Genomic DNA, 57,671 nt, shown 5'->3' on the forward strand with positions numbered 1-57,671 from the left:
TTCGGCGTACCCGGACGAGTAACGATTTCGATCCCTTCCTTGCCATCGATCTGCTCCGGCTTGATCTCGCCGATGTAGGCCAGAACCTTGGCGATCAGGGCTTGCAGCTCGGCGAAGGTGGTTTCGGTATCGTCGTACTTAGGCACTTCGACTTCAGCCAGACGCGAGGAAACGCCTTTGGCGAAGTCCACGGCGATCTGCACCTGGCGGGTCAGCGGGAACATGTCCGGGTACAGGCGCGCCTGCAGGAAGGCGTTCGGGTCGATGTTTTTCTCGGTGGCGTGGGCTTCAGCCTTTTTCAGGACATCGCTCAGCGCGTTGAGCATTTGTTGAAAAACCGGGACGGATGCGGCGTACAGGGAAATGGTCATGGCAGTCTCGTGTGGTGGCTGGGTGGAACAGGAGGCGATTATAGCCATGCTTGATGACCACACGGCTTGCCTTTTGTTTGGCAAGGATTAGGCTAGGCGCCTTCGACTGCAGAGGGAACGCGCGATGACCACAGAGACAGAATCCAGCTTCGACGAACCACGGCTCAATGCCACGGAAATCCGCATCCTTGGTTCGCTGATCGAGAAACAGGCGACCAGCCCGGAAACCTACCCGCTGACCCTTAATGCGCTGGTCACGGCGTGTAATCAGAAAACCAGCCGCGAACCGGTGATGAACCTGACTCAGGGTCAGGTCGGCCAGAGTTTGCGGGCGCTGGAAGGTCGCGGTTTCGCCAAACTGGTGATGGGCAGCCGCGCCGACCGCTGGGAGCACAAAGTCGACAAGGCGCTGGAACTGGTGCCAGCGCAGGTGATTCTTAGCGGACTGATGTTTCTGCGCGGCCCGCAAACCGTCAATGAGCTGCTGACCCGCAGCGGGCGCATGCATGATTTCGAAGACGCCGAACAGGTGGTGCATCAGCTTGAGCGCTTGATTGCGCGGGGGCTGGCGGTGTTGATTCCGCGTCAGGCCGGGCAGCGCGAAGACCGTTATACCCATGCGCTGGGTGATCCGGCGGATAGCGAGGCAATTATGGCAGCGCGGCAGAGTCCGCAGGATCGCGGTGCAAGCAGTGGCGTTTCGGTTGAGCGTATCGAAGAGCTAGAAGCGCGAATCGCCGCGCTGGAAGAACGCCTGGCCCGCCTCGAATAACCACACAAAACCAATGTAGGAGTGAGCCTGCTCGCGATAGCGGTGTATCAGTCACATCATTTTTGGATGACACACCGCTATCGCGAGCAGGCTCACTCCTACAAGGGATCTGCGTGTTATTCACCGTCCCAGTAATCCACGCCATCCGCCTGCCGTGCCACCGCGACAAAGCCTGAGGCATTGCCCTCGGCATCCAACTTGAAGTTATCCATCACCACGTACTTGTTCGAATCCGGGTATTCGCAAATATCGGGCTGCTGCTGGGTGCTCACCGCCAGATAGCGCAATTCGCCCGAGCTGGTATTGATGATCTGATGCGCCTTCTCCGGCCCACCCGGCGGGCAAGCGATCACGTCGCCTTCGCGGATCGGGAAACGCTCGGCGCCCAGACGCACCTCACCCTCCCCGGCCACCACGTAAAACATCTCTTCGTTGACCCGATGGCTGTGAAACGGGCTGCCACGCATGCCCGGTGGCAAGGCATACAGGCGATAACCGAGTTTTTGCGACCCCAATTGCTGGCCAATCCGCGCCATGCGCTGTTGATAGCGCCCGGCGGTTTCGCCTTCCGGGGCCAGGGCTTCGGGCAGGGGTTCGAGTTCGACCTGATGCAGGTTGAGGATAGGCGGATGCATAGGAGCCTCGGTCACGGTTTTTATGGTGGGCAAGTCTGGGCTTGCTGAGGAGGCAGTATAGGCATTGATGGCCGGCGTGAAACCGCGTCGCCTCCTTCGCGAGCAAGCTCGCTCCCACAGGGGATCTACAGCGAACACACAACTTGTGTATGACAAAAATTCAACTGTGGGAGCGAGCCTGCTCGCGAAGAGGCCCGCCCAGCCACCACAATACTCAATCAGCTCCGGGCAAACGCCACCGCCGCCGCAAACTGCTCTTCAGTCGGCCGCACGCCGGTATACAGCACAAACTGCTCCAGCGCCTGAATCGCAATCACCTCAAGTCCGGTGATCACCCGCTTGCCCTCTGCTCGACCGCGCACAATCAGCGGCGTCTCCGACGGGATCGCGACCACATCAAACACCGTATCTGCAGCCTTGATCGCCTCCGGTTCAAACGCCAACTGCCCCGCCTCCGGCCCGCCGTCCATGCCCACTGGCGTCACATTGATCAGCATCTGCGGGCGTTCATCGCCCAGTTCAGCCTGCCAGCGATAGCCCAGCGAATCCGCCAATGCACGCCCGGCGCGTTCGTTGCGGGCGACGATCAAGCCGTTTTTGTAACCACCGTCACGCAGGGCGCTGGCCACCGCTTTGGCCATGCCGCCACTGCCTCGCAAAGCAAAGGTCGATTCCTTGGGCACCGCGTGGGTTTCCAGTAACTGCGCCACAGCGATGTAATCAGTGTTGTAAGCCTTGAGATGGCCGTGGGTGTTGACGATGGTGTTAATCGACTGGATCGCTGCCGCCGACGCATCCAGTTCATCGACCAGCGCAATGCACGCTTCCTTGAACGGCATCGACACGCCGCAACCACGGATACTCAAGGCGCGAATGCCGCCGACTGCGCCGGTCAGGTCCTGGCTGCTGAACGCCTTGTAGTAGAAGTTCAGGCCCAACTGCTCATACAAATGGTTATGAAAACGCAGACCGAAGTTCCCCGGGCGCCCGGACAGGGACATGCACAGTTGGGTGTCTTTGTTCGGGTTCATCTGCATGAAACTTCTCCTTCAAACGCACTTTCGGATAAACGGGATTAGCCAGCCCATCGGCTTCTGAACGATCATAGAGGCCTGTTTTAAACGTCTTCCGCGGCCATCACACAGCCCGGTAAATAAACCGGTACAGACCTTACACAAAATTTACCCAGTGGCTGTGCTGATTTTCCAAAATTCGCTGTCTTAGAAGTATCCCCGTGACAACTGTGGGCCTGGTGCAGGCCCCGATGCCGGGTCGAAGAACCGAGGAATTATCATGATTCGTAAACTCCCTATCGTCGCCCTGCTGATCGGTGCTTTTGCTGTCACAGGGCAAGCAGAAGCCCACGGCGGTGGCTGGCAGGGTCCGGCGGTGTTTGGCGCAATCGTCGGCTCGGCCATCATCGGTTCGGCGCTTATCAACCAGGATCGTCCGGTTTATGTGCAACAGGCGCCGGTGTACGCCCCGCCACCGGTCTATGTGCAGCAGCCACCGCCACCGGTCTACTACCAGCCCGCGCCGGTGTATGTTCAACAACCGGTCTACGTGCAACCGGCCCCGGTGTATTACGGCCCGCCGCGCGGCTACTACGGTCGTCCGCACTACTACGGCGGCCCACGCTGGTAACCGAAACACAAAGCCCTGCTTTTATAGCGGGGCTTTTTTATGACCGTTGGTCGGCCAGCGTCTGAAAAAATCTCGCCAAGGTCGCTGTGAGGACAGTTTCACCGGCTAAAGTCGGCATGATTGATTGACCGTTATGTACTTTTCCATAAAACGGTCATTTATTTGTCATGACGGAGCCGCAATCTGAATCCGTCCGTAAACAACAGGTTGATAACAACAAGGACGACTGTATGCCAACACAAAACCCGCACCGCATCGTCGGCCTGTGCACCTCCAGCAAGGTGTACAGCGCGCTGACCGAGCTCAAGCACCTGGAAGGCCATCGTTGCGCCAAGTTCCTTTCGCTGCTGGCGGAAAACCTCGTGCACAAAGGTTTGCTCAACGAGCGTGAAGTCATGCACATGCTTGATCAAGTGGTCGACTGAAGCCTCAACGGCATCAATGACCACTATCGAAAGCGTTGATTGTCCGTAGAACCGGCGAATCTTTAAGGTAGCTCCATTGATAGATGGAGGTACTCGTCATGGCTCAGGTTCAAATCATGTCCGTTATCGGCAGCGCCGTCCCCGCTTCGCTCAGGGCCACGGGCCTGCTTGCCTGCTGGTATCTGATGCGCGACGGCGAAGCGATCAGTGGCCCGCTGACTTCCTTGCCCGCTGCGCAGGCACTGTCGCAGAAGCTTGTCAGCGAGCCGTTTCACGCTTAAGGCAGTTGCACTTTGGGCTTGGTCTCGGCGAACAGCGCCCAGCTCGACATGAACAATGCCGCGATCAGCGGCCCGATCACAAAGCCGTTGAGACCGAAGACTGCGAGGCCGCCAAGGGTCGAGATCAGAATCATGTAATCGGGCATTTTAGTGTCCTTGCCCACCAGAATCGGCCGCAGCACGTTGTCCACCAAACCGATCACGAATACCCCGAACAAGCCCAGCACCACGCCTTGCCAGATCATCCCGCTGAGCAGGAAATACACCGCCACCGGCGCCCAGACAATCCCCGCACCGACCGCTGGCAGCAACGACAAAAACCCCATCAACACCGCCCACAGCAGCGCGCTGGGGATGTCGAGAAACCAGAAAATCGCCCCGCCCAATGCGCCCTGCGTCACCGCGACTACCAGATTGCCCTTCACCGTCGCCCGTACCACACGGTTGAACTTCAACTGCAAGCGCCGCTTGTGGCCTTCCTCCAGTGGCACAGCGGTGCGCACCTTGCGCGCCAGCTCGGCGCCGTCACGCAGAAAGAAAAACAGCAGATACAGCATGATGAAAAAACTCACCACGAATTCGAATGTGCCCTGGCCAAAACTGAACGCCTGACTGGCCAGCACCTGGCTGCCCTGCATCGCCGATTTGACGATTTTCTCGCGCAAGCCGTTTAGCTCGCCCATGCCAAACCGGTCGAGCAAGTGCTGAAAGTACGGCGGCAGGCTGTGCTTGAATTGCGCCAGATACGCAGCGATGTCCAGCTCGCCGCTTTCGATGTTCTTGTAGACCGCTGCGCCTTCCTGCACCAACAGCACACTGAGGATGATCACCGGCAGAATCGCGATCACCAGGCAGACCGACAAGGTACACAGGGACGTCAGGTTGCGCTGCCAGCCGAATTTCGCCTGCAGCCGGCGTTGCATCGGCGCAAACACAATGCCGAGAATTACCGCCCAGAACACCGCACCGTAGAACGGCAAGAGGATCCAGATAAACGCCACCGTGACCAGCAACAGCAGCACGGTGAGGGATTTGAATTGAAGGCTTTTTTCGTTCATGTCCGATCCATGTCAGTCAGGCGTCATGCACGCCCCGATGCTTAGTCAACCGCGACCTGCACGAGTGCCATCTTTATTCATGGAGCATAGATCCAGATCAACAAACCCTCGCCGCATCTGACTTACCCTGCCGCGCTTTTGCGACCGACACCGCCATGACCCCTACCCTCGCCGCCCCCGAACTGCTCGCCCCCGCTGGCACCCTGAAAAACATGCGTTACGCCTTCGCTTACGGCGCCGATGCGGTCTACGCCGGCCAGCCGCGTTACAGTCTGCGGGTGCGCAACAACGAGTTCGATCACGCCAATCTGGCACTGGGTATTCGTGAAGCGCAGGCGCAAGGCAAACGCTTTTACGTGGTGGTCAACATCGCGCCGCACAACGCCAAGTTGAAGACCTTCCTCAAAGATCTGGCACCAGTCATCGACATGGCCCCCGACGCGCTGATCATGTCCGACCCGGGACTGATCATGCTCGTGCGGCGACATTTCCCGCAGATGCCGATTCACCTGTCAGTGCAGGCCAATACGGTGAACTGGGCGAGCGTCGAGTTCTGGCAGCAGATGGGTTTGAGCCGGATCATCCTGTCGCGAGAATTGTCGCTAGAGGAAATCGGCGAAATCCGTGAGCAGGTGCCGGGCATGGAACTGGAAGTGTTCGTCCACGGCGCGCTGTGCATGGCCTATTCCGGGCGCTGTCTGTTGTCGGGTTACATGAATAAGCGCGATGCCAATCAGGGCACCTGCACCAATGCTTGTCGCTGGAAATACTCAGCGCAAGAAGCCACCGAAAACCACCTCGGCGAGATCGTCCAGACCTTCCAGCCAGAGCCAACGCTGGGGCTGGGCACGCCCACCGATCAGGTGTTCCTGCTGCAGGAAGCCAATCGCCCCGATGAATTGATGCCAGCATTCGAGGACGAACACGGCACCTACATCATGAACGCCAAGGACCTGCGCGCGGTGCAGCATGTCGAGCGCCTGACGCGCATGGGCGTGCATTCCCTGAAAATCGAAGGCCGGACCAAATCGCACTTCTATTGCGCGCGCACCACCCAGGTGTATCGCCGCGCGATTGATGATGCGGTGGCCGGGCATGAATTTGACCGTAGCCTGATGACCGATCTGGAATCACTCGCACAGCGTGGCTACACCGAAGGATTTCTGCGTCGGCATGTACATGACGAGTACCAGAATTATCAGCACGGCAGCTCGGTGTCGGAGCGTCAGCAGTTCGTTGGCGAGTTGACCGGCGAGCGGCGTGGGCGGTTGGCAGAGGTCAAGGTGAAGAACCGCTTTGCCTTGGGTAATCATCTGGAGTTGATGACGCCGAAGGGCAATTTCCATTTTGATCTGCATGAGCTGCAGAACGCTAAAGAAGAAGCGATCGAGGTGGCACCGGGGAATGGGCACACGGTGTATCTGCCGATTCCGGATGCGGTGGATTTGCGGTTTGGGTTGTTGATGCGGGATCTGCGTGATGACTGAGAAGGCCCTCACCCTAGCCCTCTCCCAGAGGGAGAGGGGACCGATTGGGGGAAATTGGAGAAATCCGCCGACCTGAAATTACGCCGGTGAATCCACAATCGACTCTTCTGATCAAGAAAACTGGACTTGGCCGAGTCCATAATCGACTCGGTTGTTCAGGTCGATATATAACGCAAGACATCTCGGTCGGCCCCCTCTACCTCCGGGAGAGGGCTGGGGTGAGGGAAGCTTACGAAAACAGACTCTTCCCGCAACATCGCCAGGCTCGCTCCCACATTGGGACGCGCTTCCCTGCTCGCGAAGGGGACGGTAAATCCAGCACAACAACCAGGATTCAGCGCCGATCATCGGAAAGAGGCGTCGGCTCATCCGCCGGCGGCACATCTTCATCCGCCCCCGGATCTTTCCAGTCGTTGGGTCGGTCGGCATCGCTCAAGGGATCGCGCCCCGGGGGCATCCCCATTGGAGAATCATGATCAGCCAGTGTCGGTTCATCGGTACCGGGCAGCGGCCGGGTCGAATCGGTGGGCAGCACGCCACCCTGAAACAGCAAATCGTTAGCCATGACGCACCTCACTCAGGAGGTCCGGAATACCCGGGCCGTACAACTTGGAATCAGCCCTGTGCACGGCGTGCTACCGAACAGACCAACGGCCATCAGCCCCGCGCGGAAAACCGGTCGCGGCTGTTGGTCAGATGCAGCCACATGGCCGCGCGCGCGGCGTCCGCATCCTGACGCTTGATCGCATTCAGAATCGCCTCATGTTCCAGATGGGCCAGTTGCCCAAGTTTGCTCAGATCCGCCGCGCCACGTTCAGCAGCATTGAGGCGATGACGCGGAATCATCGCGCTGCCCAGGTGCTGCATGATCTCGCTGAAGCAAACATTGCCGGTGGCCTCGGCGATCAGCAGATGAAAACGCCGATCCGCTTCGACGCAACTGTCGTTGTTGTCGAGCAGCCGCTGATAGTCATCCAGCGCCTGACGCATCTGCAGCACTTGCGCTTCCGTGCGCCGCTGCGCCGCCAGCGCCGCCGCTTGGGTTTCCAGGCCCAGACGCAGTTCGAGAATGCTGCGCACACCGAGCGCCGTGTCGACATTCAGGCGTAAGCCCTGCTCCGCAACACGCTCGATGACAAAGGTGCCGATGCCGTGGCGCGTCTCCACCAGCCCGGAAGCCTGCAACTTGGAAATCGCCTCGCGCACCACCGTGCGGCTGACCCCGTGTTCCTGAACGATGGAATTCTCTGACGGCAGCTTGTCGCCGGGCGACAGCTGACCGAGCAGGATGCTTTGCGTGAGCTTCTCCACCAGGTCATGGGCGAGGTTGTGCGCACGTTTACGGGCGGGAGCGTCGAGGTCTTCTTGCATGATCGGTTCCGGTGATCGGGGGCTTGTGGATCGTAGCATCCTGCGGGGATGACGAAATTGAGTTTAGCGGCTCAACTTGTATGACAACACTCAAATAAACGGAAATACCTTCAAACATTCCTGACAAACAGAACCGTGTTTCCCTGGGGGTGACGCGATGTTCTACGCCTTAAAAAACCCAGCAAACATTGATCATTAACGCAACAAAGCATAAAAAACCGGCATCCCAGAGAAAAATAATCGGCCAACCCTACTTGTCGGACAAAATTTCTCAGTTGTATGATGTCTAGCAAAAACGCAACACCTGCCCTACCCCGCATAAAAATAATCAGTGGGAGAAAAACAAGTGAAAACCTCCGTCTCCGGGATGAACGAGGGCGTCGATTCGACACTCGCGTCGGCCATCTCGAAAGTGAAACGCCACGTCCTGCCGCTTTTCGTGATCATGTTCATCGTCAATTACATTGACCGAGTGAACATCGGTTTCGTCCGCACTCACATGGAACATGACCTCGGTATTGGTGCCGCCGCTTATGGCTTCGGCGCCGGCCTGTTCTTCATCGGTTACGCGCTGTTCGAAGTCCCCTCCAACATGCTGCTGCAGAAAGTCGGCGCACGCATCTGGCTGACCCGCATCATGTTCACTTGGGGTCTGGTCGCCGCCGGCATGGCCTTCATCCAGAACGAAACCCACTTCTATGTACTGCGCTTTTTGCTCGGCGTGGCCGAGGCAGGGTTCTTTCCCGGGGTGATCTACTACTTCACCCGCTGGTTGCCCGGCGCCGAACGCGGCAAGGCGATTGCGATCTTCCTCAGCGGCTCCGCCGTGGCCTCGTTGATCTCCGGCCCGTTGTCCGGTCTGCTCCTGCAAATCAACGGGCTGGGCATGCACGGCTGGCAATGGATGTACTTCATTGAAGGGATGTTTTCCGTGTGCCTGTGCGTGTTCGTCTGGTTCTGGCTCGACGCCAAACCCCACGACGCGAAATGGCTGACCCGCGCCGAACAGGATGCATTGGTCAACGCCATCGATGCTGAACAGAAGGCCCGCGAAGCCGCGACGCCGATCCGGCCATCGATGGGCAAACTGCTCAAGGACCGCCAGATCATCCTGTTCTGCCTGATCTACTTCTTCATTCAGTTGACCATTTACGCGGCAACCTTCTGGCTGCCGAGCATCATCAAGAAAATGGGCGAGATGAGCGACTTCCAGGTCGGCCTGTTCAACTCGATTCCGTGGTTGCTGTCGATCATCGGCATGTACGCCTTCGCCTCGTTCTCGGCCAAGTGGAAACACCAACAGGCGTGGGTCGCCACCGCCCTGTTGATCGCCGCTGCGGGGATGTTCATGTCCACCACCGGCGGGCCGATCTTCGCTTTCGTCGCGATCTGCTTTGCTGCGCTGGGGTTCAAATCCGCCTCATCGCTGTTCTGGCCGATCCCACAGGCCTATCTGGATGCCCGCATCGCCGCAGCGGTGATCGCGCTGATCAACTCGGTGGGCAACCTTGGCGGCTTCGTCGCGCCAACCACGTTCGGCCTGCTCGAAGAACACACCGGCTCGATTCAGGGCGGCCTCTACGGGCTGGCCGCGACCTCGATCATCGCCGCGATCATCGTCTTCTTCGCGCGCACCACACCGAAACCTGCTGCCGACATCGCCGTGGTCGAGACCGCGCCGAAACACGCCTGACGTCCATTGTTAAAGATTGCGTATTAAAAGGATAAGAACATGACCGCACACGACACCGCCAAAGCCCCGATCATCACCGACATGCAAGTCATCCCGGTGGCCGGCCACGACGGCATGCTGCTCAATCTGAGCGGCGCCCACGGGCCTTTTTTCACCCGCAATATCGTCATCCTCAAGGACAACGCCGGCCACACCGGCGTCGGTGAAGTACCCGGTGGCGAGCGTATTCGCCAGACCCTGGAAGACGCGCGCAGCCTGGTGGTCGGCAGCCCGATCGGCACGTATCAGAAGATCCTCAATCAAGTGCGCCAGACCTTCGCCGACCGCGATGCCGGTGGCCGTGGCCTGCAGACTTTTGACCTGCGCATCACCATTCACGCGGTCACCGGTCTTGAAGCCGCCCTGCTCGATCTGCTCGGTCAGCATCTCGATGTACCGGTGGCGGCACTGCTTGGCGAAGGTCAGCAACGCGACGAAGTGAAGATGCTCGGTTATCTGTTTTACGTCGGTGATCAGCGCGAAACCGACCTCGCCTACCGCAGCGAACCGGACGCCGACAACGACTGGTTCCGCGTGCGTCACGAGAAGGCCATGACCGCCGAAGCCGTGGTGCGCCTCGCCGAAGCGGCCCACGCGAAATACGGTTTCAAGGACTTCAAACTCAAGGGCGGCGTTCTCAGTGGCGATGCCGAAATCGAAGCGGTCACAGCGCTGGCCGAACGCTTTCCTGATGCGCGCATCACCCTCGATCCGAACGGCGCGTGGTCACTGAAAGAAGCCATTCGCCTGTGCCGCGATCAGCATCAGGTGCTCGCCTACGCCGAAGACCCGTGCGGCGCGGAAAACGGTTATTCCGGTCGAGAGGTGATGGCCGAGTTTCGTCGTGCCACGGGGCTGAAAACCGCCACCAACATGATCGCCACTGACTGGCGTGAGATGGGTCATGCGATCCAGTTGCAGTCGGTGGACATTCCGCTGGCCGACCCGCATTTCTGGACCATGCAGGGATCGGTGCGTGTGGCGCAAATGTGCCATGAGTGGGGCCTGACCTGGGGTTCGCATTCCAACAACCACTTCGATATCTCGCTGGCGATGTTCACCCATGTCGCTGCCGCCGCACCGGGCGAGATCACCGCGATCGACACCCACTGGATCTGGCAGGACGGCCAGCGGTTGACCAAGGCGCCGCTGCAAATCGTCGATGGTCTGGTGCAGGTGCCGAAAAAACCGGGGCTGGGTGTCGAGCTGGACATGGACCAGGTGGCCAAGGCTCATGAGCTATATAAAGGCATGGGCCTCGGCGCGCGGGATGACAGCGTGGCGATGCAGTTTCTGATTCCGGGGTGGAAGTTCGATAACAAGCGGCCGTGTCTGGTGCGCTAACCTGATCTCCAATCCACCACTGCCCCTGTGGGAGCGAGCTTGCTCGCGAATGCGGTGTGTCATAAACAGTAATGTTGACTGACCTGCCCCTTTCGCGAGCAAGCTCGCTCCCACAGGGTTTACGCTAGACGGAAGCCTGTAACAGCCACTCCTTGAACGCTGTCATCGCCGCCGTTTCGGGACGCGACTGCAACCGCGTCAACCAGTAACTCCCCGTCGTAATCTCAATCGCAAACGGCTGACAAATCGCCTCCGCCGCCAGTTGCCGGGCGAACATCATTGGTGGCGCCAACGCCACCCCACTGCCCTGCAACGCCGCTTCCATCATCGCCAGCGACGAGTCGAACACAATGCTTTGCGGTGGCGCAGCCTGGGTCGCCAACCCGGCCGCCTGAAACCATTCCGGCCATTCATCGGTGCGATAGGAACGCAGCAGCGTTTGTTGCAGCAAATCCCCCGGCGATTGCAATTGCCGAGCGATCTCCGGCACGCACAACACCGACAGCGGCGCATCGAGCAAACGCGTCGCCTCAATGCCATGCCACGCCCCGGCACCGAAGCGAATGGCGTAATCCAAACCCTCAGCGGCGACATCCACGCGATTGTTGTTGGTCGACAGCCGCAAATCTATGAGCGGATGTTTCGTCCGGAAGTCCGCCAGCCTCGGCAACAACCAACCCACGGCGAACGTACCCACCGCGCCAACGGTCAACATTTCGCGGTACTGTCCGCCAGCGAGGCGTTCCAGAATCTGCGCGATGTGATCGAACGAGGTGCTCAGCACCGGCAGCAAGGTTTCACCCTCACTGGTCAGCATCAGCCCACGGGGCAGGCGTTTGAACAGGGTGACGTTGAGTTGCGCCTCGAGGCTTTTCACCTGATGGCTGACAGCCGCTTGCGTGACGCACAGCTCCACGGCCGCGCGAGTGAAACTCAAATGACGCGCGGACGCTTCAAAGGCACGCAGCGCGTTGAGCGGCAATTGCGGTCGAATCATGCCCAGTCCCAAATTTTTCTAATGGCTCGTGCGAGTTTTCATCGTTTGTAGATTAGGGTCGCGCTGAATAAATTGGCGGCGCTGATCAGTCGCCAAACACAGAAATTGCCCGCAGTGTAGCGGGATACCGTCATCAACACTCATGGAGAGTGGTTCATTCATGTCATCCATTCAATCGAGCAAAGTCATTTCCTGCGCCGCTTTCGGTCTGCTCTTCGGCACCAGTGCCTGCTTCGCCGCCGTGCCCGACGATGCGCAACTGTCAGCGCTGGTCAACGCAGCGGTGACGCCGGTGATGCAGCAACAGAACGTTCCCGGCCTGACCGTAGCACTGACCATCAACGGCAAGGCGCATTACTTTAACTACGGCGTCGCCAGTAAAGACACCGGGCAGAAAGTCAGCGAAAACACCCTGTTCGAAATCGGCTCGGTGAGCAAAACCTTCACCGCCACCCTCGCCGGTTACGCCCTGGCGACGGGCAAACTCGATCTGTCGACCAAGGCCAGTCAGCTCTGGCCTGAGCTGAAAGGCAGCGCCTTCGATAACATCAGCGTGCTGCAACTGGGCACCTACAGCGCCGGCGGTTTGCCGCTGCAATTCCCGGACAGTGCGGATTCGTCTGACAAGATGCTCGGCTATTTCCAACAGTGGAAACCGGTTTATCCGGCAGGCAGTCATCGCCAGTATTCAAATCCAAGCCTTGGATTGTTCGGTTATCTGGCGGCGAAGAGCCTCGGCCAGCCGTTTGATCAGGCGATGACCCAAACCCTGCTGCCTAAACTCGGTTTGCAGCACACCTACCTCAGCGTGCCGGCCGCGCAAATGGACCTGTATGCGCAGGGCTATGACAAGAACGGCAAACCGGTGCGCGTCACCCCCGGCGCCCTGGATTCGCAGGCCTACGGGGTGAAAACCAGCGCGGTGGACATGCTGCGTTACGTGCAGGCCAACCTGAAACCTGAAGCGCTGGAAGCCTCCCTGCAAAAAACCATCGCCAACACCCACACCGGGTACTACACGGTAGGCGATATGACTCAAGGTTTGGGTTGGGAGATGTACCGTTATCCGATCAGTCTCGAGCATTTGCTCGCCGGCAACTCGACGGAAATGGCCATGGAGGCGCACAAGGTGCAGTGGCTGAACCCGCCGCAACCGCAGCCGCATGGCGTGCTGATCAATAAGACCGGCTCTACCGGTGGTTTCGGGACTTACGTGGCGTTTGTACCGAGCAAGGATGTTGGCATCGTGATCATGGCCAACAAGAACTTCCCGATTCCTGAACGGGTGAAGATCGCCCATAAGATTCTCAGTGCTGTCGCCGATTAAAAGTTTCGCGTCAGACAATAAAAATGGGCGACCTTTCGAGGTCGCCCTTTTTCGTTTCAGCCTTTAAAGCTGCGCCTGCAACTTCCAGCCGATGACATCCATCAAGTCGCAACTGTCCCGCAACGGGATCGCCATCACCCGGGCGAAATCCTGCAGCAGTAATGCGTCGTGGCCCTTGCCGTCACCGAGCGCCAGTGTCTCCATCAATTGCGTCACACAGCGCAAACGGTAAGCCGCCGTGCCATGCAGCACATCCACCGGCGCCTCGCGGTCGATCAGCAGAGCAGGAATCTTGCAGTCGATCCCGGTAATCGGAATGTATCGCGCCATGTTTGAACCTCCCTGTTCAATGTTGCGTCGCCGCCGGTGGATCGAGATTGTCCAGCGCTCGGTTGACCAGCAACTCGCCGAGTACGGCCAACTGCTGAATCGACAAGGCAAGGCTACGCGGCGAACCTTGCAGTTCAGCGGCCAGGTCGGTGGTCAGGACGTTCAATGAAGCGAGGGTTTCGCAAGCGTGGCAGAGCAGCGTGGGCGTATCGATATCGGGGAGGATGGTGAAGAGGTGGCTGATGGGATCGGGGTGACGGGGGTTGCGTAAGCGGGGGTTGTTGGCGTCGAAGGACCCTGAATCCATGGGGGATTCGGGGGGACTTGGAGTGTGTTTTTTCATTAGTAAATCCTCGGGACATTCAAAGAAAAAACTGCCGAACTCACTTCCACGAGAGGGTGGCAGCTTTGCGCAGGGGTGGAAGTCCGGGGAAACCCGAGGAACCCGGTGCACTCGAGAGTGCTCCTGCGCATCGCTGCCATAAGCAAACAATGTTGGCATAAAAACCACCAACATGTGTTTACAGGCGCAACGCGCTCTCGGGAATCACCGGACTTCCACATCCGACCACTGTGTTTTGCAGCGGCCCAAGAAGACTATCCCTCCTCTCCCAACCCCACCAGTTCACCACCGCCGCCGCGACTTGCAGGAAAAATCCGCGAGACCCGAAGGAGCTTTGTGTAAGACATTTCGGCCGGCACATGCTGCAACGACTTTGTATTAGCGAATGAATTTGTTGTATCTACACTGCATCGAGTCAATCTCTGGACGAGGATGGCGTCGGGCAAAAAACAGTCATTCGAAGGGCGCAGTGATGGAAATCAAAAGTTTGAAACTTGCGGATGTCGGACACTTTGGCGACATGGATATTCAGTTTGCCCCTACCCCAACACACCGTTCGAACATCACGGTGCTGGTGGGAAACAACGGCAGCGGAAAAACCACCATTCTCAAATCCCTGAATATTTGTCTGAGCTGGCTGATCGCAAAAATTCGCTCCAATAAAGGCAATGGCAAATACCTTGTCGATGAAGATATTCGCAACGGCGCCTCAGGAGCTGTCCTCTCGATTGGCATCACCGACGTTTCACATCCGCGCGCAGCTGAGAGTGGTGCCGGTTCCGAAAACGAATTGTTCGTATGGGGCGCTGCCCGAAGTCGCCAAGAAGGTGCTGTTTCGGGCCGTGGATATTTAAACGAAGTCAGACTGCTTGCAGACCACTACCGCACTCAACTCACCGCCGACGATAGTGCCTCACTCCCGCTGATCGCTTATTACCCGGCCGAACGTTGCGTTTTAGAAGTCCCGCTGAAAATCAGCGGCAAACAAGCCTTCGATCAACTCGACGGCTACGACACCAGTTTTCACGGGGGTGACGATTTTGGCAGTTTTTTCGAATGGTTCCGCGAACGCGAAGACAGCGAAAACGAAGACGGGATTTCCGATACCGCACTGGCCGAAATGGCGGAAAAATTCGGTACTGACAGCGACGCCTGGAAAACGCTGGCCAATGTGAAAGCCTCCACTCGCGATCGCCAATTGACTGCCGTTCGTTCGGCCCTCACCGCATTCATGCCGGATTTCACTAACCTGCGCGTGCAACGCAAACCGCACTTGCATATGGCTATCGACAAGCATGGCGCGACATTCAATGTCACTCAGCTCTCGCTTGGCGAAAAGTCGATGATTGCGTTGGTGGGTGACATGGCCAGACGTCTGGCGATGATGAATCCATCGATGGACAACCCGCTGCACGGCGACGGCATTGTTCTGATCGACGATGTGGAATTGCGCATGGATCCGCAATGGCAGCTCGGTCTGATAGCGCAATTAAGCACGACCTTTCCCAATTGCCAGTTCGTGTTGACCACGCATTCTCCATTGGTCGTAGGTGATACCAAAGGTGTGCTGGTTTACCTGCTTGATGAGGGCGATAGCCGTGGGTAGACAGGTTACTGTGAGGGCTTCGGTGTCCGCAAATATGTAGGAGTGAGCCTGCTCGCGATAGCGGTGTATCAGTCAACGCTGATGGTGACTGATACACCGCTATCGCGAGCAGGCTCACTCCTACAGGGGACGCGTTTTATTCAGTGACAGCGCGATCAATCATCCGGCATTTCCGGCGGCTTGCTCGGTTTCGCAGGCTTGGTCGGCTTCGCGTTCTTCGTGCCTTTGGCAGGTTCCGGCGTAGCAGCGACCGGCACCTGAGCCGCAGCGGCTGCTTCCTTCTCGGCCATCGGCATGGCATCGATGGTGTCGAAGATTTTCTTCAAATCCACTGCCTTCGCTTCATCCCCCGAAGCCGAGAGTTTGGTCTCGCCGTCCTTGCCCACCAGGAACACTTTCGGATACGCCCCGGCGCCCAGTTTCAGCGAGCGCAGCAGCGCCATGGTGTCTTGCTGGCCCATGTCCTTGCCGTCGAGCTGGCCGGACATGTTGAGGATGGTGTAGACCTTGATGTTGCGGTCGGCTACGCCTTTTTTGTTCGCGGGGTCTTCCAGCGACTTTTTCAGGCTTACCCACACGGGGTCGACCGTGCTTTGTGCGATCACGATCAGCGGTCGGGCGCGGCCCATGTCTCCGGCGATGGGCGAATCGTTGTCAGCGGCGAACAAGGGGCCGGCAATCGCCAGCAAGAGTGTCAGGGTCAATGACCTGATGAGCATGCGCATCTCCTTTTGATATCCACGCTCTAATGATTGCGCATCGTGGCGATTGTTCCGGGACAACCCGGCAAATATCTTCCGCCTAGTCAGAAGCTTAGGACAGGCGCGACATTGCGCAACATATCCGAGGTGATCGCAACGCGGATTTGATTACCTTTTATGACCGCATTAGGGTGGTAGTTCTGCCCATGAAATGGAGTTCAGCCGCATGCACATCGATTACCTGTGCGATCACCGCGAATTGATCGAAGAACTGGCCACGCTCAACTTCAAGGAGTGGGGCGAGTTTCGCCCCGGGCAAACCGTCGAGGACCGTATCGAACACATGCGCGAATCCTGCGGCAAAGGCGCAGTGCCCAGCGTGGTGGTAGCGCTTGAGGGTTCACGTTTGCTGGGCGGCGCGCTGCTGATCGAAAGCGATCTGAAGCTGCGACCGAACCTGACGCCGTGGCTGGCAGGCGTTTATGTGAAGGCTGAGGAACGCGGTCGCGGGATTGCTTCGCAACTGGTCAATCGAGTGGTTGCAGAAGCGGCGGCGCTGGGTGTGCCTGAGTTGTATCTGTACACCGACACGTCGCAGTCGCTGTACGCACGGCTGGGTTGGGAAGTGGTTGAAGAGCTGGTGTACGACGGTTTGCCGGTGACGGTGATGAAATACGCCATCCGCCGGTAAGAACCCCCGTAGGAGCTGCCGCAGGCTGCGATCTTTTGATCTTTAAAAACAACATCAAGAGATCGCAGCCTGCGGCAACTCCTACATGAGACCGTATTTGGCGGGGCCGGATCAGAACGCCAGTTTGTAGCCGATCAGCACCAGCATCGTCGCCAGGCACGGGCGCAGCACTTCATCGGAGATGCGTCCGGTCAGATGGCTGCCGAGCCAGATGCCCGGCAACGAGCCGACCAGCAAGAAGCCCAGCACACCCCAATCCATATTGCCCATGCTCGCGTGGCCGAGGCCTGCAACCAGGGTCAGCGGCACGGCGTGGGCGATTTCTGTGCCGACCAGACGGCGGGTCGGCAGTAGCGGATAGAGGATGAACAGCGCAACGGTGCCCAGGGCGCCCGCGCCGATCGAGGTCAGGGCGACCATGGTGCCGAGAATCAGACCGGTGATCACAGTCATCACGTTCAGGCGCGAACCGCTCGGGTTGTAATTGCCGCCGGCGCGTTTGTGGGCGAAGTCGAGCAAGCGTTTCTTGAAGAAGATCGCCAGCGCCGTGGCGAACAGGACGAAGCCCAGCGCCTGCTTGATGATGGCGTTCATCGCGTCCGGCGCGGTGTGCAGGGTGCTGAGGAACCACAAGGTCATGGCCACCGCCGGCACACTGCCGAGGGTCAGCCAACCGGTGATGGCCCAGTCGATGTTCTTGTTTTTGCGATGGACGAGGACGCCACTGGATTTGGTAATGGCGGCGTACAGCAGGTCAGTGCCCACCGCCGTTGCCGGGTTGATGCCGAACCACAGCAGGATCGGCGTCATCAACGAACCACCGCCGACACCGGTCATGCCGACAATAAAACCCACCACCAGCCCGGCAATCACCAGGCCGAAATTTGCCAATTCCATTAAACCGTCCAGAAAAACGACAGGAAAAATCTGGCCCGCAGCATAGCGATTTTTCTTATAACCACATATATCGATGCGGTCTATCGTTATGCCATATCGAACTCACCACAATTATCCCTGTGGGAGCGAGCTTGCTCGCGAAGGCGTTGTGTCAGTCGACAGGTAAATTGAATGACCCACCGCTTTCGCGAGCAAGCTCGCTCCCACAGGGTGAAGCGGTGCTTTCCAGAGTTAATGCACCCTTCGACCCGGTTTGAAGCTGTGGTGTTTGTTGATCCAGACTGTGGCCAGCGCGATCAGCGACAAAATCAGCAACGCCCACGGAAACGACATCGCCCCGGCCCGATCCAGCAACAACCCGCCAAACAAGCCGCCGCCGGCAATCGCTACGTTCCAGGACGTGGTGAGCATGGCTTGCACCACATCGACATGTTCACCGGCCGAGTCCGCCGCCGAGGTCAGCAGCAACGTGGCCGAGCCACCAAACGACAGGCCCCACACTGCCATGCAGGCATAAATGACCAGCGGTGACGGCGCCGCCAGCGCCAAGACCAATGCCGTCAGCGCAAACACCGCAAGGCTGATCAGCGTTAGCCAGCGCAACCAGCGATCCACCAGCAGACCGATGATCCAGATCCCGCCCAGCGAACACAGGCCAAACACCAACAACACCAGATCAACCCGGTCAGCCAGTCCAGCCTGCATTAGAAACGGCGCGATGTAGGTGTAGAGAATGTTGTGCCCGAGCATCCACGTCAGCACCACGAACAACACCGGTCGCACACCCGGCAGGCGCAGCGATTCGAGCAGCGGCAGACGCTCGTCACTGGCCTGCCCCGGACGATCCGGCACCGCGATCACGATCCACGCGGCCAGCACCAGAGCCAGCGCCGACATGATCCCGAACGACGCACGCCAGCCGATCAGATTGCCCAGCCACGTCCCCGCCGGCGTGCCCAGTGACAGCGCCACCGGGGTGCCAAGCATGGCAATCGCCAGTGCTCGACCCTGTTGATGCACCGGCACAATGCCGCGCGCATACCCGGCCATGATCCCCCACGACAGCCCCGCCGCCATCCCGGCGAGGAAGCGCGAAGCCAAGGTCAGACCGTAATGGCTGGAGAACGTGGTGACGGTGTTGAATATCAGAAACCCGCCGACCGTCATCAATAAAACCCGGCGCCGAGGCCAGCCGCGTGTGGCGACGGTCAGCGGAATCGCCGCGACAATCGAACCCAGTGCATACAGCGTCACCAGTTGCCCGGCGAACACTTCGCTGACGTTGAGCCCGGCACCGATTTGCGGCAGCAGCCCGGCAGGCAGGGTCTCGGTGAGAATGGCGATGAACCCGGTCATGGCGAACGCCAGCAACGCGGCATAGGGCAGTTTGTCCGCACGGGCGGTGCGGTCGACGCGGCTGAAATCGGCGCTGGCGGGGTCGGTCATGACGGGGGCGGCTCCATTTTGATCAATAGCGGTGACGGATTGTATACAAAAACAACCTTCACTATTCGATCAATGTGGGAGCGAGCCTGCTCGCGAATGCGCTCTTTCAGGCACTGAAGTGTTGATTGATCCACCGCGTTCGCGAGCAGGCTCGCTCCCACATTGGATCTCTGCACTCCCCAGGTTCTCGTGGAACTCACTGCACCGGCAGGAAATTCAGGAAGAGCAGACTTTGCGCGTAGTTGAGGCCGATCCGCCGGTAACGCTCATCAAGCATCTGCGTGATCAGGTCCAGCCGCGCGACGATTTTGCCGAATTCGGTGGCGAAGCTCAGGTTGCTGCCCTCCTCCGAGATCTCATTGGAAAACAGCAGCGGCTGCCCTTCCTTGTTCTGCCGCTGGGACAAAATCCACGTGGCTTTTTCGATATTGCGTGCAGCGTTGTGAACGAACGTCGGGTTGATCGCATCGGTCATGTAGAACTCAGTGCGATTGCCATGGGCGGTGACCAGCATGCTGCCGATCGCATAGATGAATGCGCCGACGCGGTCACCAAGAAACTCCGGGCTCATCGCATAGCTCAGCGCCGCCAGATCCTTGCGACCACCCAGCACCGGCAGCGGCTGTTGCTGCTCGACGGCCATCCGCACCTGTTTCACCGCAGCATGGATGTTGAGAAACCCTGACTTGCGCAGCTCGTCCGGGTTGCGCAGGTACAGCTTGGCTTGCAAGCGATAGAGGCTGCTGAGGTTGTCGCGCATCGCCAACGTGGCCATGCGGTCGACGCTGGTCTGCAGGAACTCCTGCGGCTGCCCTTCACGCATCTGATTGAAGAAGCCGTTGCCGTCCTGGTGACTGCAACCACTGAACAGCAGCGACGACAAACAGGCCAGCAACAGGCACGGGCGGCGGAAAAAAGCAGCGATCAGGGCAAAAGCTCTCGGCATGAAATCTCGAACAGGCACATTCCTGTGCGGCGGGAGTCACCGCATCCTGGCCATGGATAGAGCCGCCGATTGCGAAAAAGTGCAGTGCACCGAATGCCCGGTCGTCCTTGCACCTACTACGACCTGCAATTTAGTCTGTCTTTATTGTTGAAATAAACGATTAATCAGCTATAAATTTTCACTTGCTGAGTATTTAGTATGACTACTTTGTTTTTTCGGTGATCAACATACCGATAGAACGCCGCTTTCGAAAACAACAACAAAAAGGAAGGTCAACCATGCTTCAATCCCGTCACCTGCTCTCCGGCCTCGGACTGTCCCTGATGATCGCCACCCTTTCCGCCAACGCGGCCGGCCTCAGCGCCGAACACAAAGCTTTCGGCAAAACCAATGACGGCACGCCCGTCGAGCAATACATCCTGCGCAACAGCCACGGCATGCAAGCCACCGTCATCACCTACGGCGCGACCCTGCAATCGCTGAAAGTCGCCGACAAGCACGGCAAGTTCGACGACGTCGTGCTCGGCTTCGATGATGTCCAGGGTTACCAGAAAGGCACCGCCTACTTCGGCGCAACCATCGGCCGCTTCGGCAATCGCCTCGCCGAAGGTGCCTTCGAACTCGACGGCAAGCGCTATCAAGTGCCGCAGAACGACAAGACCAACGCGCTGCACGGCGGCCCACAGGGCTTCGACAAGAAAGTCTGGAAAGCCCAGGAAACCAAGGACAAGGATTCCGTCGGCGTGACCCTGACCTATCTGTCGGCGGACGGCGAAATGGGTTTCCCCGGCAACCTCACTACTGAGGTGACCTATCGCCTCACCGACAACAACGAACTGCGCATCGACTACAAGGCCAGCACCGACAAACCGACCGTGCTCAACCTGACCAACCACAGCTATTTCAACCTCGCCGGCGCTGGCAATGGCGACATCCTCAAACAGGTCGCCACCCTGCACGCCAGCCATTACACCCCGGTCACCGCCAAACTGATCCCGACCGGCGAACTGGCGCCCGTGGCCGGCACACCGATGGACTTCAGCAAACCGACGGCGATTGGCACGCACATCAAGGCTGATCATCCGCAGCTGAAATTCGCTGAGCCGAAACAGGGTGGGTTTGACTTCAACTGGGCGCTGGATACCAAGGGTGATATCGGCAAAGTTGCGACTGAGGTGAGTGATCCGCAGTCCGGTCGTGTTCTGCAGTTGTTCACCACGGAACCGGGTGTGCAGTTCTATACCAGCAACTTCCTCGACGGTACGGTCAAGGGCAAGGGTGGCAAGGTGTATCCGCACTGGGGCGCGTTTACCCTGGAGACTCAACACTATCCGGATTCACCGAATCAGCCGGACTTCCCGAGTACTCGGCTTGATCCGGGGCAGGCTTACAGCCACAGCGTGGTGTTGAAGTTCTCCGCAAAATAACTCGCCCCGCCGTACCTGATCGTTCCCACGCGCAGCAAAGGAATGCCTCAAGGGACGCTCCGCGTTCCAGCTCGCGAAGGGACGCGGAGCGTCCCGGGCTGCATTCCCACGCAGAGCGTGGGAACGATCTGGTCTATCCTGCTGCCCACTAAAAGGTATCGACACATTCAGCAAGGAGGTTTGCATGCGTACCCTCGAACTGGCCGGCGTCCAGGTTCCGATCATTGGCCAGGGCACCTGGCGCATGGGCGAAGACCGCTCGGCGCACAAGCGTGAAGTGGCAGCACTGCGCAGCGGTATCGAGCTGGGCATGACCCTGATCGACAGCGCCGAAATGTACGCCGAGGGCGGCGCCGAAAGCGTGGTTGGCGAAGCCATTGCCGGCCTGCGCGATCAGGTGTTTCTGGTGAGCAAGGTCTACCCGCACAACGCCAGCCGCAAGGGCATCCCGCAAGCTTGCGAGCGCAGCCTGCGCCGGCTCGACACCGATTACATCGACCTCTATCTGTTGCACTGGCGCGGCCAGTATCCGCTGGAAGAAACCGTCGAGGCCTTCGAACGCCTGCGCGAGGACGGCAAGATCGGCCGTTGGGGCGTGTCGAATTTCGATGTCGACGATCTCGAAGAACTCTCCAGTTCCGCCTGCGCGACCAATCAGGTGCTGTACAACCTGGAAGAGCGCGGTATCGAATTCGATCTGCTGCCGTGGTGCCAACACCAGCGCCTGCCGCTGATGGCCTACTGTCCGATCGGCCAGGGCGGCGCGATGCTGGCTGAACCGCTGCTGAATGAGATTGCCGCTCGTCATGGTGTAACCCCCGCACAGGTTTCGCTGGCGTGGATTCTGCGTCAGGATGGTGTGATTGCGATTCCCAAGGCTGTGCGACCGGAACACGTGCAACTCAATGCACAAGCCGCGCAACTGCAACTGGAGGCCGGGGATCTGGCGGCGCTGGACCAGGCGTTTCAAGCGCCACAACGCAAGCAGCGGCTGGCCATGGTTTGAGCCAGCGGCTGGCGAGGGCTTCGCGATGAGAAGCACTGATCAGTACGACCCGTTCAACCTGCAACGTTTTGTCCAGGCTCAGGACCCGGTGTTCGAGCGCGTGCAACGCGAGCTCGATGAGGGCCGCAAGCGCAGCCACTGGATGTGGTTTGTCTTCCCGCAGTTCGCCGGCCTGGGCGGCAGTGAAATGTCCCGGCGCTACGCCATCGGTTCAGCCGAGGAAGCCCGGGCCTATCTGTCCCACGAGCTGCTCGGCGCCCGACTACGCACCTGCACGCAGCTTGTGCTTAATGTGCCACAGCGCTCGATCGCGGAGATTTTCGGCCATCCCGATGACCTGAAATTTCATTCCTCGATGACCCTGTTCGCTCAATTTGCCGCTGAAGACAGCGTGTTCAATCAGGCGCTGGAGCGCTACTTCCACGGCATTCTCGATGAATGGACGCTGCAGTTGCTCGACTCAAAACAGACCCAGTTGCCCCCCGATCAGGGTTGAGAAATCGTCGTCGACAAACGGCAGAATCGCATCTGCCACCGGTTGTAGTTGCCGGGTGATGTAGTGGTCGTAGTCGATGGCGGCGCGGCGCACTTCCAAAGGCTCCGGGCCGGCCAGGGTGATGACGTAACTGATCCAGCCGCCGTTCTGGTATTGCCGTGGGCGCCCGTGCTGCGCGTTGTAGTCGTCGGCCAGCCGCGCCGCACGCACATGCGGCGGTACGTTGCGTTCGTAATCGTCGAGGGTGCGGCGCAGGCGCTTGCGGTAAACCAGTCGATCATCGAATTCGCCCGCTAGGGTTTTGCGCACATAGTCGCGCACGTAATCCTGATAGGGCTTGCGCTGGAAAATCCGCTCGTAGAGTTCCTGCTGGAATTGCCGGGCCAGCAGCGACCAGTCGGTACGCACGGTTTCCAGACCTTTGTAGACCATTTCATCGCTGCCGTCGGCACGGGTGACCAGACCGGCATAACGTTTCTTGCTGCCCTCCTCCGCGCCGCGAATGGTCGGCATCAGGAAGCGTTTGTAGTGAATTTCGAATTGCAGTTCGAGGGCGCTTTCCAGGCCATATTCATCACGCACATGCGCGCGCCACCAATCGTTGACATGCTTGACCAGCGCATGACCGATGCTCGCCGCCTCCTCCTGTCCGTGCGGGCGACGCAGCCAGACGAACGTCGAGTCGGTGTCGCCATAGATCACTGCATGGCCCTGCTCTTCGATCAGCTTGCGCGTGCGCAGCATGATCTCGTGACCGCGCAGGGTGATCGATGACGCCAGCCGCGTATCGAAGAAGCGGCAGCCGCTGGAGCCGAGCACGCCGTAGAAGGCGTTCATGATGATCTTCAGTGCCTGCGATAGCGGCGCGTTGTGCTCACGTTTCGCGGTCTCACGACCTTCGGCCACGCGCGAGACGATCGACGGCAGGCAATGGCGGGTGCGTGAGAACCGCGCACCACGGAAGCCCGGCACCGAGTCGGCGTCATCCGGGTGTTGCAAGCCTTCGATCAGGCCGACCGGGTCGATCAGGAATGTACGGATGATCGACGGATACAGACTCTTGTAATCAAGCACCAGCACCGATTCGTACAAGCCCGGTTGCGAGTCCATGACAAACCCGCCGGGGCTGGCCTGCGGCGGATTAGTGCCGAGGTTCGGCGCAACAAAACCCTGGCGGTGCATCAACGGCATGTACAGATGCGTGAATGCTGCCACCGAGCCGCCACTGCGGTCCGCCGGCAATCCGGTGACACTGGCACGTTCGAGCAAAAAGGTCAGCAATTCAGTCTTGGCGAAGATCCGCGTGACCAGTTCGCAGTCCTTGAGGTTGTACTTGGCCAGCGCCGGTTTGTCCTCGGCGAACATGCGGTTGATTTCGTCCATGCGCTGGTACGGGTTGTCGATGGACTTGCCTTCGCCGAGCAGGGTCTGGGCGACGTTTTCCAGACTGAACGACGGGAAGCTCCAGGTCGCTGAACGCAGCGACTCGATGCCATCGATGATCAGCCGTCCCGCCGCCGAGGCGAAGTAGTGATTGCGGCTGCCGTGTTCGCGCCATTGCATTTCTTCGCCGCCACGGCCGATCTTCAGCGGCACGCCGAGGCGCCGCGCGTGTTCGTGGAGGATGCGTAGATCGAACTGCACGACGTTCCAGCCAATGATCGCGTCGGGGTCGTGGCGCGCGAACCAGTCATTGAGCTTCTTCAGAATGATGGTGCGCGAGTCGCAGTATTCGAGGTCGAAATCGACGATGCTGTTATCGCCGTTCGGCGCGCCGAGCATGTATACCTGACGTTCGCCGCAACCTTCGAGGGCGATCGAATACAACTCACCGGTTTCGGTGGTTTCGATGTCGAGCGAGACCAGGCGCAGCTTCGGTCGATAATCGGGGTCAGGTTTGAGCTGGGCGTTGAGCAATACGCCGTTGGCATCGGGCGTGCCGCTGAACTGCACCGGTGCGGTGATAAAGCGCTCCATCAGATAGCGCTCCGGCGGGCGCACGTCGGCTTCGTAGACGTCGACCCCGTTGCGGTTGAGCGCGGTTTCCAGGCGCATCAACTGGCCGTGTTGCTGGCAATACAGACCGAGTACCGGGCGATGTTCGAAATCCTGCAAGGCCAGCGGGCGCAGTTCGACATTCTTCTCGTCGTGCAGCAGACGTTCGGCCGCTGCGCGCTGCTCGGCGGGAATAAACGCCACCGACGGCTGATGCGGCAAACGCACACGGCGCGGCCCGGCGTCGGTCGCCAGCCAGAACTCGACTTCGGTGCCGGCCGCGGTATCGCGCCAATGCCGGGTCAGGACGAAGCCCTGCGGTAAATCCACCACTGCAACCTCGGAAATTGAATCAGAGGGGCATTCTACGCGGCATTGCGTGGCATGACTCTGGCGATAAATCGGCGCCAACCCCGGAAAAAACCGGCGAATGACGTTTTTTGCGTGTTATCTGCCGCTTTGCCACCTTGCCCTGCGCGCTTGCGTCTACGATGCTTGGAGAACAACGACAACACCTGAGTAACCGCCATGAAGACCGTCGCCCAACTGCTCAAGCTCAAAGATCAGAAAAATCAGGAAGTGCACCAGATCAAGCCTGATCACATGGTGCTCGAAGCGCTGATGAAGATGGCCGAGAAAAACGTCGGCGCCTTGCTGGTGGTCGAAGACGATAAGGTGGTCGGCATCATCAGCGAACGCGATTACGCACGCAAACTGGTGCTGCATGGCCGCTCATCCGTGGGCACGCCGGTGCGCGATATCATGGTGGCGAACGTGATCACCGTCGACACCCATCAAACCGTCGACACCTGCCTGGGGATCATGTCGGACAAACGCCTGCGCCACTTGCCAGTGGTGGAGAACGGCAAGTTGATCGGCTTGCTGTCGATCGGTGACCTGGTCAAGGAAGCCATTGCCGAACAGGCGGAGCTGATCAAGCAGCTGGAGCAGTACATTCGCGGGGAATAATCCTTCAGGATCATCCCCTACCCCTGTGGGAGCGAGCTTGCTCGCGAAGGCGGAGTATCAGTCGACGCTTGTTTTTCTGACCCACCGCTTTCGCGAGCAAGCTCGCTCCCACAGGGTTCTTTAGCGGTCAGGACGGCCAATGCCGGGCGAAGACCGGTGCCAGCACCGGATGCCGGTCAATCCGCTGCAGCCACGCATAAAACCCCGGTCGCGCCTGGCGCAAATGCTCGCGACTGCCCGCCCAGCGTGTCACCACTGCCGCGAGCACATCCAGCGCTCCCGGCGTTTCGTCATCCAGATACAACTCTGCAGAAAACTGGTCGGCAAACACCTCCCAACTCCAGTGCAAACGCTCGCGCGCGCCGGCGACCAGATTCTGCCGCGAGGCTTCGTCGGGCATCAGCAGCCAGCGCTCCGGATAATCGATGACGCCGATCGCCGCGTAGCAGTTGCTGACGATATAGACCAGGCCGCGAATCGCCTGATCACGATCATTCGCCTTGGCTGGCAGCAGGCCGGACTTGGGAAATGTCAGGCCCAGATGAATCAGGATCGCCGCGCTCTCGGTGATGGCGCTGCCGTCGGGCAGTTGCAAGGTCGGTATCTGCTTGAGTGGATTGAGCTGCGCCAACGCCTCGGCAGCTTCGGTGCTGGCTTCGACATCAATGAAACGGTAAGCGATCTGGCACAGTTCCAGCGCCGCTTCGATGGCCGCCGCGCCTGAATTTCTGTGCCCATAGAGCTGGTACATATCCAATCCCCCCGAAAAAGCCATTGCCACAGGGTAGATGGCTGTAGCGTGGATGTAGAAATAATCTGCCTGTGTATCGGCTTTGGCACGGTTTTCCCATGCACTCGCGACTTGCGAATTCAAACCTCGCAAAACAGCGCTGGCGGTGCCCATCCCGCACCAAGAGCATTCATCGAACGCTATCCGCGTTCTTGTAAGGTGCGATACCGAACCAAAAGTTCGCGTATCCGAGCTGGCAACAAGGAGTTCACCGCGTGAATCTTCAAACGCTCTGCCGCATCACAGCCTCTTTGCATTTATCCGTTCGCCGCCGAGTTCATCCGAACAGTCCCGGCTGCCTTCACACTTACTTTATTACCTGACACCTCGACAGCGCACTGCGTTCGCCAATGAGTTATTGGCCGACGGCAGCGTGCTATTTATTTTTTAAATAAGACTCGGACAGTTACTACGCAAACGCAGTGCGCATTGAACGACAGCAGGATTGTCGAACAATAACTTTCAGCGCCACTTCAAGTGCACCAAAACTGCTCCACGGATTTGAACTATTCAATACTTCAAACAGTGATTTCATTTAACCAACAACAAGGAACATGCCCCGTGAGCCGCTAAAACATTGACCCGCACCAATTCGGTCCGCCGCGCACCAGCAAGTGCCTAGGCCGCAAGTCACGACGCCGCTCTATCCCGCCTTTCAGCGGGATTGCGCGTACAGCCTGACTCGCCTGTGAAAAAGCTCCCTCGACCGGAGTAACGGCAATCTGCGCGCCATGGAAAAACCACGACAAGGTTAAAACTTATATAAATGCGACATGGGTAACACTCATGAAATACGCACTCTACATTTCAGCAATATCTGGCACAGCGGTTGCTATGTGTAACAAGCATGAGACACCGACCGTTGTCTTACGCAATAGAAGAACAACCAGGGAATGGCCAATGAACACTCAAAGTCGATGACGCCAAGCCAGTAAGTTTGCACAAGCCTTGTTAATCGGATAGTTCAACTATCGGCTTCTGCTCACCTTGAAGAAAGTTGCACCCACCCACTCGAACATCTCCTGGATGTTCGGACGGCACCTTATTGCCCTTCATCAACCCGAGGGAGCTTTAATGAACGATGCGGTAAAGCACAGAACCCTGCCGGGGTCGTTGCGGGAAGCGCCAATTCCGCCGCCTCCGGGCAGGCCGGCGTTTAAAGCCAACACTTCGCAACCCGGCGGTCTGAATAAACAGCAGATGCTGTTGCTGGTGGCTGTGTCGGCGCTGATACACGGCGGCGCCTGGTGGTTTCTCCAGCAATCCAAAACAGAGCCATTGCCAACGCCACCGCAGATTCCGGAAATGACCGTCGAGCTGACCAGCCCGACGCCACCGGCACCGCCCACACCGGAACCGCCACCACCGCCTCCTCCGCCACCGCCGCCGGAACCTGAACAACCGGTGGAAGACGAGGACGCGGTCAAGCCGCCGCCGAAACCGGTGGAGAAACCCAAGCCGATCGAAAAACCGAAACCGGTCGAGAAGCCGAAACCGGTGAAAAAGGTCGAGCCACCGAAAGCGCCGCCCGCTCCGGCACAACCTGCCGCGCCTGCTGCTCCGGCCCCCCCGAGCGCACCGCCAGCCCCCGCCGCCGCGCCGGGTCCGGTCAAGGAGTCGGCAGCGATTTCCGGTCTCGCCAGCCTTGGCAATCCGCCGCCGGAATACCCGTCGCTGGCACTGCGTCGCAACTGGGAGGGCAGCGTGGTGCTGCGCATTCAGGTACTCGCCAACGGTCGCGCCGGCACGGTGACGGTGACCAAATCCAGCGGCAAACCGCAACTGGATGACGCCGCCGTCGCCGCCGTGAAGAACTGGAAGTTTATTCCGGCCAAACGCGGTGATACGCCGATCGACGGCTTCGCCACCCAGACCATCGATTTCAAATTGCCGCAATAACCGAACGCTCAATCAACGCACAACCGAATAACGCAAGCGAGGTGTCACCATGAACGATTTGTCTTCGATGATTGTCCCCGGCGTGCTCTGGGGTCTGGTGCTGTTTTCCGTGGTCAGCTGGGCGATCCTGCTGGTCAAGTCGGCGCAGTACCTGCGGCAGAAAGCGCAGAACAAACAATTCAGCAAAGCCTTCTGGGGCGCGCCGGATCTGCTCACCGCCGCCGAACACGCCAGCCAGTATCCGGGCTCGCTGGCGCGTATCGCCAGCAGCGGTTTCGAAGCGCTGCTGGTGGAAGATTCGCCGCGTACCACCCAGCAATTGGCGCACACCATCAACCGTTCGGATCGCCTGGAACGCAATCTGCGCCAGCAGATCCAGAAGGAACGCCGCTCGCTGGAAAACGGCCAGGCGATCCTCGCCAGTATCGGCAGCACCGCGCCGTTCATTGGTTTGTTCGGCACCGTGTGGGGAATCATGGAAGCGCTGAAAAGCATCGGCGAAACCGGTTCGGCCAGCCTGGAAGCGGTCGCCGGTCCCATCGGTCACGCGTTGATCGCCACCGGCGTCGGTATCGCTGTCGCCGTACCGGCGGTGCTGATTTACAACTTCTTCCTGCGTCGTTTGAAACTCGCTTCGGCAGACATGGACGACTTCGCCCATGACTTCGACGCCCTCGCCTCGCGCAGTGCGTTTTCCATCAGCCGTCAGGCCATCGCCAGCAAAACCACGGCCGCCGTGCGGGAGGCCAGCTGATGTCCTTTTCCACTCAAGACAGCGATGAAGTGCTCAGCGAAATGAACGTCACGCCACTGGTTGACGTGATGCTCGTGCTGCTGGTGGTGTTCATCGTCACCGCGCCGCTGATGACCAACGCGATCAAGGTCAACCTGCCGAAAACCGACGCTGTCGCCCCCGCCGAGAAGAAAGATCCGGTGGTGGTCAGCGTCGATCAGGACGGCAAGTTCTATCTGGCGAAAACCGAGCTAGCCCCGGAATCGCTGGAAGCCAGCCTCAAAGAGGTCAAGGCCAAGGACAGCGAGGTGCGCGTGCAGTTGCAGGCCGACTCCGCCGTCAATTACGGCCAGGTGGCGAAAGCAATGGCGTCGATCGAACGCTCGGGCATTACCAAGATTTCGGTGATGACCACCCACTGAGTGCGGTGGCGGCCGCGTACTGAAAACACGCGTCTGGCACCGCTGACCGAATCCCGTCGTAAACGGCCGACCGAAAAAACGCCACGCGTCTTCGGAGGGGATCGGCTTGCTTGAAGAAAGTGGTTTTCCGCACGCGGTATCACCGATAGCGGAGCAATGAGGGGCTCACAAGGCCAATTCGATAACGTCTAAAAAGTCGGAAATAACCATGCTGATGAACACTCCACGCTTCACGCTCAAACCCTTGGTGGCAACGATTTCTCGTCACCGTTTTGTTCCGTTGTATCTGGTGGCCATGGGGATGGGCGCCGGGACTGTGCAGGCGGCCGAGGACGACAACGCTAACGTCCCGGCGGCTGCGGCGGTGGTTGCGCCGACCACGCAACTGCAACGGGTGGAAGTGACCGGTTCGGCGATTCGCCGGGTCGATGCGGAAACGGCGGTGCCGATCACCATTCTCAAGGCCGATGAGCTGCGCAAACAGGGCGTGACCACCACCGCCGAACTGGTGCAGCGCATCACCGGCAGCCAGTCGATCAACAACAGCGCAGGCTCCGTGGGCGCAGCCACTGGCGGCGCCTCATTCGCCGACATGCGCGGCATCGGCGCAAACAAGACGCTGGTGCTGCTCAACGGTCGACGCCTGGCCAACAACGCCTTGTCGGGGACCAACTCGGCCGGCGGCGCGGTGGATCTGAACATGATCCCGTTTGCCGCCATCGAACGTGTGGAAGTGCTGCGCGACGGCGCCTCGGCCCTGTACGGCACCGACGCCATCGGCGGCGTGATCAACTTCATCACCAAGAAATCCCTGACCGACGGCCAATTGACCCTCGGCGGCGAAACCCCGACCCACAGCGGCGGCGGTGCAACCAAAGACATGAGCGCCAGTTGGGGCTACGGCGATCTGGAAGAAGACCGTTTCAACGTCCTCGGCGTGTTCAACTACAACAAGCAGCAGAACCTCGACGCCAACGACCGCTCCTTCGCCACCGACTACGCCCCCGGTCGCGGCCTCGATCAGACCTCCGGCACTGCGTTTCCCGGCAACTACAGCCAGAACGGCAACGCCACCAACCCGTTGGCCAACAGCAATTGCAACGGGCCGAACCTGGTCGCCCGCGACGGCTTGTGCCGCTTCAGCACCCGCGAATACATCGACCTGGTGCCACAGACCGAGAAGACCTCGTTCTTCGGCAAAACCACCGGCAAACTCGGCGACGATCACAACGTCAATCTCGAGTACTTCTGGTCGCGCAACAACAACGCCACGGCGATTGGCCCTGCGCCGTTGACCGGCCTGAGCCTCGACGGCTCGTCGCCCTACTACCCCGGCAACGGCATCACCCCAGCGCCGACCGATTTCGCTCTCGACCCGACCCAACCGGTCGACGTCAACTGGCGTGAAACTGCGGCCGGCCCGCGTGAATCGAAAGACCAGAACACCAGCCAGCGCTTCCTGCTCAGTTTCGATGGTCTGGTTGGCGGCTGGGATTACAACGTCGGCGCCTCGTACAACCAGAACAAAATCGTCTCCAGCGTCACCAATGGCTTTGTCAGCGACCAGGCGATGATCAATGGTCTGGCCAGTGGTTTGCTCAACCCGTTCGGCCCGCAGTCCGCCGCCGGTCAGCAGTACATCGACAACGCGGCCTACCACGGCGCCTACTCCACTGCTGTGGGCCGTGTAGCCGGTTTCGATGGTCGTATCAGTCGTGAAATCGGCGACTGGTTCGGCGCAGGTCCGTCCGGTCTGGCCCTGGGTGGCGAGTACCGCAAAGAGAAATTCCATCAGGACTTCGAGTCGTTCGCCGGCGACATCCAGAGCCTCGGCATCGACCCCAACGGCAGTGTCGAGGGCGACCGCAGCGTGAAAGCCGCCTACGCCGAAATCAACGTGCCGGTGCTCGACAGCCTCGAACTGTCCGCCGCCGTGCGTCACGACAAATACAGCGACTTCGGCAGCACCACCAACCCGAAATACTCGTTCCGTTATCAGCCGTTGAAAGAGCTGGTGGTGCGTGGCGCCTACAGTGAAGGCTTCCGGGCGCCGTCGCTGTACGAGCTGTATTCGCCGCGCAGCATCACTTTCACTCAGGGTTACTACAACGACCCGGTGCTGTGTACTGGCGGCGTGGTGCAACCGGGCGGTAACGGCGGCCGTGATTGCGGTCAGCAGTTCCTCAATCAGATTGGCGGCAACGAAGATCTGGCCCCGGAAAAGGCCCGTAACGTGACCCTCGGCTTCGTCTATCAGCCGATCAACAACCTCTCGGTGGGTCTGGATTTCTGGTGGATTCACATCTCCAACCAGATCCAGCCGTTCCCGGAATCCACCGTGTTTGATCAGGCCGGCTCCTACCCGGATCGCTTCGTGCGCAACGCCGATGGCACGCTCAACTACATCGTCACCGGCAACGCCAACCTCGGCATCGTCGAAACCAACGGTGTCGATGTGTCGCTGGACTATCGCTTCCCGAACACGCCGTACGGTCAGTTCGGTCTGGGCCTGCAAGGCACTTACGTTGACGAGTACGACTTCCAGAGCACCATCAAAGGCCCGTTCACCGACAAGGTCGGCGACTTCCAGGGTGACGGCGTGATCGCACGCTGGAAGCACAACCTCACCGGCAGCTGGACCTTCGGCGCGGCGCGGGCGGCACTGACCAACCGCTTCACCACGGGTTACAACGACTACGACCGCGACACCCACGCGCGCGTGGCGTCGTATTCGGTCTGGGACCTGTCGGCCGGTTACACCTTCAACAAGGTGCTGGATGTCGATGCCGGGATGAAGAACGTGTTCGACCGCAACCCGCCGTTCTCCAACCAGGCCTACAACTTCCAGAGCGGCTATGACCCGCGCTACACCGACCCGCTGGGCCGCACCTTGTTTGCACGCATGACTTACCACTTCTAACCAAGAGCACCGCAAACCCAATGTGGGAGCGAGCTTGCTCGCGAATGCGGTGTATCAGTCAACACATCCTTCACTGATACACCGCATTCGCGAGCAAGCTCGCTCCCACAGGGGGGGTCGGGTTCCTTCAGGGATTTTGAGGAGTGATTGCATGAGTTTTTTGCGCAACATGGTGGGCCTGCTTTTGGGCAGTGCGCTGCTGTGCACCGGCACCTCGGCGCTGGCCGCTGGCAGCTATGCGCTGACGGTGTACGGCGAGGCGCCGAAGTATCCGGCGAACTTCCAGCACTTTGATTTTGTCGATCCCAAGGCGCCCAAGGGCGGTTCGCTCAGTCGCGCGTCGATGGAGATCGGTCAGTACAACTACATCAGCCCGTATGCCGATCAGGGCATTTCCGTGGTGCAGGTCAATGACTGGGTGTATTCGCCGCTGGCGTTCCGTTCACTCGACGAGCCGTACACCGTTTACGCACTGGTCGCGCAGCAGATCGAACGCGATCCAGAAGGCTTGTGGGTGCGCTTCACCCTCAATCCAAAAGCACGCTTCGCCGACGGCACGCCGATCACCGCCGAAGACGTGCGCTACACCTACAACCTGCTGATGACCAAGGGCAGCCTGAGTTATCGCCAGCAGTACGCCGACGTGCAGGACGTGCTGATCGAAGGCCCACGGCAGGTGCGCTTCACCTTCAAGAACAACCTCAACCGCACCTTGGCGCTGGATCTGGCGACGATGCGCATCGTGCCTGAGCACTGGTGGAAAACCCGCGACTTCGCCAATGGCGGCGGTTTCGAGCCACCGCTGGGCAGCGGCCCGTACCGGGTGAGCAAGGTCGACGCCGGGCGCAGCATCAGTTTTCAACGTGATCCGGACTGGTGGGGCAAAGACCTGCCGGTCAGTCGCGGGATGTACAACTTCGACACCCTCACGGTGAATTTCTACGGTGACACCGACGTCGCCCGGCAACTGCTGCAGGCCGGCGCGTTCGACTACAACCGCGAGTTCTCCTCGTCCGGTTATGTGGTCGGCTATGACAGCCCGGCATTGCGCGACGGTCGTTTGCAACAGTCGATCCTCGCCCCGGACAAACCCACCGCCGCTCAGGGCTTCGTGTTCAACCTGCAGAACCCGTTCTTCAAGGATCGCCGCGTGCGTCAGGCGATCAGCCTGCTGTGGGATTTCGAGTGGACCAACAAACAGATGATGCGCGGCTTCTACGTGCGCCAGAACAGCTTCTGGCCGAAGAGCGAAATGGCCGCCACCGCCCTGCCCGACGCCGAAGAATTGAAGATCCTCGAACCGCTGCGTGGGCAGATTCCCGACGAGGTTTTCACCGAGGTTTATCAGGCGCCGAAAACCGATGGCAGCGGCTACATCCGCGATAAACAACTGCAAGCACTGAAGCTGCTCGCCGAGGCTGGCTGGACGCCGCAACACAATCGCTTGGTCAACGCTGCTGGCGAGCCGTTGGAGTTCACCTTTCTCGACGGTCAGGGCGGCTTCGACCGCATGTTGCTGCCGTTCAAACGCACCCTCGCGCAGATCGGCATCACCCTGAATTTGCGGCGCATCGATTCAGCGCAATACGTCAACCGCCTCAACGCCCGCGACTACGACATGATCGTCACCAGTTTCCCGCGCAGCGGCGATCCGATCGTCTCCCCCGGCCGCGAGTTGTACAGCCTGTACGCCTCGCAAAGTGCCACGCAAGTCGGCAGTTCCAACTCGATGGTGCTGGCCAATCCGGCGGTCGATCAACTGATCGACGGGCTGGTCCAGGCCAACAGCCGCGAAGCCATGGTGCATTACGCCCGCGCCCTCGATCGGGTGCTGCAATGGGGTTACTACATGATTCCCAACTACTACTCCAAAGGCACACCGACGGTGTATCAGAACCGCTTCGGCATGCCGCCCGTGCAACCGGCCTACGACGAAGGCCTCAACACCTGGTGGGAGGTATCGGCCAAGGCGCTGACCACGCAACAAATGCACAGCCAGCTTGCGGGGGGCCAGTGACATGTTGCGTTATCTGAGTCGACGTTTGCTGCTGATCATCCCGACGCTGCTGTGCATTCTGGTGGTGAATTTTCTGATTGTGCAGGCCGCGCCGGGTGGGCCGGTGGAGCAGGCGATTGCCCGCTTGCAAGGCTTCGGCGGGCACAGCATGGGCGGTGGTGGCGAGGTTACTGCAATTGGCGGCGCCGGGCGCAGCAGCCGTGGCCTCGATCCGGCGCTGATTGAGGAGATCAAACACCATTACGGCTTCGACAAACCGATGCACGAACGCTTGTGGCTGATGCTGAAAAACTATGCGCAGCTGGATCTGGGCAGCAGTTTTTTTCGCGGCGCCAAGGTCACTGATCTGATCGTGCAGAAGTTGCCGGTGTCGCTGTCGCTGGGTTTATGGGCGACGCTGATCACCTACCTGATTTCGATCCCGCTGGGCATTCGCAAAGCGATCAAGAACGGCAGCGCGTTTGATGTCTGGAGCAGCACGGCGATCATCATCGGCTACGCGATGCCGGCGTTCCTCTTCGCGATTCTGTTGATCGTGGTGTTTGCCGGTGGCAGCTACGTCAACTGGTTTCCGGTGCAAGGGCTGGTCTCGGACAACTTCGACAGCCTCAGCACATTGGGCAAGGTCGGCGACTACCTCTGGCACCTGGTGCTGCCAGTGACGGCGCTGGTGATCGGCGGCTTTGCGACGTTGACGATCCTCACCAAAAACAGCTTCCTCAACGAGATCAGCCGTCAGTACGTGATCACCGCAAGGGCCAAGGGTTTGACCGAGAGGCGCGTGCTCTACGGCCATGTGTTTCGCAACGCCATGTTGTTGGTGGTGGCCGGTGTGCCGTCGGCGCTGATAGAGGTGTTTTTCGCCGGATCCTTATTGATCGAAACCATCTTCAACCTCGACGGCCTCGGGCGCATGAGTTATGAGGCGGCAGTTTCGCGGGATTACCCGGTGGTGTTCGGCGCGCTGTTTCTGTTCACCCTGTTCGGCCTGTTGATCAAGCTGATCGGCGACCTCTGCTACACCCTGCTCGACCCGCGCATCGACTTCTCGGCGAGGACTGCCTGATGTTCACTCTTTCTCCTCTCGGTCAGCGTCGCGTTGCGCAATTCAAAGCCAATCGGCGCGGACGCTGGTCGTTGTGGCTGTTTATCGGACTGTGCCTGATTTGTCTGGGCGGTGAGTTGATCGCCAACGACAAGCCGCTGGTGATCCGTTATCACGACGCCTTTTACTTCCCGATCCTCAGCGATTACCTGGAAACCGATTTCGGCGGCGAGCTGCCGTTTCAGCCGGATTACGCCAGCAATTATGTGCACAAACTGATCGAGGATCAGGGCGGCTGGATGCTGTTTCCGCCGATCCCGTTCAGTTACGACACGGTCAATTACGACCTCAGCGAACCGGCACCGAGTCCGCCGTCATCGAGCAATTGGCTGGGCACCGATGATCAGGCGCGCGACGTGTTGGCGCGGGTGATTTTCGGCACGCGGATTTCGATTCTGTTTGCGCTGATCCTCACAGGCATCAGTGCGTTGATTGGCATCGTTGCCGGGGCGTTGCAGGGTTATTACGGTGGCTGGGTCGACTTGCTCGGACAACGGCTGCTGGAGATCTGGTCGGGGTTGCCGGTGCTGTACCTGCTGATCATTTTGTCCGGGTTTGTCTCGCCGAGTTTCTGGTGGTTGCTGGGGATCATGGCGCTGTTTTCCTGGCTGGCGCTGGTTGATGTGGTGCGCGCCGAGTTTCTGCGGGGGCGCAGTCTTGAGTACGTCAAAGCCGCGCGAGCGCTGGGCCTGACCGACAACGAACTGATGTGCCGGCACATCCTGCCCAACGCGATGACCTCCACCCTCACCTACCTGCCGTTCATTCTGACCGGCGCCATCGCCACGCTGACCGCACTGGATTTTCTCGGCTTCGGCATGCCGGCCGGCACCGCGTCGCTGGGCGAGTTGATCGGTCAGGCCAAGCGCAATCTGCAAGCGCCGTGGCTGGGGCTGACGGCGTTTTTCGCCTTGGCGCTGATTTTGTCTTTGTTGGTTTTCATCGGTGAGGCTTGCCGTGATGCGTTTGATCCAAGGAGCTGAGATGAACGACAACCTGATTGAAATTCGCGATCTGCGCGTGGCCTTCGCCGGGCAAGAAGTGGTGCACGGTTTGAACCTCGATATTCGCCGGGGCGAGTGCCTGGCGCTGGTCGGTGAATCCGGCTCGGGAAAGTCAGTAACCGCGCATTCGATCCTGCGTTTGTTGCCGGGCAAGAACGTCAGCAGCAGCGGCGCGATCCGCTACAACGGCGTGGACTTGTTGCACGCCAGCGAGCAGCAGATGCGCGGCCTGCGCGGCAACCGCATTGCGATGATTTTCCAGGAGCCGATGACCTCGCTGAACCCGCTGCACACCGTGGAAAAGCAAGTCAGCGAAGTACTGGAAATTCACAAAGGCCTCAAGGGCCGCGCTGCCCGCGAACGGACTCTGGAGCTGCTGGAACTGGTCGGCATTCGCCAGCCGTTGCAGCGTTTGAAAGCCTATCCACATCAGCTTTCCGGCGGACAACGGCAACGGGTGATGATCGCCATGGCGCTGGCCAACGAGCCGGAACTGTTGATCGCCGATGAGCCGACCACGGCGCTGGATGTCACGGTGCAGCAGAAGATTCTCGAACTGCTGATCGAGTTGCAGCAACGGTTGGGCATGTCGCTGTTGCTGATCAGCCATGACCTCAATCTGGTCCGGCGTATCGCTCAGCGCGTGTGCGTGATGCGTAAAGGCGAGATCGTTGAGCAGGCCGATTGCGAAACGCTGTTTCGCGCGCCGCAGCATCCTTACAGTCGGTTGTTGATCGAGGCCGAACCGAGCGGTGCGCCGGTGCCCAGTGAGTACGACCACAACCTGCTCGAAGTCGATGATTTGAAGGTGTGGTTTCCATTGCCCAAGGCGTTGTTCAGTCGCCAGCAGGATTACATCAAAGCCGTGGACGGCGTGAGCTTCACCCTGCAACGGGGCAAGACTTTGGGGATTGTCGGTGAGTCGGGTTCGGGTAAATCGACGCTGGGTCAGGCGATCCTGCGGTTAGTCGAGTCCGAGGGCAATATCCGTTTTGGTAACAAACAACTGAGCTTGCTCAATCAACGTTTGATGCGGCCGTTGCGGCGGCAGATTCAAGTGGTGTTCCAGGACCCGTTCGGCAGCCTCAGCCCACGGATGTCAGTGCAGCAGATTATTGCCGAAGGCTTGCTGACTCACGGTATCGGCACTGAGGCTGAGCGGGAAGCGGCGGTGATCCGGGTGCTGGAGGAAGTCGGTCTCGACCCGCAGAGCCGCCATCGTTATCCCCACGAGTTTTCCGGCGGCCAGCGCCAACGCATTTCCATCGCCCGCGCACTGGTGCTGGAGCCGGCGCTGATTCTGCTCGATGAACCGACCTCGGCGCTGGATCGTACGGTGCAAAAGCAGGTGGTGGAGTTGTTGCGGCAACTACAAATCAAACATGGGCTGACCTATTTATTTATCAGCCATGATCTGGCGGTGGTACATGCGCTGGCGCATGACTTGATGGTGATCAAGGATGGCAAGGTGGTGGAGCAGGGTTCGTCGCGGGAGATTTTTGCCGCGCCCAAACACCCTTATACCCAGGAACTCCTGAAAGCCTCCGGCCTCAAGCCCGACAAAAATCCCTGTGGGAGCGAGCTTGCTCGCGAAAGCGGTGGGTCAGTCACCACCTCTATTAGCTGAAAGGCCGCCTTCGCGAGCAAGCTCGCTCCCACAGGGGAAATCGGTGGGGTTTGAAATTTATTTTCCGGCCACTGCATCCAAACGCCTCCGTCACGGGTAGTCCCTGTAACAGCCCTCTTCGGCTGTCAGCGGTCTACCCTTTTGGAGATAACACTGATGAACATCACCCAGCTGATTGGCCTCACCGGTTTGCTCGCCCTGTCCTCGACAACCTTCGCCCAAAGCAGTTACCCCGACGCGATCAAAGTGCCGGACGGCCACAAGATTGCGATGGAAACCACCGGCGTCGGCGAGATCACTTACGAGTGCCGCGACAAGCCCAACGCGGCCGGGCAGACCGAGTGGACGTTTGTCGGTCCGAAAGCGGTGCTCAATGATCGCAGCGGCAAGCAGGTCGGCACCTACTTCGGCCCGCCAGCGACCTGGCAGGCCAAGGACGGTTCGAAAGTCACCGGCACACAACTGGCCGTGGCGCCGTCGACTCCTGGCAACCTGCCCTATCAACTGGTCAAGGCCAACCCCGCCGAGGGTAAAGGCGCGATGAGCGGCGTGAGTTACATCCAGCGTGTCGCGCTCAAGGGCGGCGTGGCACCGGGCAGTGAATGCACAACGGCGAACAAGGGCAAGCAGGAAGTGGTGAAGTACCAGGCTGATTACATTTTCTGGGCGGCGAACTGACTTCTGGCACCACTGATAAACCCTGTGGGAGCGAGCTTGCTCGCGAAGGCGGAGTGTCAGTCAACACAGTCTTCTCTGACCGGCCGCCTTCGCGAGCAAGCTCGCTCCCACAGTGGTCAATGGGTTCTGGATGTTTACGGAATGTGAGCTAGATTGCACGACATGCCTTTAGCCGAATCCGTTTTCGATTACGAAGCCCGCCTCGCTGCTTGTGCCCGTGGCGAGCGTTCGGCCCTGCGCGATTTGTATGTGCAGGAAGGTCCGCGTCTGCTCGGCGTGGCCAAGCGCCTGGTGCGCGATACGGCGCTGGCGGAGGACATCGTTCATGAGGCCTTCATCAAAATCTGGAACGGCGCGGCGGGGTTTGATCCGGCGCGCGGTTCGGCGCGTGGCTGGATGTTCAGCGTGACCCGGCATCTGGCGCTGAATCTGCTGCGTGATCACGGCCGGGAAACGCCGTTCAGCGAGGCCCACGAAACCGCTGCGGACGATGCCAGCTTCGACGCCAACGCGCATTCGACGCGCATCCACCATTGCCTTGAACAGCTGGAGCCACAACGGCGCAGTTGCGTCCTGCATGCTTACGTCGACGGCTACAGCCACGCGCAGATTGCCGCGCGCCTCGACACGCCACTGGGCACCGTCAAAGCGTGGATCAAGCGCAGCCTCAATGCCTTGCGGGAGTGCATGGGATGACCAGCGAATCAGCGCAGGAACGAGATGAACTGGCCGGCGAATATGTGCTCGGCACGCTGTCGTTCGAACAGCGCAGCGAGGTGCAACAGCGCTTGCCGAATGATCCGCAATTGCGCGCAGCGGTAGACGCCTGGGAACGGCGTCTGCTGGAGCTGACGGATCTGGCCGAACCGCAGCAACCCTCGGCGCAGTTGTGGCAACGCATCGAGCGCAGTGTCGGGCGACTGGCGCGGCAAGCACCTTCAACTTCATGGTGGAACCTGCTGCCGCTCTGGCGTGGGTTGAGCGCAGCCGGCTTGGCTGCCACGTTGATTCTCGGTTCGATCCTGCTGACCCAGACCACGCCGAAACCCAGCTATCTGGTGGTTCTGGTTGCGCCGCAGGACAAGGCCCCGGGCTGGGTGATTCAGGCGAGCAACTCGCGGGAAATTCAGTTGATTCCGCTCGGTGTGGTTGAGGTGCCGGCGGACAAGGCGCTGGAATTCTGGACCAAGGCTGATGGCTGGCAAGGGCCGGTTTCGCTAGGGTTGGTCAAGCCTGGACAGGCGTTGTCGGTGCCGTTGGACAAGTTGCCGCCGCTGCAACCCAATCAGCTATTCGAGCTGACACTTGAGGGCGCCAATGGCTCGCCGATCGGCAAACCGACCGGGCCGATTCAGGCGATCGGGCGCGCTGTAAAGGTGCTGTGAGGCTCTGCTCTGCGGCTCCTGGCTACCATCATCGGCATCGATGTTCACCATCACGGCAATGAAGTTCTCATAAAAAATCCCGGGCGTAACATCTGCTCCATACCAACCAACAACACCCCGGAGCACACCATCATGAAACGCCAAACTCTTCTCGGTATCGCTTTCTCGGTCTTCGCTATCAACGCTTTCGCCGCTACCCCGGCCCACACCATGATCGCCGAAGGCGGCTCGGACAAACTGATCGAAAGTCGTTTGGCTGAAGGCGGTTCGGATCGTCTGCTCGAACGCCGCGTCGCTGAAGGTGGTTCGGATCGTCTGCTCGAACGCCGCGTTGCTGAAGGTGGTTCGGATCGTCTGATCGAACGTCGCGTTGCCGAAGGTGGTTCGGATCGTCTGCTCGAACGTCGCGTTGCTGAAGGAGGTTCGGATCGTCTGCTTGAACGTCGCGTTGCTGAAGGTGGCTCGGATCGTCTGATCGAACGCCGCGTCGCTGAAGGTGGTTCGGATCGTCTGCTCGAACGCCGCGTCGCTGAAGGTGGCTCGGATCGTCTGATCGAACGTCGCGTTGCCTGATGATTGGCTGTAAGCGCAACAACCCAGAGAAACCCGGCTCCCTTGGCCGGGTTTTTTATGTCTGTCTGATTTATCCGGCCTTGGCCATGCAGCGCTTGTAGCGCTCGTCCACGCGCTTGGCGAACCAAGCTGTGGTGAGTTTGCGGGTGATCTTCGGGCTCTGCAGCACGATCCCCGGCAACACCGCGCGCGGCAGCTTTTTCCCCTCCGCTTGCTCCGCCAGTTCGAACACCCGCTGATAGAGTTTGGTCTCTTCGAATTCCAGGGTTTTGCCCTTCTCCAATTGGTCGCGAATCGTCGGGTTGCGCATGCCCAATGACTTGCCGAGGGTGCGCACCGCCAGTTCCGTGCCGCCGGGCATGATCGAGTCGTAGCGGATCAGGTCGCCATCCAGCGCCAGCGGGATGCCCGAGGCGCGGCTCACCGCGTTTTGAAATGCGGCATTACGACTGGCGTACCACCCGGCGTTGAAATCGGCGAAGCGATAAAGCGGCTCGCGATAACTCACCGGGTAACCGAGCAAGTGGGCAATACCGAAATACATGCCACCACGGCGGCTGAACACCTCGTGGCGGATCGTGCCGTCCACCGGGTACGGATAATCCTTGGCGTGTTGCTCGGCAAATTCGATGCTGACCTGCATCGGCCCGCCTGTGTGCACCGGGTTGAAGCCACCGAACAGCGTGCGACCCATCGGCACGCGGCCGATGAAGTCGTCGAAAATACCACTGAGTTCTTTCTCACTGCGTGCCGCATTCAAGCGTTCGCTGTAGGTCTTGCCGTTGGTTGAGCGCACTTGCAACGCGCCGCTGACCAACAGGCTGGGGATGTGCACTTTGGCGGCGCGGCGATCGATTTCGTCGCGGGCGATCTTGCCTAGGCCGGGCACCGTGGGGTCGGCCTGAAAGGTAGATTCCTGTTCGGCAACGGCCAGCACCGAACACAGATTCTGCGTGGTCGGGCTGATGTTCTGCGCGGCAAACGCGGCGTAGATATCGGTGGCCCAGCCTTGCCGATCGGCAGTCTTGGCCGGCATCAGCCGCACGATCTCGGCTTTCACTTCAGCAGGCGCACGGGGCGCCGGTTCCTGGCTGCGTTGCCCCGCGCAACCGGCGAGCACCAACAGTGCGGCGAGGGTGATCGGTAATTGAAAGTTGTGCATGAAGCTTTATCCAGTCCGTTAAGCCCAAACCACCATACACAATCCGTGTAGGAGCTGCCGCAGGCTCCTACACAGGAATGCGGGTATTGAAGGGGTGATGACAAACTGATTGCAAGTCGCTACTGAGAAAACCTATCATTTGCACCTGGAGTCGCATTTGCGCAAGGAGTTCCCGCGCCGCCCTTATTTTTCTCACTGGCCGTGCGCCTCCAGGTCCCTACATGCCCGTTCCAGCTCGACTCGCCGTCCCGTTTCGCCCGACGCTTCTCGCCCTGCTGTGCTCCCTGACTGTCACCGCCCACGCCGCTGAAGGCGATACCAAAGCGCTGGTGCTGGACGACGTCAACGTCAACGCCCAAGCCCCGACGCCCAACGCCCTGCCCCCGGTTTACACGGGTGGTCAGGTCGCCCGTGGCGGCCAGCTCGGCGTGCTGGGTAATCAGGACATGATGGACGTGCCGTTCAGCGCCGCCTCCTACACCGAACAATTGATTCAGGATCAGCAGGCCGAAGACGTCGCCGACGTATTGCTCAACGATTCGTCGGTGCGTCAGGCCTCCGGTTTCTCTAACCAGGCGCAGATTTTCATGATCCGCGGCCTGCCGCTGACCGGCGACGACATTTCCTATAACGGCCTGTACGGCGTGCTGCCCCGGCAGATCATTTCCACCGATGCGCTGGAGCGCGTGGAAGTGTTCAAAGGCCCGAACGCCTTTATCAACGGCGTGACCCCGACCGGTTCCGGCATCGGCGGTGGCGTCAACCTGCAACCGAAACGCGCCGGCGACGTGCCGCTGCGGCGTTACACCACCGACATCAACAGCGAAGGTCGCATCGGTCATCACTTCGACATCGGCCAGCGCTTCGGTGAAGACAACCGCTTTGGCGCCCGGATCAACCTGTCCCAGCGCGAAGGCGACACCGGCATCGATCACGAAAACCAGCGCTCGAAACTGTTTGCCATCGGCCTCGATTATCGCGGCGACGCCCTGCGCCTCTCCGGTGACTTCGCCTACCAGAAAGAACGCGTCAACGGTGGCCGCAACTCGGTCAACCTCGGCACCGCCTCGCACATTCCCGACGCGCCATCGGCCGACACCAACTACGCGCCGAAGTGGGGCTATACCGACATCGAAGACACTTTCGGCATGCTTCGCGCCGAGTACGACCTGAACGACAACTGGACCGCCTATGCAGCCGGCGGCGCCAAGCACACCCGCGAAGTCGGGCGTTACAACTCGACCACCTTGGTCGGTAACAACGGCGCGTCGTTCACCACCGGCTCGTTCATTCCGCACGACGAAGACAACACCAGCGTGATGGCCGGCCTCAACGGTAAATTCAACACCGGTTCGGTCAGCCACAAGCTCAACTTCGGCCTGACCGGCATCTGGGCCGAGCAGCGCAGCGCCTATGATTTTGACCTGACCCAATACGCCAACAACATCTACCACCCGGTGCAAACGCCGTCGCCGGTGGGCAACTTTGCCGGCGGCGACTTGAATGATCCCGGCATCGTCGGCAAGACCTTCAACCGCAGCATCGCACTCTCTGACACCCTCGGTTTCTTCGATGATCGCCTGCTGGTCACCGCCGGCCTGCGTCGCCAGCAACTGGTGGTGCAAGGCTACAACTACGCCAGTTGGGGCAGCGGCGATCGCAAGTCGAGCTACGACGAATCGATCACCACACCCGTCTACGGCGTGGTGTTCAAGCCGTGGGACCATGTGTCGCTCTACGCCAACCACATCGAAGGCCTGGCCCAAGGGCCGACCTCGCCGACCAGTTCCGGTGGTTTCCGTGTCACCAACGGCAACGAAGTCTATGCGCCGAAACGCTCCCAGCAGACCGAAGTCGGGGTGAAAGTCGACATGGGCACTTACGGCGCCAGCCTGGGTGTCTATCGCATCGAACAGCCGAGCGATGGTTACTGCGAAATCGACAGTGCGACTACCTGCACCTACGTGCGTGAAGGCGAGCAGATCAACAAAGGCGTGGAAATGAACGTGTTCGGCGAACCGATCCAGGGCCTGCGCCTGATCAGCGGCCTGACCCTGATGGACACCGAACTGAAGAACACCCTCAACGGCGCCAACGACGGCAACCGTGCGATCGGTGTGCCGACCTTCCAGTTCAACGCTGGTGCGGATTGGGACGTGCCGGGTCTGCAAGGTGTAGCGCTGAATGCGCGGATGCTGCGCACTGGCGGTCAATACGCGGATGCGGCGAACAATCTGAGCCTGCCGACCTGGAACCGCTTCGATGCGGGGGCGCGTTATGCGTTCAAGGTGTCGGAGAAGGACGTGACCGTGCGTCTGGGTGTGGAGAACCTGGCAAACAAGAAGTATTGGGAATCGGCTCAGGGGGGTTATCTGACTCAGGGTGAGCCGCGGGTGGCGAAGTTGTCCGGCACCATTGATTTTTAAAGCTGAAAAGCCCCTCACCCTAGCCCTCTCCCAGAGGGAGAGGGGACTGACCGTGCTGTTCTTTCGAGCTACACCGACCTGAAATATCGAGTCGAACTCAAGTCTTAAAAAACACGCAAATCGGCTCCCCTTCCCCTCGCCTTTTAAAGGAAAGGGGACTGACCGTGGTGTTCTTTCGAGCTACACCGACCTGAAATATCGAGTCGAACTCAGGTTTTGAACGGACCCCAAATCGGCTCCCTCTCCCTCGGGAGAGGGCTGGGGTGAGGGGCGCGTATTTACGTCACACAACAGCACCCCAGCCGAACACCATCAAAACATCCCCGTCTGGCCGATCAACTGGCCAGCCTCTCCTTCTGATCCATACTTGCTGCACAGCAAACGGAGGACAGGCCCATGAACCGCAGCGACGTTCTGATCATCGGCGCCGGCCCGACCGGCCTGGTGCTGGCCCTGTGGCTGAGCAAACTGGGCGTGCGCGTGCGCATCATCGACAAGGCCTCCGCGCCCGGTACCACGTCGCGAGCGCTGGCGGTGCAGGCGCGCACCCTCGAGTTGTACCGGCAACTGGACCTCGCCGACACCGTGGTGCGCAACGGCCATCGGGTGGCGGCGGCGAATTTCTGGGTCAACGGTAAACCGGTCGCGCAGTTGCCACTGAACCGCATCGGCGAAGGCCTGACGCCGTACGCGTTCGTCGAAATCTTCCCGCAGGATCAACACGAACGGCTGCTGATCGAGCGTCTTGAAGACTACGGCGTCACGGTCGAACGCGATACCACCCTGGAAAGCTTCGAGGAAACCGGCGACGGCCTCACCGCGCACTTGCGCCTGCCCGATGGCGAGCAGGAAATCTGCCAGGCCTGTTATCTGGCGGGATGTGATGGCGCCCGCTCAGTGGTGCGCAAAACCCTCGACACCGGTTTTCCCGGCGGCACCTATCAGCAGATTTTCTACGTCGCCGACGTCAAGGCCAGCGGCCCGGCGATGAACGGCGAGTTGCACCTGGATCTGGATGAGGCGGACTTCCTCGCCGTGTTTCCCCTGGCCGGCGAAGGCCGCGCGCGGTTGATCGGCACGGTGCGTGATGAGCGCGCGGATCGCGCCGAAAGCCTGGAATTCTCCGACGTCAGCAGCCGTGCCATCGAACATCTGAAAGTGCATATCGAAGACGTGCACTGGTTCTCGACCTACCGCGTGCATCACCGCGTGGCCGAGCATTTTCGCAGCGGTCGTGCGTTTCTGCTCGGCGATGCCGCCCATGTGCACAGCCCGGCGGGCGGTCAGGGCATGAACACCGGCATTGGCGACGCGATCAATCTGGCGTGGAAACTCGCCGCCGTGCTCAGCGGTGGCGCCGAACCAAGCCTGCTCGACAGCTACGAAACCGAACGCATTGCCTTCGCCCGCCGACTGGTGTCGACCACCGACAAAGTCTTCAGTTTTGTCACTGCCGAGGGACGCATGGCCGATCTGCTGCGCATGCGTGTGGCACCGTTTCTGATCCCGAAAATGGCTTCGTTCGAGGCCAGTCGCGAGTTCCTTTTTCGCACCGTGTCACAAGTCACCCTCAACTATCGCGGCATGCCGCTGAGCCAGGGCGCCGCCGGCCACGTGCATGGCGGCGATCGCTTGCCGTGGGCGCATGATGGTGAGGGGGATAATTACGAACCGCTAAGGCAACCATGCTGGCAGGTGCACGTGTACGGCGACACCAGCGACGAAATGATCGCCTGGTGCAATGAACACCATTTACCGCTGCATGTGTTCGACTGGCGCCCGGCGTTTGAAGCGGCAGGATTAGGGCGCAACGGTTTTTATCTGCTGCGCCCGGATACTTATGTGGCGATTGCCGAAAGCAGCGCGGACCCGAAAGTGATTGAACGCTACTTCCGCGATCACGGCATCCGACCCTACTTCAACTGCCCCTGACACACCACAAAACCCTGTAGGAGTGAGCCTGCTCGCGATAGCGTCGTATCAGTCAACATTGATGTCGGTTGGCACGACGCTATCGCGAGCAGGCTCACTCCTACAGTTTGGATTTGCGTTGTTACTTAGATCCCGGCCAATGCCAGATCCATCGCAAAGTAAGTAAAGATCAAATCAGCACCCGCCCGCTTGATCGCGCCCAGACTCTCTCGCACCACGCGATCCTCATCAATTGCCCCGGCCTGCGCGCCAAACTTGATCATCGCGTACTCGCCACTGACCTGATACGCCGCCAGTGGCAGGTTCGAGGCTTCACGAATGTCGCGGATGATGTCGAGGTAAGCGCCAGCCGGTTTGACCATCAGCGCATCGGCGCCTTCCTGCTCGTCGAGCAACGATTCGCGCAGGGCTTCGCGGCGGTTCATCGGGTTCATCTGATAGCTTTTGCGGTCGCCTTTCAGCGCACTGCCACCGGCCTCGCGGAACGGGCCGTAGAGTGCCGAGGCGAACTTGGTCGAGTAAGCCATGATCGGAATCTGGGTGAACCCGGCCGCGTCGAGTGCCTGACGAATCGCCCGCACCTGACCATCCATCGCCGCCGACGGCGCGATCACGTCGGCACCGGCGCGAGCAGCGGCTACAGCCTGTTTGCCGAGGTTGATCAGGGTCTGGTCGTTGTCGACCTCATGGTTGTGCATCACGCCGCAGTGGCCGTGATCGGTGTATTCGCAGAAGCAAGTGTCGGACATCACGATCATCTCCGGCACAGCGTCCTTGGCGATGCGCGACATGCGCGAGACCAGACCATTCTCGCGCCAGGTATCGCTGCCGTTGCTGTCCAGATGATGCGACACGCCGAAAGTCATCACCGACTTGATGCCGGCGCGGGCATAACGCTCGATTTCGCTGGCCAGTTTGCGCTCGGGAATGCGCATCACCCCGGGCATGCTCTTGATCGGCACGAAGTCATCGATTTCTTCCTCGACAAAAATCGGCAGCACCAGATCGTTCAGGCTGAACTCGGTTTCCTGGAACAGGCTGCGCAGGCTCGCATTGCGGCGCAGACGGCGGGGACGTGCTTCGGGGAACTGACTGGACATGAGGGCCTTTCCTGAAAACGGCAGATGAGACGAAAGTCGTAGGGGGCGAAGCTTATGCCTTGCGGGGCCCGCGGTACAAACCTGGATCAATCAAGAGTGCATTACCGGGGGTGTAATAATCCCTGTGGCACAACAAATCCCCTGTGGGAGCGAGCTTGCTCGCGAAGTTGGTGTATCAGCAATAGCAATGCTGGCTGACACGACGCCTTCGCGAGCAAGCTCGCTCCCACAGGGTTATGTGTATAGCCCTGAGATTACGAGGGGATGGTCAGGCCGCGAATGACCGCTGGGCGGGCGAGGAATCGCTCGAGTACGCGGGTGACATTCGGGAAGTTCTGGATGCCGACCAGATCACCCGCTTCATAAAAGCCGATCAAGTTACGCACCCACGGAAACGTAGCGATATCAGCGATGGTATAGCGCTCGCCCATGATCCAGTCACGGCCCTCGAGCCGGCCGTCGAGCACCTTGAGCAGACGTTTGCTTTCATCGACGTAACGATCACGCGGGCGCTTGTCCTCGTAATCCTTGCCAGCGAATTTGTTGAAGAAACCGAGCTGGCCGAACATCGGACCGATGCCGCCCATCTGGAACATCAGCCACTGGATGGTTTCGTAGCGCTGCGCACCTTCCTGCGCGAGCAACTGGCCGCTTTTGTCGGCCAGATAAATCAGGATCGCACCGGATTCGAACAGCGCCAGTGGCTGATCTTCGGGGCCATGCGGATCCAGGATCGCCGGGATCTTGTTGTTCGGGTTCAGCGAGAGGAACTCGGCAGACAATTGATCATTACTGTCGAAAGCGACCTTGTGCGGCTCGTACGGCAGGCCGATCTCTTCGAGCATGATCGAGACTTTGACGCCGTTGGGCGTCGGCAAGGAATAGAGCTGAATCCAGTCAGGGTACTGCGCCGGCCATTTCTGAGTGATCGGGAACGCGGACAGATCGGTCATGGGAAGCATCCAGTCACAAATTAAAGCCAGATCATAATTCAGAGCCGCCGCAGCCTGTGATCTTTTGGCCAGTGCTCGCCCACATCAATCCTCGATAAGGCTGTCAAGCCACGCATATTCAATTTTGTTGCGCTGCAACGTCTGCAGGCTTTTCGCCGCGTAAACAACGCTGTCAGCATTGTTCGCGGCCATGTGCGCGCGCATTTGCGAATTGGCATTGAACAGCTCAACCGCCGTATGAAGATCCAGATCGTCGTCGACGCCCAGGTAATCACTGACGCCGAACAAAAAGCTATCGTGATCGTCCCCGAAGGCCTTCAAGTAATCGACCGTCAATCCACCACGCATGATCGCTTCGGAAACACCGCGCTCCGGCACGTCATAAATGCTTGGCAAATCCGGGCTCAACAGACCTTGCAGATGGTTGTTCAGATAGAAGAAATCTGCGGCGTTGGGCCCGATGGCCTGGAACCGGTCAACTCTGTTGGTGTGCAACATTTCATGGCCCAGCGACATACTCAAAATTCCACGTCGCATGTACTTCCGGTTGATGAAGAACCGGCCATGAAAATCTCTTTTGTACATCCATGCGGCGGCGTCATTATCGACATCAACGCCGATAAATTTTTCCTCCCCCCACACGCCCTGATACTCCCTGGACAGCGCCAGGCCTCGCGAGACTGACTCAGCGAATTGCCCCGCAACGACTCGATGATCAGCGCCAAAGAAGCTTGTGTAAACCGCATCGGCTTCGTGCAGATTTTGACTTATGGCGTAATTGGCATCAGAGAAAACCGTTTCGATCGCCCGCAACTCCGAACGAATGAGTGCTGCCTGTTTTGGCTTGAACTGCTTCAACCCACGCGCAACCAGGGTGGCACCGATCAACGTGTCACGCTCGATCATGTCTTCGCTGCCATCATGAATCCGTTTTTTTGCGGTCGATTCATTTCTGATGCCGCGAATCAGCTCATCAATATCGATATCAATCACATTGGCTAAGTCAGAGGAAGGCTGAGCAGCGGCGAGCTTCCACAGCCTGTTTTGCGGATCAAAGATCAGCGCCGGCCCGGAAGCTGCCAATTCCGATGCCAATGTCGCCCGATACTCGCCGGTTGCTGCTGTTTGCCGAACCTGAACGATCTCGTCGTGAGCAATATCGACGTATTGGCGCCCGTTGAAGATCCTCAAGCCCTGGGCATCGGCCGCAGGCAAGCTGGCCGGTGATTTCAAGCGATAGTGTTCAAGTGATCCGACCACAGGACGAATAGGTAAAACCCCGGCAGACGGCAATGCTGAGACCGTGAAAGGTGTAATCGACATTTCAGGTTGATTGGCAGCCGCCACCTGCGTTTGCGGCTCATCAAGCCGCGAATTCTTCACCAGCCCGTCGTCGGCGAGCACACCGTTGCTTCTTTTACGAGACGGGTTTGCGTCCGCCAGTCCAGGGCTGGACAGCGAGTGGGTGGCGGTTTTGCGAACAATGCCCATAAAAATCCTTTTTTTAAGAGTGCTGCCCAATGAAAAACCAGGCAGACGTCGCGATAGTCGTCTATCACACAGGCGCCATTGCAATCGACTGAGCAGCATCGGGTGCGGTACATGGATATCGCACATAAAAGGGAGTTTTGTGCATTCTCGTGGAGCCGGCGCAAAAAAACGTCTGCTGCGTCGAACCGTAACATCCTGTCGCTAACCTGTGCCCAAGCCGTTGAAGTTTGCCGCTAAAGTGCCGCGCACTCGTACGGATCGAACCAAATCGGCCCCAAGGGACTCTGAGCTATGGCTTTGTTGCAGAGGAAGCCGTTCACGACAGGGAAAACACCCGGCGCTGGGAGCCCGCGGTGTAAAGGTTTGTCAGCCTTAACCGAATTTGCTGAAGAACCTTTTATTTCATGACGATCCTTATGCGATTCGCCAAACGTTTCAAACACCGCGCATATGTGGCCCTGCCTTCCCTGCTGGCCGTCAGTGCGCTGCTCCTGTCGCTGGAGTCCAGCGAAAGCCGCGCGCAACCGGTGGACGGTACCCAGACGCTGGTATTCCTGCGCCATGCGGAGAAACCCGAAGGTGGCCTCGGCCAGCTCAACTGTCAGGGCCTGAACCGCGCCATCGACCTGTCGACGCTGCTGCCGGAGAAATTCGGCAAGGCCGATTACGTGTTTGCCGCCAACCCGACGCGCAATGTCGAGGAAGGTGAGCTGGACAACTCCTACAGCTACATTCGCCCGCTGATGACCATCAGCCCGGCAGCGATCAAGCTCGGCCTGCCGGTGAACATCGAGTTCTCGGCCAACGACACCAGCGATCTGGCCCGCGAACTGCTGGAAGACAAGTATCACAACTCGACGATCTACACCGCCTGGTCCCACGGCTATCTGCCGGAGCTGATCAACAAGGTGGCGGGCAACGCGGTCGGCGAGAAACAGAACATCACCGAGGACTGGGCGGGCAACGATTTTGACTCGCTGTACGTGCTGACGCTGACCTGGCACAACGGCAAGGCCAGTCTGCAGAGCCACAGCTACAAGCAGGGGCTGGATCATGGCAAGGAAACCTGCCCGACCTGAGTGTTGTGTGGCCTGACCCGGCCCTTTCGCGAGCAGGCTCGCTCCCACATTGGATTTGCGTGAAATACAAATCCCCTGTGGGAGCGAGCTTGCTCGCGAAGAGGCCAGCCGCTACAACCTCAAACTTTCTGGCTGGCCCGCTCTCGCAGATACTCAAGCACCGCCCCACGCTCCCCGGCAAACTCGATCCGCCCGCCCTTCTTCTCGCGCTGGAACACATACATCGGGTCGTAATACTCACGCAGCAAGCCTTCGATCCAGCCGCGATGCAAGTCCACCGCCCCACTCCGCCCCTGCTCGATCAACGCCTCTTCCATCAACAGCAGCATTCGCCGATGACGCTCGCCACCGAGGCGTTTTTGCACATTGTTGAGGCTTTCCAGCAGGCGTTCAGAGAACAACGTGAAGCCCTCTTCACCGTGCACTGCCGTAAATTCCGTTGACAGATCCACCACGTAATCACGCAGAATCCGCTCCACGCGATCGTCAAAACTGTCCTCCAGCCAGACCATCGGGTACTGCTGCATGCCCTGATACAGCGGCAGCGGCAAGGCGCAACTGCCGACCACCCGACTCTCGTCCTCCAGCACGAACTGCGCAAACCCCGCGTCGCGTTTCTTGAGAATATCGATGGCCAGGCGGTTTTCAAAATCGATGTTCGACGGCTGTCCGGTGGCGCGTTTGCCGAAGCTTGAGCCACGATGATTGGCGTGCCCTTCCAGGTCCAGGCCATTGCGCAACTGCACCAGCACTTCGGTCTTGCCAGTGCCGGTCATGCCACCGAGCAGGACGAAATCACATTGCGCGATGGCCTGTTCAAGGGTGTCGATGAGGAAGTTGCGCATCGCTTTGTAACCACCGCCGATGCGCGGATAGTCGATGCCAGCCTCGTCACGCAGCCATTGCTGGGTGATCTGCGAGCGCAGGCCGCCACGAAAGCAATACAGATAACCGTGAGGATGGGCGCGGGCAAAATCGGCCCAAGCCTCGATACGCTCGGCCTTCACCGCGCCCGAAACCAGTTGATGGCCCAGCTCGATGGCGGCCTGCTGGCCGTGTTGCTTGTAGCAGGTACCGATCTTCTGCCGTTCGACATCATTCATCAGCGGCAGGTTGATCACGCCGGGGAACGCGCCCTTGTGAAACTCGACCGGCGCACGGGCATCCATCAGCGGCCGGTCGTTGAGGAAAATGTCTCGGTAGTCAGTGCAGTCGCGGAGCATCAAATCACCTCGACTGCGTTCGTCTGTCGCTCAACCAGTTCGCCGATTGGCGCAAGGTTCAAGCCCAGTTCAGCGGCGACGGCGAGGAATTCTTCGTGGCCTTCAGGCGTCACCGCGATCAGCAAGCCCCCGCTGGTTTGCGGGTCGCAGAGCACGCGCTTGTGCAACTCCTGCACACGGCCGACCTTGCTCGCATAGCTATCGAAATTGCGCAGCGTGCCGCCGGGCACACAACCCTGATCGAGGTAATACTCGACGCTGTCCAGACGCGGCACGCGGTCGTAGGCAATGCGTGCAGTGAGTTGGCTGCCATCGGCCATTTCCACCAGATGTCCGAGCAGGCCAAAACCGGTGACGTCGGTCATCGCCGTGACGCCGGTGAGTTTGCCGAAGCGACTGCCGGGTTTGTTCAGGGTGCACATCCAGTCGCGGGCCACGCCGACGTCGGCGGCGCGCAGCTTGCCCTTCTTTTCGGCGGTGGTGAGGATGCCGATGCCCAACGGTTTGGTCAGGTACAGCAGGCAACCGGCGGTGGCGGTGTCGTTGCGCTTCATATGGCGCTTCTCGACCAGACCGGTGACGGCGAGGCCGAAGATCGGCTCTGGCGCATCGATCGAATGCCCGCCTGCCAGTGGAATGCCCGCCGCGTCGCACACGGCACGGCCGCCGCGAATCACTTCACGCGCCACTTCCGGCGCCAGCACATTGACCGGCCAGCCGAGAATCGCGATGGCCATCAGCGGATCACCGCCCATCGCGTAGATGTCACTGATCGCGTTGGTCGCGGCAATCCGGCCGAAGTCGAACGGATCGTCGACAATCGGCATGAAAAAGTCGGTGGTCGAGACCACACCGCGCTCGGCATCAATTTCGTACACCGCCGCATCATCGCGCGAGGCGTTGCCGACCCACAGTTTCGGATCCAGGTTCTGTGCGCCGCTGCCGGCCAGAATCACTTCCAGCACCTGTGGGGAAATCTTGCAGCCGCAACCGGCGCCGTGGCTGTATTGGGTCAGACGAATCGGCTCGCTCATGGGGGAGTCTCAGGCTGTTGATGGGGCCGATTCTAGCAGAGCACGCCGGGTCTATCCGATCGTTCCCACGCTCCGCGTGGGAATGCAGCCCGGGACGCTCCGCGTCCCTTCCGGAGCCGGAACGCGGAGCGTCCCTAGAGGCGTTCCCACGCAGAGCGTGGGAACGAGCAGCTTGAGGCAAGGCAAAAAAAACCGCCCTCGCGGGCGGCTAAAAGTGCTTCGACCCTAAATCAGAAGCCCAGGCTGAAGCTGATGGTCATCGCATGGTCGTTGCTGTCGTTCGACAGTTGGCCGGAGTAGCCGACCCCGAGTTTGCCGGTCGGGCTGATCTGGAAGTCGACCCCCGCTTCGACGATGGCGCTGTCCTTGGCGATCGGCACACCTTGGGTGCTGAACGAGGCGCCGCCGTCGATGAAGGTCAGATCAGCGTCAGGCTTGGTGTCACCAAACGCATGGCGCCAGCCGAGCGCCGCGCGCGGGGTGAATTGCCCGCCGTTGGCCAGGGTGATGACTTTGCCGGCACGCACACCGAGGGTCGAGAAGGTGATGTCTTGATCGGCATCGGCCTCCAGGCGCCCTGCTCCGCCTTTTTCCTTGGCTTTGTCGCTGTCGTAGTTGACGTAGGCCAGCCCGGCGAACGGCTCAAGGGCAATGCCGCCGGCGTCAATCGTGTAACCGACTTCACCGAACACCTGCGCACTGCGCGCGTCGTAGTTGGCTTTCAAGCGGTCGTTGTAGCTGCCGACGCTGACGTTGCGTTTGGTCTCGATGTCGTGCCAGCTGTAAGCCGCGCCGAGGCGCACGGCCAGGGCATCGAACTGCGAGTTGAGGTACGCGGCCAGATGGTAGCTTTCGACGGTGGCGTCCGAGCGACGATCATGGGCATCAAGGTCGCTGCGGGTGTAACCGGCGGCCATGCCCACGCGCCACTGGTCATCGAGTTGCTTGTCGGTGCCGAGCATGAAGCCGCTGAGGTTACGATCGAGTTTCGCCGCATTGCTGTCGCCATCCGACTCACCCCACGCGCCGAGGGCCCGCGCCCAGCCAACCATTTCGCCGTGGCAACCGTTGCTGCTCAGTTGGTTGTCACTTGGCGCCAGGGCACGACGTGGATCATCCGCCGCGCTGCATGACGGTTGGCGCATGCGATCGTTGACTGCGTCACGCACATAACGCGAATCCTCGAGGATCGCACTGGCGGTGCTGGCGTGGATCTCACCGGACAGACTGTCGAAGGCATTGCGCGCACCGGCAACACTGAGGTTGACGATCTCGTTCTGCAACGCCGCACCGGCCGGGCCGTTGTTCGACAACGCGGTGGCGGTGCGGAACTGGTTACCAGTGGCGGCGACATCGGCGAACGAATTGCCATTGCGGCTGACCATCAGGTTCACCGCGTTGGCGTCATACACCAGTGCTGTGTTGAGGAACGCGTATTGCGGCAGGTCCGCAGCGCTGAAGGTGCCATTCACGCCACCGCCCGCCGTGATCAGCGAATACGTGGTGTTGCCGGTGAACGGTGCCAGCGAGTTGACTTGCAAAGCGCCGCCCAACGTCGCGGTGCCACCGACGGCCAACGGTGTCGCGGTTGGCGAACTGACGGTCAGCGCCAGCACCCCGTCGCTCGCATTGGTCAGGTTACCGGCCACGCTCAGGGTGCCTGCTTCGGAGCCCGAGGCGACAACGCCATGGTTGACCACCGAGCCGACGCTGCCATTACCGCTCAGCCCTGCGCCGTTGGCCACGGTAACTTGCCCACCCAACGACGCCCGCGCCGACCGGCTGCCGACTTGCAGCACGCCTTGATCGACTGCGACCGTGCCGCTGAATGGCTGATCACCGGTCAACAGCAAGGTGCCGGTACCGCGTTTAAGCATCGCGCCCAGTCCGCGCAACGATCCATTGAACTGACCGTTGAAGTTCTGCACGAAAAACAGCGAAGCGTTGTTGAGGATATTGCCTTGCAGGCTGGTGGTGTTACCGACCAGCGTACCGCCGCTGACGGTGGTGCCACCGCTGTAGGTGTTGGCGCCGCTCAATACCAGCGTGCCGGAATCAAGTTTCTCGATGCCGCCCGTGCCCACCAGCGGCGCAGAGATTTCCGCGCTCCCTCCGGCATTGACCCGCACTGGCGCGAGGCTGCCGTCCGCACCGTTGACCGGGGTCAGTGAGCCACCGGCACCCGGCGTCAGGCTGTAGCCGCCGGCGAGGAATTGCAGGCCGGTGAAGTTCTGATTGCCCTGCACGGTAACCGTACCTGCCTGACCGCCGAACACCGCGAACTGACCATTTGAAGCCAAGGCCTGCGTCCCGCTCGGATCGGTCCAGTTGGTGCCCGGCCCCCACACACCGCTGCCGCCACCGATGCTGCCGTCCGGATTGGTGGTGCCACCGTTCCAGAACTGCACCTCACCCGGGGTGCCTTGCACCAGCAGGTTGATCTGATTGGCAATCGCGGTTTGCAGGGTCAGATTGGCCGCCGACACCGGCAGGCTACCGTAGACCAGACCGTTGTCGGTCAGGCTGCCGCCGTAGCTGAACAGTTGATAAACCCCAGTGCCGAAACCGCCGGCGTTGCTGATGTTCAACGTACCGTCGAGGGTCAGATTGCCGGCGACATTGACCACGGTGGTCGAACTGGCCGCCGAGCCGAGACTGAAGTCCAGATTGGTCCCCGACGACAGTGCCAGCGAACCGACTGACAATGGCGTTGCCGTACCGCCACCCAGCAGCGTCGCGCCGCTGGCCAGTTGCACGGCACCCCCAAACTGGCCACCGCCGCCGATGCCCGCACCGCTGGCAACGTCGACATTGGCGCTGTTGAGCACGCCGTTGACGATCAGGTTGCCAGCCTGCACCGAGGTGTTGCCGGTGAAGGTGTTGTTGCCAGTCAGCAGCAACTCTCCAGCCCCGGTTTTGTTCAGCGTGCCGGCACCGGTGAGGTTACCGGTGTAGCTGCCGTCGGCGTTTTGCTCGAAGGTCAGCGTTGCGTTGTTGACGATCGCACCTTGCAGGCTGCTGGTGTCACCGCGCGTCGTGCCGCCGTTCAGCGTGGTGCCACCGCTGTAAGTGTTAGCTCCACTGAGAACGAGATCGCCGCTACCGTTTTTCAGCAGACTGCCGGTGCCGGTCACCGCACCGATCAATGTGGTGTTCTGATTACCGGCCAGGGTCAGTTGAGCGCCAAGGTTGATGGCATTGGCCAGTTGCAGCGCTGAAGTGCTATCGAGGGTGCCATTGCCGATCACATTGAGCGCACCGCTGCTGATCGCACTGTTGTTGCCAAGAACCAGCGTGCCGCCGGCGAGTTGAGTGCCGCCACTGAAAGTGTTGCTGCCGTTGAGGGTCAGGCTCGAGGCGCCGGCCTTGATCAGGCTGCCGCTGCCGCTGACCACGCCGTCGAGGGTCAAGGCGTTGGAGCCTGCGACATTCAAGCCACCGTTGAGCACAACATCGTTGCCCAGGCTGACGGCAGCGTTGCTGTCCAGCGCCGTGCCATCGGCAGCGGTCAATACACCGGTGCCAAGCGCCGCGTTGTTGCCGACCACAATCTTGCCGCCATTGAGCGCGGTGCCGCCGGTGTAGCCGTTGGCCGCGTTGAGCACCAGCGTACCGCTGTCGTATTTGCCCAGCGTGCCGCTGCCGTTGAGCGCGACACCGATGGTTGCCGTGGCGTTCGGGTCAACCCGCACCGTGGCATTGCCCAGTGAACCGTTGACCAGATTCAGCGAGCCCGCCGTGCCATTCACCAAGCTGTAGCCATCGGTGACGAACTGCAGGCCGGTAATGGTTTGCGCGCCGTTGACGGTCACCGTGCCGGC

The 57,671-nt window shown here is 59.8% G+C and carries 51 protein-coding genes (2 of these 51 running past the window's edge); 29 read left to right on the forward strand and 22 right to left on the reverse strand.

Translation table 11 applies throughout. The features are described 5' to 3' along the window. Window positions 1–371, reverse strand: the 5' portion of a protein-coding gene (locus AB4O01_RS09645; protein ID WP_034154670.1) for a DUF1993 domain-containing protein. 139 nt of this gene lie to the left of the window's left edge; the window shows 371 of its 510 coding nt (coding positions 1–371); the start codon lies at window positions 369–371; the stop codon falls past the left edge of the window. Window positions 372–495: 124 nt separating this feature from the next. On the opposite strand from AB4O01_RS09645, the gene AB4O01_RS09650 reads away from it, so the two are divergent. Then, window positions 496–1,143, forward strand: coding sequence for a YceH family protein (locus AB4O01_RS09650; RefSeq protein WP_093434017.1), 648 nt, complete (start codon window positions 496–498; stop codon window positions 1,141–1,143). Between the two features lie 116 nt (window positions 1,144–1,259). Here the strand turns inward: AB4O01_RS09650 and AB4O01_RS09655 are convergent, their stop codons facing one another. Both AB4O01_RS09655 and AB4O01_RS09660 read right to left on the reverse strand, forming a co-directional pair. Continuing rightward, complete coding sequence (locus AB4O01_RS09655; protein WP_186625642.1) at window positions 1,260–1,778, reverse strand: cupin domain-containing protein; 519 nt, start codon at window positions 1,776–1,778, stop codon at window positions 1,260–1,262. A 218-nt stretch (window positions 1,779–1,996) separates the two neighbouring features. Beyond that, window positions 1,997–2,815 carry a shikimate 5-dehydrogenase gene (locus tag AB4O01_RS09660; protein WP_460091501.1) on the reverse strand — a complete coding sequence of 273 codons (819 nt, stop codon included), beginning with the start codon at window positions 2,813–2,815 and terminating at the stop codon, window positions 1,997–1,999. Between the two features lie 256 nt (window positions 2,816–3,071). Here AB4O01_RS09660 and AB4O01_RS09665 point away from each other — a divergent pair, with 256 nt between their 5' ends. The 3 genes from AB4O01_RS09665 (at window position 3,072) to AB4O01_RS09675 (ending at window position 4,128) form a co-directional block, all read left to right on the forward strand. Further along, on the forward strand, window positions 3,072–3,422 hold the full coding sequence (locus AB4O01_RS09665) for a hypothetical protein (protein ID WP_093434008.1): 351 nt from the start codon (window positions 3,072–3,074) through the stop codon (window positions 3,420–3,422). A 230-nt stretch (window positions 3,423–3,652) separates the two neighbouring features. Further along, on the forward strand, window positions 3,653–3,847 hold the full coding sequence (locus AB4O01_RS09670) for a hypothetical protein (RefSeq protein ID WP_016984641.1): 195 nt from the start codon (window positions 3,653–3,655) through the stop codon (window positions 3,845–3,847). Window positions 3,848–3,945: 98 nt separating this feature from the next. Further along, window positions 3,946–4,128, forward strand: coding sequence for a hypothetical protein (locus AB4O01_RS09675; RefSeq protein ID WP_093434005.1), 183 nt, complete (start codon window positions 3,946–3,948; stop codon window positions 4,126–4,128). On the opposite strand, the gene AB4O01_RS09680 is transcribed toward AB4O01_RS09675, so the two are convergent. Further along, window positions 4,125–5,186, reverse strand: coding sequence for an AI-2E family transporter (locus AB4O01_RS09680; protein ID WP_093434002.1), 1,062 nt, complete (start codon window positions 5,184–5,186; stop codon window positions 4,125–4,127). The two genes, AB4O01_RS09675 and AB4O01_RS09680, sit on opposite strands and share 4 nt — an antisense overlap. Before the next feature lie 155 nt (window positions 5,187–5,341). On the opposite strand from AB4O01_RS09680, the gene trhP reads away from it, so the two are divergent. Beyond that, a complete protein-coding gene (gene trhP, locus AB4O01_RS09685; protein ID WP_460091503.1) occupies window positions 5,342–6,673 on the forward strand; it encodes a prephenate-dependent tRNA uridine(34) hydroxylase TrhP in 1,332 nt (443 codons plus the stop codon). 334 nt (window positions 6,674–7,007) lie between these two features. Here trhP and AB4O01_RS09690 read toward each other — a convergent pair whose 3' ends face one another. Together AB4O01_RS09690 and AB4O01_RS09695 are read right to left on the reverse strand one after the other, a co-directional pair. Then, complete coding sequence (locus tag AB4O01_RS09690) at window positions 7,008–7,238, reverse strand: hypothetical protein (protein ID WP_460091505.1); 231 nt, start codon at window positions 7,236–7,238, stop codon at window positions 7,008–7,010. A 92-nt stretch (window positions 7,239–7,330) separates the two neighbouring features. After that, window positions 7,331–8,044: a FadR/GntR family transcriptional regulator gene (locus tag AB4O01_RS09695; protein ID WP_093433993.1), complete on the reverse strand. Its 714-nt coding sequence runs from the start codon at window positions 8,042–8,044 to the stop codon at window positions 7,331–7,333. A 346-nt stretch (window positions 8,045–8,390) separates the two neighbouring features. On the opposite strand from AB4O01_RS09695, the gene AB4O01_RS09700 reads away from it, so the two are divergent. Both AB4O01_RS09700 and gudD read left to right on the forward strand, forming a co-directional pair. Beyond that, window positions 8,391–9,737, forward strand: a complete 1,347-nt coding sequence (locus tag AB4O01_RS09700; RefSeq protein ID WP_186624143.1) for an MFS transporter — start codon at window positions 8,391–8,393, stop codon at window positions 9,735–9,737. 39 nt (window positions 9,738–9,776) lie between these two features. Further along, window positions 9,777–11,120 (forward strand): glucarate dehydratase, encoded by a 1,344-nt coding sequence (gene gudD / locus AB4O01_RS09705; protein ID WP_122597342.1) that lies wholly within the window; start codon window positions 9,777–9,779, stop codon window positions 11,118–11,120. A 124-nt stretch (window positions 11,121–11,244) separates the two neighbouring features. On the opposite strand, the gene AB4O01_RS09710 is transcribed toward gudD, so the two are convergent. Continuing rightward, window positions 11,245–12,117 carry a LysR family transcriptional regulator gene (locus tag AB4O01_RS09710; RefSeq protein WP_093433987.1) on the reverse strand — a complete coding sequence of 291 codons (873 nt, stop codon included), beginning with the start codon at window positions 12,115–12,117 and terminating at the stop codon, window positions 11,245–11,247. Between the two features lie 160 nt (window positions 12,118–12,277). Between AB4O01_RS09710 and ampC the strand changes: the two genes are divergently transcribed. Next, window positions 12,278–13,444 (forward strand): class C beta-lactamase, encoded by a 1,167-nt coding sequence (ampC, locus tag AB4O01_RS09715; protein ID WP_460091507.1) that lies wholly within the window; start codon window positions 12,278–12,280, stop codon window positions 13,442–13,444. Window positions 13,445–13,507: 63 nt separating this feature from the next. On the opposite strand, the gene AB4O01_RS09720 is transcribed toward ampC, so the two are convergent. Together AB4O01_RS09720 and AB4O01_RS09725 are read right to left on the reverse strand one after the other, a co-directional pair. Next, window positions 13,508–13,774, reverse strand: coding sequence for a hypothetical protein (locus AB4O01_RS09720; protein ID WP_093433981.1), 267 nt, complete (start codon window positions 13,772–13,774; stop codon window positions 13,508–13,510). A 16-nt stretch (window positions 13,775–13,790) separates the two neighbouring features. After that, window positions 13,791–14,117, reverse strand: a complete 327-nt coding sequence (locus AB4O01_RS09725; protein WP_093433978.1) for a DUF6124 family protein — start codon at window positions 14,115–14,117, stop codon at window positions 13,791–13,793. 472 nt (window positions 14,118–14,589) lie between these two features. Between AB4O01_RS09725 and AB4O01_RS09730 the strand changes: the two genes are divergently transcribed. Further along, on the forward strand, window positions 14,590–15,723 hold the full coding sequence (locus AB4O01_RS09730) for an AAA family ATPase (RefSeq protein WP_460091509.1): 1,134 nt from the start codon (window positions 14,590–14,592) through the stop codon (window positions 15,721–15,723). 155 nt (window positions 15,724–15,878) lie between these two features. Here AB4O01_RS09730 and AB4O01_RS09735 read toward each other — a convergent pair whose 3' ends face one another. After that, window positions 15,879–16,442, reverse strand: coding sequence for a DUF4174 domain-containing protein (locus AB4O01_RS09735; RefSeq protein ID WP_320337551.1), 564 nt, complete (start codon window positions 16,440–16,442; stop codon window positions 15,879–15,881). A gap of 208 nt (window positions 16,443–16,650) precedes the next feature. Here AB4O01_RS09735 and AB4O01_RS09740 point away from each other — a divergent pair, with 208 nt between their 5' ends. Further along, on the forward strand, window positions 16,651–17,115 hold the full coding sequence (locus tag AB4O01_RS09740) for a GNAT family N-acetyltransferase (RefSeq protein ID WP_460091510.1): 465 nt from the start codon (window positions 16,651–16,653) through the stop codon (window positions 17,113–17,115). Between the two features lie 111 nt (window positions 17,116–17,226). On the opposite strand, the gene AB4O01_RS09745 is transcribed toward AB4O01_RS09740, so the two are convergent. From AB4O01_RS09745 to AB4O01_RS09755, 3 genes are all read right to left on the reverse strand, one after another. After that, window positions 17,227–18,012, reverse strand: coding sequence for a sulfite exporter TauE/SafE family protein (locus AB4O01_RS09745; protein WP_034154648.1), 786 nt, complete (start codon window positions 18,010–18,012; stop codon window positions 17,227–17,229). Between the two features lie 231 nt (window positions 18,013–18,243). Beyond that, complete coding sequence (locus tag AB4O01_RS09750; RefSeq protein WP_460091513.1) at window positions 18,244–19,458, reverse strand: MFS transporter; 1,215 nt, start codon at window positions 19,456–19,458, stop codon at window positions 18,244–18,246. Window positions 19,459–19,654: 196 nt separating this feature from the next. Next, on the reverse strand, window positions 19,655–20,404 hold the full coding sequence (locus tag AB4O01_RS09755; protein ID WP_099756712.1) for a hypothetical protein: 750 nt from the start codon (window positions 20,402–20,404) through the stop codon (window positions 19,655–19,657). A 278-nt stretch (window positions 20,405–20,682) separates the two neighbouring features. On the opposite strand from AB4O01_RS09755, the gene AB4O01_RS09760 reads away from it, so the two are divergent. The 3 genes from AB4O01_RS09760 (at window position 20,683) to AB4O01_RS09770 (ending at window position 23,333) form a co-directional block, all read left to right on the forward strand. Further along, entirely contained in the window at window positions 20,683–21,831 is a 1,149-nt protein-coding gene (locus AB4O01_RS09760; protein WP_460065197.1) for an aldose epimerase family protein, read from the forward strand. A gap of 184 nt (window positions 21,832–22,015) precedes the next feature. Beyond that, window positions 22,016–22,837 carry an aldo/keto reductase gene (locus AB4O01_RS09765; RefSeq protein ID WP_460091515.1) on the forward strand — a complete coding sequence of 274 codons (822 nt, stop codon included), beginning with the start codon at window positions 22,016–22,018 and terminating at the stop codon, window positions 22,835–22,837. A 25-nt stretch (window positions 22,838–22,862) separates the two neighbouring features. Continuing rightward, entirely contained in the window at window positions 22,863–23,333 is a 471-nt protein-coding gene (locus AB4O01_RS09770; RefSeq protein ID WP_460091517.1) for a DUF1810 domain-containing protein, read from the forward strand. Here AB4O01_RS09770 and AB4O01_RS09775 read toward each other — a convergent pair. Continuing rightward, the gene (locus AB4O01_RS09775) at window positions 23,298–25,658 is read right to left on the reverse strand and encodes a DNA polymerase II (RefSeq protein ID WP_460091518.1); all 2,361 of its coding nucleotides are present in this window, start codon (window positions 25,656–25,658) and stop codon (window positions 23,298–23,300) included. The two genes, AB4O01_RS09770 and AB4O01_RS09775, sit on opposite strands and share 36 nt — an antisense overlap. Before the next feature lie 198 nt (window positions 25,659–25,856). Here AB4O01_RS09775 and AB4O01_RS09780 point away from each other — a divergent pair, with 198 nt between their 5' ends. Then, window positions 25,857–26,297, forward strand: a complete 441-nt coding sequence (locus AB4O01_RS09780) for a CBS domain-containing protein (RefSeq protein ID WP_008084932.1) — start codon at window positions 25,857–25,859, stop codon at window positions 26,295–26,297. Window positions 26,298–26,424: 127 nt separating this feature from the next. On the opposite strand, the gene AB4O01_RS09785 is transcribed toward AB4O01_RS09780, so the two are convergent. Next, on the reverse strand, window positions 26,425–27,048 hold the full coding sequence (locus AB4O01_RS09785) for a glutathione S-transferase (RefSeq protein WP_460091519.1): 624 nt from the start codon (window positions 27,046–27,048) through the stop codon (window positions 26,425–26,427). Window positions 27,049–28,161: 1,113 nt separating this feature from the next. On the opposite strand from AB4O01_RS09785, the gene AB4O01_RS09790 reads away from it, so the two are divergent. From AB4O01_RS09790 to AB4O01_RS09845, 12 genes are all read left to right on the forward strand, one after another. Next, window positions 28,162–28,986 carry an energy transducer TonB gene (locus AB4O01_RS09790; protein WP_460091521.1) on the forward strand — a complete coding sequence of 275 codons (825 nt, stop codon included), beginning with the start codon at window positions 28,162–28,164 and terminating at the stop codon, window positions 28,984–28,986. Window positions 28,987–29,053: 67 nt separating this feature from the next. Next, window positions 29,054–29,740 (forward strand): MotA/TolQ/ExbB proton channel family protein, encoded by a 687-nt coding sequence (locus tag AB4O01_RS09795; RefSeq protein WP_371748312.1) that lies wholly within the window; start codon window positions 29,054–29,056, stop codon window positions 29,738–29,740. After that, window positions 29,740–30,141 carry an ExbD/TolR family protein gene (locus AB4O01_RS09800; RefSeq protein ID WP_093433931.1) on the forward strand — a complete coding sequence of 134 codons (402 nt, stop codon included), beginning with the start codon at window positions 29,740–29,742 and terminating at the stop codon, window positions 30,139–30,141. Before AB4O01_RS09795 ends, AB4O01_RS09800 begins: the two co-directional genes overlap by 1 nt. 208 nt (window positions 30,142–30,349) lie before the next feature. Next, entirely contained in the window at window positions 30,350–33,061 is a 2,712-nt protein-coding gene (locus tag AB4O01_RS09805; RefSeq protein ID WP_320337544.1) for a TonB-dependent receptor, read from the forward strand. 151 nt (window positions 33,062–33,212) lie between these two features. After that, a complete protein-coding gene (locus AB4O01_RS09810) occupies window positions 33,213–35,078 on the forward strand; it encodes an extracellular solute-binding protein (RefSeq protein ID WP_460091522.1) in 1,866 nt (621 codons plus the stop codon). A gap of 1 nt (window position 35,079) precedes the next feature. Then, window positions 35,080–36,144, forward strand: coding sequence for a microcin C ABC transporter permease YejB (locus AB4O01_RS09815; protein WP_427120312.1), 1,065 nt, complete (start codon window positions 35,080–35,082; stop codon window positions 36,142–36,144). Next, window positions 36,144–37,166 carry an ABC transporter permease gene (locus tag AB4O01_RS09820; protein WP_460091525.1) on the forward strand — a complete coding sequence of 341 codons (1,023 nt, stop codon included), beginning with the start codon at window positions 36,144–36,146 and terminating at the stop codon, window positions 37,164–37,166. The genes AB4O01_RS09815 and AB4O01_RS09820 overlap by 1 nt, the downstream gene beginning before the upstream one ends. Before the next feature lies 1 nt (window position 37,167). Further along, complete coding sequence (locus AB4O01_RS09825; RefSeq protein WP_460091526.1) at window positions 37,168–38,814, forward strand: ABC transporter ATP-binding protein; 1,647 nt, start codon at window positions 37,168–37,170, stop codon at window positions 38,812–38,814. 156 nt (window positions 38,815–38,970) lie between these two features. Continuing rightward, window positions 38,971–39,492, forward strand: a complete 522-nt coding sequence (locus tag AB4O01_RS09830) for a DUF3455 domain-containing protein (protein ID WP_093433916.1) — start codon at window positions 38,971–38,973, stop codon at window positions 39,490–39,492. Window positions 39,493–39,654: 162 nt separating this feature from the next. Beyond that, window positions 39,655–40,188: a sigma-70 family RNA polymerase sigma factor gene (locus tag AB4O01_RS09835; protein ID WP_460091528.1), complete on the forward strand. Its 534-nt coding sequence runs from the start codon at window positions 39,655–39,657 to the stop codon at window positions 40,186–40,188. Continuing rightward, entirely contained in the window at window positions 40,185–40,877 is a 693-nt protein-coding gene (locus AB4O01_RS09840) for an anti-sigma factor (RefSeq protein ID WP_460091529.1), read from the forward strand. The genes AB4O01_RS09835 and AB4O01_RS09840 overlap by 4 nt, the downstream gene beginning before the upstream one ends. Window positions 40,878–41,009: 132 nt before the next feature. Next, window positions 41,010–41,450, forward strand: coding sequence for a phage infection protein (locus AB4O01_RS09845; protein ID WP_460091530.1), 441 nt, complete (start codon window positions 41,010–41,012; stop codon window positions 41,448–41,450). 70 nt (window positions 41,451–41,520) lie between these two features. On the opposite strand, the gene AB4O01_RS09850 is transcribed toward AB4O01_RS09845, so the two are convergent. Next, window positions 41,521–42,612 (reverse strand): DUF1615 domain-containing protein, encoded by a 1,092-nt coding sequence (locus AB4O01_RS09850; RefSeq protein WP_116256007.1) that lies wholly within the window; start codon window positions 42,610–42,612, stop codon window positions 41,521–41,523. A gap of 221 nt (window positions 42,613–42,833) precedes the next feature. On the opposite strand from AB4O01_RS09850, the gene AB4O01_RS09855 reads away from it, so the two are divergent. Further along, window positions 42,834–45,038 carry a TonB-dependent receptor gene (locus AB4O01_RS09855; protein WP_460091531.1) on the forward strand — a complete coding sequence of 735 codons (2,205 nt, stop codon included), beginning with the start codon at window positions 42,834–42,836 and terminating at the stop codon, window positions 45,036–45,038. A 396-nt stretch (window positions 45,039–45,434) separates the two neighbouring features. After that, on the forward strand, window positions 45,435–46,970 hold the full coding sequence (locus tag AB4O01_RS09860) for an FAD-dependent oxidoreductase (protein WP_460091533.1): 1,536 nt from the start codon (window positions 45,435–45,437) through the stop codon (window positions 46,968–46,970). 125 nt (window positions 46,971–47,095) lie between these two features. Here AB4O01_RS09860 and hemB read toward each other — a convergent pair whose 3' ends face one another. From hemB to AB4O01_RS09875, 3 genes are all read right to left on the reverse strand, one after another. Then, the gene (hemB, locus tag AB4O01_RS09865; protein WP_123529451.1) at window positions 47,096–48,070 is read right to left on the reverse strand and encodes a porphobilinogen synthase; all 975 of its coding nucleotides are present in this window, start codon (window positions 48,068–48,070) and stop codon (window positions 47,096–47,098) included. 254 nt (window positions 48,071–48,324) lie between these two features. Further along, window positions 48,325–49,023, reverse strand: coding sequence for a glutathione binding-like protein (locus AB4O01_RS09870; RefSeq protein ID WP_099756730.1), 699 nt, complete (start codon window positions 49,021–49,023; stop codon window positions 48,325–48,327). 84 nt (window positions 49,024–49,107) lie between these two features. Next, a complete protein-coding gene (locus AB4O01_RS09875) occupies window positions 49,108–50,514 on the reverse strand; it encodes a hypothetical protein (protein ID WP_460091536.1) in 1,407 nt (468 codons plus the stop codon). 404 nt (window positions 50,515–50,918) lie between these two features. Between AB4O01_RS09875 and AB4O01_RS09880 the strand changes: the two genes are divergently transcribed. After that, a complete protein-coding gene (locus AB4O01_RS09880; protein WP_460091538.1) occupies window positions 50,919–51,593 on the forward strand; it encodes a histidine phosphatase family protein in 675 nt (224 codons plus the stop codon). 119 nt (window positions 51,594–51,712) lie between these two features. On the opposite strand, the gene mnmH is transcribed toward AB4O01_RS09880, so the two are convergent. From mnmH to AB4O01_RS09895, 3 genes are all read right to left on the reverse strand, one after another. Further along, window positions 51,713–52,816: a tRNA 2-selenouridine(34) synthase MnmH gene (gene mnmH, locus AB4O01_RS09885; protein ID WP_460091540.1), complete on the reverse strand. Its 1,104-nt coding sequence runs from the start codon at window positions 52,814–52,816 to the stop codon at window positions 51,713–51,715. Then, complete coding sequence (gene selD, locus AB4O01_RS09890) at window positions 52,816–53,850, reverse strand: selenide, water dikinase SelD (protein ID WP_320337534.1); 1,035 nt, start codon at window positions 53,848–53,850, stop codon at window positions 52,816–52,818. The genes mnmH and selD overlap by 1 nt, the downstream gene beginning before the upstream one ends. Before the next feature lie 230 nt (window positions 53,851–54,080). After that, a protein-coding gene (locus AB4O01_RS09895) for an autotransporter-associated beta strand repeat-containing protein (RefSeq protein ID WP_460091542.1) crosses the window boundary here: on the reverse strand, window positions 54,081–57,671 show its 3' portion. 6,936 nt of this gene lie beyond the right edge of the window; the window shows 3,591 of its 10,527 coding nt (coding positions 6,937–10,527); its start codon lies beyond the right edge, outside the window — the gene reads right to left on this strand; the stop codon is at window positions 54,081–54,083.

This window comes from Pseudomonas sp. S2_E02, from assembly GCF_054668355.1.

Coding starts and splice junctions, on each gene's coding strand:
- AB4O01_RS09650 (WP_093434017.1), top strand. CDS start 496: ATGACCACAGAGACAGAATCCAGCTTCGACGAACCACGGCTCAATGCC.
- AB4O01_RS09655 (WP_186625642.1), bottom strand. CDS start 1,778: ATGCATCCGCCTATCCTCAACCTGCATCAGGTCGAACTCGAACCCCTG.
- AB4O01_RS09660 (WP_460091501.1), bottom strand. CDS start 2,815: ATGCAGATGAACCCGAACAAAGACACCCAACTGTGCATGTCCCTGTCC.
- AB4O01_RS09665 (WP_093434008.1), top strand. CDS start 3,072: ATGATTCGTAAACTCCCTATCGTCGCCCTGCTGATCGGTGCTTTTGCT.
- AB4O01_RS09670 (WP_016984641.1), top strand. CDS start 3,653: ATGCCAACACAAAACCCGCACCGCATCGTCGGCCTGTGCACCTCCAGC.
- AB4O01_RS09675 (WP_093434005.1), top strand. CDS start 3,946: ATGGCTCAGGTTCAAATCATGTCCGTTATCGGCAGCGCCGTCCCCGCT.
- AB4O01_RS09680 (WP_093434002.1), bottom strand. CDS start 5,186: ATGAACGAAAAAAGCCTTCAATTCAAATCCCTCACCGTGCTGCTGTTG.
- trhP (WP_460091503.1), top strand. CDS start 5,342: ATGACCCCTACCCTCGCCGCCCCCGAACTGCTCGCCCCCGCTGGCACC.
- AB4O01_RS09690 (WP_460091505.1), bottom strand. CDS start 7,238: ATGGCTAACGATTTGCTGTTTCAGGGTGGCGTGCTGCCCACCGATTCG.
- AB4O01_RS09695 (WP_093433993.1), bottom strand. CDS start 8,044: ATGCAAGAAGACCTCGACGCTCCCGCCCGTAAACGTGCGCACAACCTC.
- gudD (WP_122597342.1), top strand. CDS start 9,777: ATGACCGCACACGACACCGCCAAAGCCCCGATCATCACCGACATGCAA.
- AB4O01_RS09710 (WP_093433987.1), bottom strand. CDS start 12,117: ATGATTCGACCGCAATTGCCGCTCAACGCGCTGCGTGCCTTTGAAGCG.
- ampC (WP_460091507.1), top strand. CDS start 12,278: ATGTCATCCATTCAATCGAGCAAAGTCATTTCCTGCGCCGCTTTCGGT.
- AB4O01_RS09720 (WP_093433981.1), bottom strand. CDS start 13,774: ATGGCGCGATACATTCCGATTACCGGGATCGACTGCAAGATTCCTGCT.
- AB4O01_RS09725 (WP_093433978.1), bottom strand. CDS start 14,117: ATGAAAAAACACACTCCAAGTCCCCCCGAATCCCCCATGGATTCAGGG.
- AB4O01_RS09730 (WP_460091509.1), top strand. CDS start 14,590: ATGGAAATCAAAAGTTTGAAACTTGCGGATGTCGGACACTTTGGCGAC.
- AB4O01_RS09735 (WP_320337551.1), bottom strand. CDS start 16,442: ATGCTCATCAGGTCATTGACCCTGACACTCTTGCTGGCGATTGCCGGC.
- AB4O01_RS09740 (WP_460091510.1), top strand. CDS start 16,651: ATGCACATCGATTACCTGTGCGATCACCGCGAATTGATCGAAGAACTG.
- AB4O01_RS09745 (WP_034154648.1), bottom strand. CDS start 18,012: ATGGAATTGGCAAATTTCGGCCTGGTGATTGCCGGGCTGGTGGTGGGT.
- AB4O01_RS09750 (WP_460091513.1), bottom strand. CDS start 19,458: ATGACCGACCCCGCCAGCGCCGATTTCAGCCGCGTCGACCGCACCGCC.
- AB4O01_RS09755 (WP_099756712.1), bottom strand. CDS start 20,404: ATGCCGAGAGCTTTTGCCCTGATCGCTGCTTTTTTCCGCCGCCCGTGC.
- AB4O01_RS09760 (WP_460065197.1), top strand. CDS start 20,683: ATGCTTCAATCCCGTCACCTGCTCTCCGGCCTCGGACTGTCCCTGATG.
- AB4O01_RS09765 (WP_460091515.1), top strand. CDS start 22,016: ATGCGTACCCTCGAACTGGCCGGCGTCCAGGTTCCGATCATTGGCCAG.
- AB4O01_RS09770 (WP_460091517.1), top strand. CDS start 22,863: ATGAGAAGCACTGATCAGTACGACCCGTTCAACCTGCAACGTTTTGTC.
- AB4O01_RS09780 (WP_008084932.1), top strand. CDS start 25,857: ATGAAGACCGTCGCCCAACTGCTCAAGCTCAAAGATCAGAAAAATCAG.
- AB4O01_RS09785 (WP_460091519.1), bottom strand. CDS start 27,048: ATGTACCAGCTCTATGGGCACAGAAATTCAGGCGCGGCGGCCATCGAA.
- AB4O01_RS09790 (WP_460091521.1), top strand. CDS start 28,162: ATGAACGATGCGGTAAAGCACAGAACCCTGCCGGGGTCGTTGCGGGAA.
- AB4O01_RS09795 (WP_371748312.1), top strand. CDS start 29,054: ATGATTGTCCCCGGCGTGCTCTGGGGTCTGGTGCTGTTTTCCGTGGTC.
- AB4O01_RS09800 (WP_093433931.1), top strand. CDS start 29,740: ATGTCCTTTTCCACTCAAGACAGCGATGAAGTGCTCAGCGAAATGAAC.
- AB4O01_RS09805 (WP_320337544.1), top strand. CDS start 30,350: ATGCTGATGAACACTCCACGCTTCACGCTCAAACCCTTGGTGGCAACG.
- AB4O01_RS09810 (WP_460091522.1), top strand. CDS start 33,213: ATGAGTTTTTTGCGCAACATGGTGGGCCTGCTTTTGGGCAGTGCGCTG.
- AB4O01_RS09815 (WP_427120312.1), top strand. CDS start 35,080: ATGTTGCGTTATCTGAGTCGACGTTTGCTGCTGATCATCCCGACGCTG.
- AB4O01_RS09820 (WP_460091525.1), top strand. CDS start 36,144: ATGTTCACTCTTTCTCCTCTCGGTCAGCGTCGCGTTGCGCAATTCAAA.
- AB4O01_RS09825 (WP_460091526.1), top strand. CDS start 37,168: ATGAACGACAACCTGATTGAAATTCGCGATCTGCGCGTGGCCTTCGCC.
- AB4O01_RS09830 (WP_093433916.1), top strand. CDS start 38,971: ATGAACATCACCCAGCTGATTGGCCTCACCGGTTTGCTCGCCCTGTCC.
- AB4O01_RS09835 (WP_460091528.1), top strand. CDS start 39,655: ATGCCTTTAGCCGAATCCGTTTTCGATTACGAAGCCCGCCTCGCTGCT.
- AB4O01_RS09840 (WP_460091529.1), top strand. CDS start 40,185: ATGACCAGCGAATCAGCGCAGGAACGAGATGAACTGGCCGGCGAATAT.
- AB4O01_RS09845 (WP_460091530.1), top strand. CDS start 41,010: ATGAAACGCCAAACTCTTCTCGGTATCGCTTTCTCGGTCTTCGCTATC.
- AB4O01_RS09850 (WP_116256007.1), bottom strand. CDS start 42,612: ATGCACAACTTTCAATTACCGATCACCCTCGCCGCACTGTTGGTGCTC.
- AB4O01_RS09855 (WP_460091531.1), top strand. CDS start 42,834: ATGCCCGTTCCAGCTCGACTCGCCGTCCCGTTTCGCCCGACGCTTCTC.
- AB4O01_RS09860 (WP_460091533.1), top strand. CDS start 45,435: ATGAACCGCAGCGACGTTCTGATCATCGGCGCCGGCCCGACCGGCCTG.
- hemB (WP_123529451.1), bottom strand. CDS start 48,070: ATGTCCAGTCAGTTCCCCGAAGCACGTCCCCGCCGTCTGCGCCGCAAT.
- AB4O01_RS09870 (WP_099756730.1), bottom strand. CDS start 49,023: ATGACCGATCTGTCCGCGTTCCCGATCACTCAGAAATGGCCGGCGCAG.
- AB4O01_RS09875 (WP_460091536.1), bottom strand. CDS start 50,514: ATGGGCATTGTTCGCAAAACCGCCACCCACTCGCTGTCCAGCCCTGGA.
- AB4O01_RS09880 (WP_460091538.1), top strand. CDS start 50,919: ATGACGATCCTTATGCGATTCGCCAAACGTTTCAAACACCGCGCATAT.
- mnmH (WP_460091540.1), bottom strand. CDS start 52,816: ATGCTCCGCGACTGCACTGACTACCGAGACATTTTCCTCAACGACCGG.
- selD (WP_320337534.1), bottom strand. CDS start 53,850: ATGAGCGAGCCGATTCGTCTGACCCAATACAGCCACGGCGCCGGTTGC.